We start from the raw sequence: 56182 nt of genomic DNA, 5'->3' as shown, positions 1-56182 counted from the left end.
CCCCAGGCGGGGCGCTTAATGCGTTAGCTGCGGCACGGAAACCGTGGAAGGTCCCCACACCTAGCGCCCAACGTTTACGGCATGGACTACCAGGGTATCTAATCCTGTTCGCTCCCCATGCTTTCGCTCCTCAGCGTCAGGTAATGCCCAGAGAACCGCCTTCGCCACCGGTGTTCCTCCTGATATCTGCGCATTCCACCGCTACACCAGGAATTCCGTTCTCCCCTGCATACCTCTAGTCTGCCCGTATCGGACGCACGCTCAGGGTTAAGCCCTGAGTTTTCACGCCCGACGTGACAAACCGCCTACGAGCCCTTTACGCCCAATAATTCCGGACAACGCTCGGACCCTACGTATTACCGCGGCTGCTGGCACGTAGTTGGCCGGTCCTTCTTCTGCAGGTACCGTCACTTTCGCTTCGTCCCTGCTGAAAGAGGTTTACAACCCGAAGGCCGTCATCCCTCACGCGGCGTTGCTGGATCAGGCTTTCGCCCATTGTCCAATATTCCCCACTGCTGCCTCCCGTAGGAGTCTGGGCCGTGTCTCAGTCCCAGTGTGGCCGGTCACCCTCTCAGGCCGGCTACCCGTCGTCGCCTTGGTGGGCCGTTACCTCACCAACTAGCTGATAGGCCGCGAGCTCATCCTTCTCCGCCGGAGCTTTCCACCTCCGATCATGCGAAAGGAGGTCGTATTCGGCATTAGACGCAGTTTCCCGCGCTTATTCCGATGAGAAGGGCAGATTGCTCACGTGTTACTCACCCGTTCGCCGCTCGTGTACACCCGAAGGTGCCTTACCGCTCGACTTGCATGTGTTAAGCACGCCGCCAGCGTTCGTCCTGAGCCAGGATCAAACTCTCCGTTGAAAAAATCCCCGGTCCCGAAGGACAGGGTCAACATCTGTTCGACCCCGACAAACTATTTGCTGACAAATAAATTGTCGGAATTGATCCATCGATCACGCGTCGAGCCGAAGCTCTCCGCTGTCATCGACGGGGGTATTTCTGATTAATCTCGTCGACTTTTGGCACACTGTTGAGTTCTCAAGGATCAGACGCTCACCTCAGCCTGGGCCTTCCGGCCGTCCGCTTCGGGGCAACTCGTCTAACTTACACTGTGCGTTTGCGCCGGTCAAAACCGGGGTCCCGCTCAGTCACACCCCCGTTGTCAGCAGCCGGTTCCTGGGGCACGAAGCACCCGGATCCAAGACCGTTTCGGTGAGGTGGTCATCCGCTCCGGGCGCCCGACCTGACCGGTCTTGCGCCCCGCCGTAGCGGGCGACGTGTAGAAGATTATGGGGTGAATTCACGCTGGTCAAATCGCGACACTGTGACCCCAGCCACATGAGCCGATCAGGTGAGCCGGACCCCTGAAACGGCGCGCTTTCCGCGCCGCAGGACCGCCCAGGATCCGTGCAGGAGCTGCGTGTCGGAGAGCAGCTGGTCGGGGTCGTCGACGCGCTGGTTGTTCACGTAGGCGCCGCCGTCGGCCACCGCGCGCCGCGCCTCGGACCGGCTCGCCACCAGTCCGGTGGCCGTGAGGGCGTCGGTGACGGTGGGTCCGTCGGCGGCCGCCAGATCGACCGCGCCGGCCTCGGTGAGCGCGGCCGCGAGGGTCGCCTCCGGGAGGTCGGCGAGCTCACCCCGGCCGAACAGCGCCACCGACGCGAGCTCGGCGGCCTCCACCTCGGCGCGGCCGTGCACGATCTCGGTGACCTCGGCGGCCAGGCGGCGTTGGGCGGCGCGCAGCTGCGGCTTCTCGGCGTGCTCGGCCATGAGGGCGTCGATCTCGTCGACCGGGACGAACGTGAACTGCTTGAGGTACTCCCCCACCTTGGAGTCCTCGGCCTGGATCCAGGACTGGTAGAAGGCGTACGGGCTCGTGAGCTCGGGGTCGAGCCAGACGGTGCCGGCCTCGGTCTTGCCGAACTTGCTGCCGTCGGCCTTGGTGATGAGCGGCGTCGCGAGCGCGTGCACGCGGTGACCGTCGGCCCGACGCACGAGCTCGACGCCGGCGGTGATGTTGCCCCACTGGTCACTGCCGCCGGTCTGGAGGACGCAGCCGTGGCGGCGGTGCAGCTCGAGGTAGTCGAGCGACTGGAGCAGGACGTAGCTGAACTCGGTGTAGCTGATGCCGGACTCGAGCCGGCTGCTGACGACGTCGCGGGCGAGCATCCGGTTGACCGGGAAGTGCTTCCCGATGTCGCGCAGGAAGTCGATGGTGCTGAGGCCCGCGGTCCAGTCGAGGTTGTTGACCAGGGTGCCGGCGTGGTCGCCCTCGAGGTCGACGAACCGGGACACCTGCTCGCGGATCCGGTCGACCCACTCGGCCACCGTCTCCTTGGTGTTCATGACGCGCTCGCCGGACTCCTTGGGGTCGCCGATGAGACCCGTGGAGCCGCCGACGAGCAGCAGCGGCCGGTTGCCGGCGAGCTGGAGGCGCCGGGCGGTCAGGAGCTGCAGGAGGTTGCCGACGTGCAGGCTCGGCGCAGTCGGGTCAAAGCCGACATAGAACGTGATCGGTCCCGCGGCGAGCTCGGCCGCGAGCGCGTCGCGGTCGGTGGAGTGCGCGACGAGGCCGCGCGTTTCCAGGTCGTCGAGAACGTCAGTCACGGACACATGGTCTCAGTGCCGTCCAGCGTCGGGTCCACGACCTCCCGGGGAATCGTTGGCACCTGCACACGGTTGACCTGGACATGACCCTGAAGGTGGACATCTGGTCCGACATCGCCTGCCCCTGGTGCTACGTCGGGAAGCGCAGGTTCGAGTCCGCGGTCGAGGAGTTCGAGGGCGACGTGGAGGTCGAGTACCACTCGTTCGAGCTCGCGCCGGACACGCCGGTCGACTTCGAGGGCTCGGAGTCCGACTTCCTGGCGCTGCACAAGCGCGTCCCGCGACCGCAGGCCGAGCAGATGCTCGCGCAGATGACGCAGCTCGCCGAGACGGTGGGCCTGCACTACGACTACGACGCGCTGCAGCACACGAACACCCGGCTCGCCCACCAGGCGCTCCACCTCGCCAAGGCGCACGGCAAGCAGGTCGAGCTGAAAGAGCGGCTCCTCAAGGCGTACTTCGAGGAGGGTCGGCACGTCGGTCGCGTCGAGGACCTGGCCGACCTGGCCGCCGAGGTCGGGCTCGACCGGGAGCTCGTCGTCGACGCGCTGACCGACGGCACCTACGCCGCAGCGGTCGACGCCGACATCGCTCAGGCCTGGGAGTACGGCATCGGCGGCGTCCCGTTCTTCGTGCTCGACGGCCGGTTCGGCGTCTCGGGCGCCCAGGAGCCGGAGGTTTTCCTCCGCGCCCTGCGGAAGGCGTCGGAGGACGCGGCGTGACCGGTCCGTTCGAGATGGTCGGCGACGACGCGCCGGTCTGCGAGGACGGTGTGTGCGAGCTGCCGCAGGCTACTCCCGCGCCATCAGACCGCGCCCGGTGACGAGCGGGAGGTCGAGAGCGGTCACCAGGCCGGGCTCGGCGTCCACGACCGCGGGGACGGCGTTGATGAGGCGCTGCGCGGTGACGATCATGCCGCTGTCGTTGTGGTCGCCGTGCTCGCCGTGGTGGGCCAGCTCGAGCTCCATGATCGGCTCACCGGTGACGATGACCCGGTAGCTGCCGCCGCCGGTGGGCTGAGCCCACTCCGGCACCTGGTCCGGGTGCGTCCGGGTGACGTGCTCGACGACGATGCGCGGCACGCCGTCGACGGTGCCGATCACCTCGAAGCGGACGGCGCCCATCGTGCCGGTGGCGATGTCGACGCTGACGGTCGTCACGTCGTGGTCCGCGGGTCGGCGGTCGACCGTCTCCACGAGCGGCTCGTCCAGGGTGACGCCGAGGGCCGCTGCCATCTGGCGGACCACGGGACCCCAGGCCATCGACAGGATGCCGGGCTCCCACAGCATCAGCTTCTCGTCGATCGGCCGGCCGAAGCCGAAGATGTCGCGCATGACGACCGGCTGGTAGTACGTCGAGTAGTCGGCGATCTCCATGACGCGGATCTCGTCGATCCGCTGGCTGAGGCTGGCGAGCTGGAGCGGCAGGAGGTCGTTGGCCCAGCCGGGGTCGATGCCGTTGACGTGCAGGCTGGCGCCGCCGGACGCGCCGGCGGTCTCGATGCGCTGCCAGACGTCCTCGGGCATGCCGGGATTCGGGAACAGCAGCGCCACGGGGCCGCTGCTCACCACGTTCACCCCGGCCTCGAGGAAGCCGACGAGGTCGTCGATCGCGTCGAAGATCCGGTCGTCGGTCATCGCGCAGTGCACGATGCAGTCCGGCTTCAGGTCGAGGAGGGCGGCGGTGTCGGTCGTGGCGACGACGCCGAGGTCGCGGCCGAGCCCGGCGAGCTCCCCCGCGTCCTTGCCGTCCTTCTCCGGTGACGACACCCAGACGCCGACGAGCTCGAGGTCCGGGTGCCGGTCGATGCCGGCGATCGCGAAGCGGCCGAGGGTGCCGGTGGACCAGACGACGACGCGCAGCGGTGCACTCATGGCCCGAGACTAGAACAGGTTCTCGTTCAGCGGGGAGCCCTCGGGCTGCGGCGGTAGGCCGAGACGGACGGCTCGTCCGGCAGCCAGAGCCGCCACGGGACGTCGGCAGCACGCGAGACGCCGACCCGCGGTCCGCTGCGGACCTGCTCCGGCCGCGGGACCTCGGGGCCGAGGTGGACGCCGTCGCCGGTGAGCAGCGGCGTGCCGAGGTCGTCGAGCGTCAGGCCCAGGACCAGGGCGAGGTTGCCGGGACCTCGGCCGAGCACGGCATCGGCGACACCGGGCCTGCGCTCGCGGGCGAGCTCGAGCCCGTCGACCACCTCGCCGGCCCGCAGGAGCACCGCGGCGGCCTTCTCGGTCGGACCGGTGACGACGTTCGCGCAGTGGTGGATGCCGTACGAGCGATACACGTACAGGTGCCACGGCGGGCCGAACATGATCTCCGACCGCTGGGTGCGAGTGTACGCGTGGGACGCCGGGTCCTCGATGCCGCCGTACGCCTCGACCTCCGTGATGCGCACCGTGACGCCGTGCCCGACGAACGTGCGGCCGAGGAGGCCGGTCGCCCGCTCGACGACCTCCGCCTCACTCACGACGAGGTGAGGCGGCGCCGGAGCTCGCCGAGCTGGTCGCTGACGCGGGCCTGGGCGGTGCCGCCCCGGGCGTCGCGGGACGCGATCGAGCCGGCGACGGTCAGCACGGAGCGGACGTCCGGGGTCAGGTGCGGCGAGATGGCGGCGAAGTCGTCGTCGCTGAGGTCGGGCAGGTCGATGCCGCGCTCCTCGCAGGCCTGCACGCAGGCGCCGGAGATCTCGTGCGCCTCCCGGAACGGGACGCCTTGGCGGACGAGCCACTCCGCGACGTCGGTGGCCAGGGCGAAGCCCTGCGGGGCCAGCGCCTCGAGCCGTGCCGTGTCGAAGGTGAGCGTGGCGATCATGCCGGTGAACGCGGGCAGCAGGACCTCGAGCGTGTCGACGGAGTCGAACACCGGCTCCTTGTCCTCCTGCAGGTCGCGGTTGTAGGCGAGCGGCAAGGCCTTCAGCGTGGCCAGCAGACCGGACAGGTTGCCGATCAGGCGGCCGGCCTTGCCGCGGGCCAGCTCGGCGACGTCGGGGTTCTTCTTCTGCGGCATGATGCTCGACCCGGTGGAGTAGCCGTCGTCGAGCGTGACGAAGCCGAACTCCTTCGTGTTCCAGAGGATGATCTCCTCGGCGAGGCGGGAGACGTCGACGCCGACCTGCGCGGTGATGTACGCGAACTCGGCGACGAAGTCGCGGGCGGCCGTGCCGTCGATCGAGTTCGGGGTGGAGCCGGTGAACCCGAGGTCGGTGGCGACCTGCTCCGGGTCCAGACCCAATGACGAACCGGCCAGCGCGCCCGAGCCGTACGGTGACTCGGCCCCGACGCGGGCGTCCCACTCGGCGAGCCGGTCGAGGTCGCGGACCAGCGGCCAGGCGTGCGCCAGCAGGTGGTGCGAGAGCAGGACCGGCTGGGCGTGCTGCAGGTGGGTGCGGCCCGGCATGGCGACGCCGAGGTGCCGCTCGGCCTGGGCGGCCAGGGCCTCGACGAGCTCGCGCACGAGCTGCGCCACCTGGCGGCCGTGGTCGCGGAGGTACAGCCGGAAGAGCGTCGCGACCTGGTCGTTGCGTGACCGGCCGGCGCGCAGGCGCCCGCCCAGCTCGGGGCCGAGCTTCTCGATCAGTCCGCGCTCGAGTGCGGTGTGGACGTCCTCGTCGTCGGGGTGGGCGACGAAGTCCCCGGACGCGACGTCGGCGGTCAGGGCATCGATGCCCTCGAGCAGCGCGCTCAGGTCGTCGTCGGTGAGCAGGCCGGCGCGATGCAGCACGGCGGCGTGGGCCTTCGACCCGGCGAGGTCGTAGGGCGCGAGCCGCCAGTCGAAGTGCGTCGACCGGGACAGCTCGGTGAGGGCCGAGGAGGGGCCGGAGGTGAACCGCCCGCCCCAGAGGCTCGTCTTCTCTTGTTCGGTCACGAGGTCTCCTTCGCCGCGCCGGCCAAGGTGGTGAACCGGTCCACGACGGCGGCGCCGCCGTCGGGGTCACGGCAGATCAGCAGGACGGTGTCGTCGCCGGCGATCGTGCCGAGGACGTCGCCGGGGGCGGCATGGTCGATGGCGGACGCGAAGTATTGGGCGGCACCCGGCGGCGTGCGCATGACGACCAGGTTGGCCGACGCCTCCGCCGTCACGAGCAGCTCGCGCACGATGCGGGCGAGCTTGGCGTGTCCGCCGGCGTTGTCCTTGGCGGGTCGCGGGGTCCGGTCGCCTCCCTCCCCCGGCACGGCGTAGACGAGCCCGTCCTCGCCGTGGCGGACGCGGACGGCGTCGAGCTCGACGAGGTCGCGCGAGAGTGTCGACGCCGTGGTCTGCACGCCCTCGGCGAGCAGCAGCGCGGCGAGCTCGTTCTGCGACCGCACGGGGTGGCGGCCGAGCAGGTCGACGATCAGCCGCTGGCGCGCGGCCTTGGTGTCCACGGCGGTCATGCGTCCTCCCGATGCTCGAGGAGCCAGACGAGCAGGGCCTTCTGGGCGTGCAGCCGGTTCTCGGCCTCGTCCCAGACGACGCTGCGCGGGCCGTCGAGCACCTCGGCGGCGATCTCCAGGCCCCGGTACGCGGGCAGACAGTGCAGCACGATGGCCTCGGGATCGGCGGTGGCGAACGCCTCGACGCTCACGGCGTAGTCGGCGAACGTCTCCAGCCGTGCCTGCTTCTCGTCCTCCTGGCCCATCGAGACCCAGGTGTCGGTGATGACGACGTCGGCGCCGGCGATGGCTGCGGCCGGGTCGTCGGTGACGAGCACGGAGCCACCCGTGCGCTTCGCGATGGCCTCGGCGTCCGCCACCACGGCAGGGTCGGGCTGGTAGCCCGCCGGTGAGCCGATGCGGACGTGCATGCCCGCGGTGGCTCCGCCCAGCAGGTACGACTGGCCCATGTTGTTGGCGCCGTCGCCGAGGTAGACGACGGTGAGTCCGGCCAGCGACCCCTTGTGCTCGATCACGGTCAGCCAGTCGGCCAGGATCTGGCACGGGTGGAAGTCGTCGGTGAGGGCGTTCACGACCGGGACGCCGGCGTGCTCCGCCATCTCCTCGAGATCCGCCTGGGAGAACGTGCGCCACACGACGGCGCTCGTCATCCGGCCGAGCACCCGGGCGGTGTCGGCGACCGACTCGTTGCGGCCGATCTGCGTGGTGCCGGTGTCCATGACGAGCGGCGAGCCGCCGAGGTCGGCGATGCCCACGGAGAACGAGACGCGCGTGCGCGTGGACGACTTGTCGAACAGCACCGCGACGCTCTGCGGGCCCTCCAGAGGGCGCCGCGAGTACGGCGCCGCCTTCAGCTCGCGGGCTAGCGCCAGCACCTCGGCCTGCTCCTCCGGGGTGAGGTCATCGTCGCGCAGGAAGTGGCGCATCAGGAACTTGCCTCGTCCAGGAGCATGCGCAGCGTCTTCACCGCGCCGTCGGCCTGCTCGGGCGTGAGGATCAGCGGCGGGGCGAGCCGCAGCCGCTCGGGCGTCGCGTTGTTGATGATGAGACCGGCGTCGAGGGCGGCCTGCTGGATCTCGGCGGCCTTCGGCTCGGTGAGCACGATGCCGACGAGGAGCCCGCGGCCCGTCGTCTCGGCCACGAGCGGGTGGTCGGCCAGGCCCGACCGGATGGCGTCGCCCACCTCTCGGGCGTTCTCGAGCAGGCCCTCGGCCTCGATGGTCTCGATGACCGCGAGGGCGGCCGAGGTGGCGACCGGGTTGCCGCCGAAGGTCGTGCCGTGGTTGCCGGGCTGCAGGAGCGTCGCGGTGTCGCCCAGCGCGATGCATGCGCCGATGGGGATGCCGCCACCGAGGCCCTTGGCCACGGTCACGAGGTCGGGCGTGATGCACGACCGAGCGTGGTCGAACCAGGCGCCGGTGCGGCCGATGCCGGTCTGGACCTCGTCGATCCAGAGCAGTGCGCCGTGCTCGGACGTGATGCGCCGTGCCTCGGCGAGGTAGTCGTCGGACGGGACGACGACGCCGGCCTCGCCCTGGATCGGCTCGACGACGACCGCCGCGACCGTCTCGTCGACGGCGGACTCGAGCGCCGCGGCATCGCCGTACGGCACCCACCGGACGTCGCCGGGCAGCGGCTCGAACGGCTCGCGGTAGGCCTGCTTGGACGTCAGCGCGAGGGCACCCATGGTGCGGCCGTGGAAGCTGCCCTCGGTGGCGACGATCGTCGTCCGGCCCGTCTTGCGCGTCGCCTTGAACGCCGCCTCGTTGGCCTCGGTCCCGGTGCTCGTGAAGAAGACTCTGCCGTTCGCCGCCCGTGGCCCGGCACCCCCGCCGGGCCCGTCCTGGCCCAGAAGCGAGAGGAGCTTCTCAGCCAGCTCGACCTGGGGCTCCGACGTGAAGAAGTTCGAGACGTGCCCGAGCGTGCCCAGCTGCTCCCCCACGGCCTTCAGCAGGGCCGGGTGGGCGTGGCCGAGCGCGTTGACCGCGATGCCGCCGAGGAGGTCGAGGTACTTGTTGCCGTCGACGTCCCAGACGTACGGCCCCTCGCCTCGCACGAGGACACGCTGCGGCGGGCCGAAGGTGTTCATCAGGGCGCCCTGGTAGCGCTCCGTCCATTCCTGGCCGGTGTGCTCCTGCGCCGTGCCGGGGAAGCTCACGGTGTCTCCTTGGGGCCGCTGGTCGAGTACATGGCGGTGCGGATGCGGGTGCCGGCGTTCGGCAGCACCTGGGTGCCGATGCCCTCGTCGGTGAAGATCTCCAGCAGCACCGAGTGCGGCTGCCGGCCGTCGACCACGGTGGCGCCCTTGACGCCACCCTCGACCGCCTTCAGGCAGGCCGTCATCTTCGGGATCATGCCGCTGGCGAGACCCGGCAGGATCTCCGCGAGCGCCTCCGGCGAGATCTCGCCGATGACGTCGTCGCTGTTCGGCCAGTCGGCGTACAGGCCCTCGACGTCGGTGAGCACGAGCAGCTTCTCGGCACCCAGCGCGACGGCCAGGGCGGACGCGGCGGTGTCGGCGTTGACGTTGTGCACCTGGCCCGCCGCGTCTGGAGCCACCGACGACACGACCGGGATGCGGCCCGCCTCGATGAGGTCCAGCACCGCCTCCGGGCGCACGCCGACCACCTCGCCGACGAGCCCGACGTCGACCGCCTCGCCGTCGACGACCGGCATGGTCTTCTCGGCGGTGAACAGGCCGGCGTCCTCGCCGGACAGCCCGACGGCGAGAGCGCCGTGCCGGTTCAGCAGCCCGACGAGCTCCCGGCTCACCTGTCCGGTGAGGACCATGCGGACGACGTCCATGGCCTCCGGCGTCGTGACGCGCAGCCCGGCGCGGAACTCCGACTCGATGCCGAGCTTGTCGAGCATCGCGCTGATCTGCGGGCCGCCGCCGTGCACGACCACCGGGTGGAAGCCGGCGAGCCGCAGGAACACGATGTCCTCGGCGAACGCCTTCTTGAGGGTGTCGTCCGTCATGGCGTTGCCGCCGTACTTCACCACGACGACCTTGCCGTGGTACTTCTTCAGCCACGGCAGGGCCTCGGCGAGGATGCGGGCCTTGTCGGTGGCCTGCTTCCACGTCTCCGGGTCGAGCCCGTAGTCGGGGTCCGGCTCGAGCTCGGCCGGATCGGGGTAGGTGGCGTCGGTGTCGGTCATCGTCTCGCTCACGTGGAGTAGGCGGAGTTCTCGTGGACGTAGGCGTGGGTGAGGTCGTTGGTCCAGACCGACGCGGTGGCGTCGCCGGCCTTCAGGTCGACGGTGACGGTGACGGCCCGCGGCTCCAGGTCGACCTTCTCCGGCGACTCGGACGGACCGCTGTTCCGGCACACCCACACGCCGTTGAGGGCGACGTCGAGGTCGGCGGGGTCGAACGCCGCCTGCGTGGTGCCGACGGAGGCGAGGACGCGACCCCAGTTGGGGTCCTTGCCGAAGATCGCGCACTTGAACAGGTTGCTGCGGGCGATGGACCGGCCGACTTCCACGGCGTCGTCCTCGGTGGCCGCGTTGACGACCTCGATGGTGATCTCGTGGTCGGCGCCCTCCGCGTCGGCGAGCAGCTGCACCGCGAGGCTGTGGCAGACCGAGTGGACCGCCTCGGCGAACGCGTCCGGGTCCGGGGTGGTGCCCGACGCGCCGCTCGCCATCAGCAGCACGGTGTCGTTGGTGGACTGGCAGCCGTCGGAGTCGAGGCGGTCGAACGTGGTGCGGGTGGCCGCCCGTAGCGCGGCGTCGGCCTGCTCGGCCGTGACGTCGGCGTCCGTGGTGATGACGACGAGCATCGTGGCCAGTGCCGGCGCCAGCATGCCGGCGCCCTTCGCCATGCCGCCCACGGTGAACCCGTCGGCCGACACGACCGCCTGCTTGGGCACCGAGTCGGTGGTCATGATCGCCTCGGCGGCGGCCTGGCCACCGTCGGCGTCGAGCTCACCCACGGCGTTCCGCACGCCGGCGAGCAGGGTGTCCTTGTCGTTCAGGAGCCCGATCAGGCCCGTGGAGCACACCTGGACGTCGACGGTACCCAGGCCGAGCGACTCCGCGACGAGCTCGGCGGTGGCGTGCGTGACGGCGAAGCCCTCCGGGCCCGTGTAGCAATTGGCGCCCCCGGAGTTGAGCACGACCGCGCGGGCCGAGCCGGCCTTGATGGCCTCCTCGCTCCAGAGCACCGGGTTCGCCTTGCAGCGGTTGCTGGTGAACACGGCGGCGGCCGCGGACGACGGTCCGTCGTTCACGACGAGCGCGACGTCGGCCTTGCCGCTCGACTTCAGCCCCGCAGCGACGCCGCTCGCCCGGAACCCCTGGGCCGCGGTGACGCTCATGGTGCGGTTCCGACCGTGGAGAGACCGGTGGTCTCGGGCAGGCCGAGCGCGAGGTTCATCGACTGCACCGCTCCCCCGGCGGTGCCCTTGGCGAGGTTGTCCATGGCGCCGATGGCGACGAGCTTGTTCGCGCGCGGGTCGACGGTGGCCTGGACGAGCGCCAGGTTCGCGCCGAGGACGGACTTGGTCTGCGGCCACGTGCCGTCAGGCAGGACGTGGACGAACGGCTCGTCGGCGTACGCCTTCTCGTAGGCGGCCCGCACGTCGTCAGCGGTGACGCCGTCCTTCAGCGGAGCGGAGACGGTGGCGAGGATGCCGCGTGCCATCGGCGCGAGGATCGGCGTGAACGAGACGACCGGGTCGGCCGCGCCGGCCTTCCGCAGGTTCTGCTCGATCTCCGGGGTGTGCCGGTGCACGCCGCCGACGCCGTAGGCGCTCGCCTGCCCCATCACCTCGGAGGCGAGGAACCCGGGCGCCAGCTTCTTGCCGGCGCCCGACGTGCCGGTGGGCGCGACGATCGTCAGGTCGGGGTGCACCAGGTCGGCGAGCACGGCCGGCATGGCCGTCAGCGTCGAGATGGTCGGGAAGCAGCCGGGCACGGCGACGCGCTTGGCGCCGGCCAGTGCCTCCCGCTGGCCGGGCAGCTCGGGCAGGCCGTACGGCCACGTGCCGGCCCAATCATGCGCACCGTCGCCGCCGTAGAACTCGGCCCAGTCGTCGGAGCTGTCGAGCCGGAAGTCCGCGCCGCAGTCGATGACCAGCACGTCGTCGCCGAGCGTCGCTGCGACCTCGGCGGAGGCGCCGTGCGGCAGCCCCAGGAAGACGACGTCGTGGCCGGCGAGGTGCTCGGCGTCCGTGGGGTCGAGCACCCGGTCCGCCAGCGGCAGCAGGTGCGGCTGGAGCTCGCCCAGGCGCGCGCCGGCGTTCGACGACGCGGTGACCGCGCCGATCGTGACCTCGGGGTGTGCGAGCAAGGTGCGCAGCACCTCTCCGCCGACGTACCCGCTGGCGCCGGCGACTGCTGCCGTGATCGTGCTCATCTCTCCACCTTCGCAGACATCAATCGGTCCCGAACTCCATGGCCGCGGCGTCCAGGGCGGCCTCCGCGTCCTCGTCGACGCCGGGGTTCGCCTCGATCCGCGTGGCTCCACCCGCCGGGAGCTCGCCGAAGAGCGTGCCGTTCTCGACGAGCACCTGGCCCTGGTCGAGCGGCTGCGCGGCGTACTGCTCGAGCATCGCGCGCGAGTCGGCGATGTCGAGGTTCCGCATCGTCAGCTGGCCGATCCGGTCGGTCGGCCCGAACGCGGCGTTCTCCGTGCGCTCCATCGACAGCTTCTCCGGGTGGTACGAGAAGTTGGTGCCCTGGGTGTCCAGGATCGAGTAGTCCTCGCCCCGCCGCAGCCGCAGCGTCACCTCGCCGCCGACGACGGACGCGATCCAGCGCTGCACCGACTCGCGCAGCATCATCGACTGCGGGTCCAGCCAGCGGCCCTCGTACATCAGCCGGCCGAGCCGCCGGCCGTGCTGGTGGAAGTTCGCGATGGTGTCCTCGTTGTGGATCGCGTTGACGAGCCGCTCGTAGGCGATGTGGAGGAGCGCCATGCCGGGCGCCTCGTAGATGCCGCGGCTCTTGGCCTCGATGATCCGGTTCTCGATCTGGTCGGACATGCCGAGCCCGTGCCGGCCGCCGATGGCGTTGGCCTCGTGGACGAGGGCGACGGGGTCGTCGAACCGCACGCCGTTGATGGAGACCGGCCGGCCCTGCTCGAAGCCGATGGTCACGTCCTCGGTCTCGATCTCGACTGACGGGTCCCAGAACTTCACGCCCATGATCGGCTCGACGGTCTCCAACGACGTGTCCAGGTGCTCGAGCGTCTTGGCCTCGTGCGTCGCGCCCCAGATGTTGGCGTCCGTGGAGTAGGCCTTCTCCTGGCTGTCCCGGTACGGCAGGTCACGCTCGGCGAGCCACTGGCTCATCTCCGCCCGGCCGCCGAGCTCGGTCACGAAGTCGGCGTCGAGCCACGGCTTGTAGATCCGCAGCTCGGGGTTGGCGAGGAGGCCGTAGCGGTAGAACCGCTCGATGTCGTTGCCCTTGAACGTGGAGCCGTCGCCCCAGATGTCGACGCCGTCCTCATGCATGGCCCGGACCAGGAGCGTGCCGGTGACCGCTCGGCCGAGCGGCGTGGTGTTGAAGTACGTGCGCCCCGCGGACCGGATGTGGAACGCCCCGCAGGCGAGCGCCGCGAGCCCCTCGTCGACGAGCGGCCGCTTGCAGTCGATCGCCCGGGCCAGCTCGGCGCCGTACTGAAGCGCCCGTCCCGGGATCCCCTCGATGTCCGGCTCGTCGTACTGGCCGATGTCGGCGGTGTACGTGCACGGCACCGCGCCCTTGTCGCGCATCCACGCGACGGCGACGGAGGTGTCGAGTCCCCCGGAGAAGGCGATGCCGACGCGTTCACCGACCGGCAGGGTGGTCATGACCTTGGACATGCCACACATTCTTGCATAGTCGTGCAAGTTCTTGCAGAGCGGGTTGTCTCCGGACCGACACGGCGCGACGCCCCGCTCCCCTACTGTATGGCCATGGCACGGTTCCTGTGGCGGGCGGTGGCGCTGGTCGGCGCCGCGATCCTGCTGCTCGCGCCGCTGCTCACGGCCCTGGTCCCGCAGGACACCTCGGCCGGCCCCGATCCCGTCCGGATCACGAGCTACGACGCGAAGTACACGGTCGACGCCGACGGCACGCTGCACGGCGAGGAGACCATCACGGCGATGTTCCCGTTCGGGCGGCACGGCATCTTCCGCTTCTGGGACCTCAAGGACTTCGGCGACCCGCACGTCCGCCTGAAGCCGAAGGACATCGACATCACGCTCGACGGGCAGGACGTGCCGGTCGACATGCAGTGGCAGTCCGGACGCCGATACCGCGTCGCGAAGGTGGGCGACCCGGACTCCACGCTCGCGCCGGGTGAGCACACGTACCGCATCACCTACCGCATCAAGGGCGCGCTCGCTCCGGGCGACGAGACCAGCGGCACGTCGTCCAGCTGGGCCGGCGAGGAGACCCGAGGGTCGGTGTTCGACTGGCAGGTCGTCGCCGGCGGCTGGGCGATGGCCATGGACCAGGCCCGCATCACCGTGAAGCTGCCGAAGGCGGTCGAGGAGGCTCAGTGCGCGGTCGCCAACGGCACGCCGTGCCGCGTCGACGGGCTCGGCAGCGACACCCTGAGCATCCAGACCGGGGCCCTCGCGCCCTACACACGGGTGACCATGCGCGCCGACGTGCCCGTGAACGCGCCCGACCGCGACGGTCCGCCCTGGGACATCACGTGGGACCGGCTGCTCGGCCGCAGCCTCAGCGCCGTGCTCGTCGTCGGCGCGATCTCCGTCGTCGCCCTCGGCTTCGGCTACCTCTGGGACCGGCGGTCGCGCGAGCGCGACCCGGGCTACCCCGTGATGTACGAGCCTCCGGAGGGCCTCGGCCCGGTGCAGACGCACTACGTCACGTCCGAGCGGCTGCCGCGACGCGCACTCGTCGCCACACTGCTCTACCAGGCCGAGCAGGGCCTCACCAGGCTCGAGCAGTCCGGCGCCGACTGGACCATCACCGGGATCGGTGACGACGCCGCGTGGGCCGCCACGGACGAGGTCACGCGGTACGTCGGCGACTCGCTCGGCGTGAACCACCCGGGCAAGACGTTCTCCGCCAACGGCGGCGTGAAGGCCGGCAAGAAGCTCCAGGAGACGCAGAGCGGCCTGTTCGCCGTCACGAGCTCCTGGGCGACGTCCGCCGGGCTCCAGAAGGTCGACATCTCCGAGCTCCTCGGCCGGGTCGCCGTGGGCGTGGCCGCCGTCCTCGCCGTCGTCCTCACGTTCCTGCCGTTCGGCAGTTCGCTCCCGGTGATCCCGTTCGCGGCCTTCGTCGTGGGCGGCGCGGGACTCATGTCCCCCGGCGTCGGGCGCCGGCGCACGCTGCTCGGCCGCGACGTGTGGTCGCGTGCGGGCGGCTTCGAGCGCCTGCTCTCCACCGACTCGGCCAAGGACCGCTTCGACTTCAGCGGCAAGAAGGACCTCTACACCGCCTACGTCCCGTACGCCGTGGCGTTCGACTGCGCCGACCGGTGGGCCGCGAAGTACGAGACCGCCACGGGCACTCCGGCTCCGACGCCGACCTGGTACGGCGGCACCACCACCCCCAGCCACTCGTTCTTCGGTGGCCACGGAGACGCGTTCTCCAGCTTCGACTCATCGCTGTCGTCCTCGATCAGCGCCTACGCCGCGACCCAGTCGTCGTCCTCCTCCGGTGGGGGCGGCGGCGGTGGTGGCGGCGGAGGCGGTGGCGGTGGCGGCGGCTCCTGGTAAGCCACCACCCGTTCACGAGGAGCTCTCATGGTCATCTGGATCGTCATCGCCGTCGTCGTCCTGCTGGTTCTGTTCGGCGTCTACGCGTTCAACAAGCTCCGGCGGGCGGACATCGCCGCCCAGGAGGCGCTCGGCGGCGTCGACGTGCAGCTCACCCGCCGCGCCGACCTGATCCCGAACCTCGTGAACACGGTGAAGGGGTACGCCCAGCACGAGCGGGCGGTGTTCGACGAGGTGACGGCCGCGCGTGCCGGCGTCGCGAGCGCCGCCAAGAGCGGCACGGTCGAGGAGAAGGCGGCCGCCGAGGCGCGGCTCGACAAAGCCCTCGTCGACGTGCTCGCCGTGGCGGAGGCGTACCCGGACCTGAAGGCGTCGGCCAACTTCCAGGAGCTGCAGGCCGCGCTCGCCGACACCGAGGACAAGCTCTCGTTCGCCCGCCAGTACTACAACGACGCGGTCGCGAGCCTGAACAACCTGGTGAAGACGATCCCGTGGCTCTTCTTCACCGGCATCGCCGGCGTCTCGGCCCGGACGTTCTACGACGCCCCGGAGGGCCAGGAGACGCCGCCCGCCGTGCAGTTCTGAGTCAGGCGCGGAGCGTGGCGCCCGCGTCGCGCTCGGCGGCCGTGACGGCAGCCTGACGGACGTCGGCGATCTCGCGGTCGGTCAGCGTGCGGTCGGGCGCGCGCAGGCGCAGGGCGAACGCCAGCGACTTGTGGCCCGCGGGCACCTGGTCGCCGGTGTAGACGTCGAACAGCCGCACCGACTCGATGAGGTCGCTCGCGCCCTCCAGGGCGGCCTGGACCGTGGCCGTCGGGACGTCGTCCGCGACGACGAGGGCCAGGTCCTCCTTCGCCACGGGGAACGCGGAGAACTGGGGCCGCGGGCCGGTCTCGGGCGCCGCGGTGATCAGCGCGTCGAGGTCCAGCTCGGCACCCATGACGCGAGTCGAGACGCCGTAGGCGCGGGCGACGGCCGGGTGCAGCTCGCCGGCGTGCCCGACGACGACGCCGTCGATCATGATCGCGGCGCAGCGCCCGGGGTGCCACGGAGCGAGCTGAGCGGCCTCGACGGCCGGGACGAGGTGCAGGGTCTCGACGACGTGCCGGGCCACGGCGACGGCGTCGGACCAGGCGACCGGACGACCGGGGCCGGCCCAGCCGGACCGCTGCCGCTCCCCCGTCATGACGAACGCGACGTGCTGCGGCTGGTCTGGCAAGGCGTCGGCGAAGGCCTGGAGCTCGGACTCGGTGGGGCGCCGGTCGACGCCGTAGATCGGCGCCGCCAGTCCCTCGGCGTGCGGCAGGAAGACGCGTCCGGTCTCGGTGATCTGCACGTCGCTGTGACCGCGTCCGACGTTGAGCTCGAGGGTGGACAGCAGGCCGGCCAGCAGCGTGGTGGTCATGCCCGGCTGCTCCGCGGACAGCGGGTTGGCGAGGAGCACCTGGCGGCGCCGCGCGTCGTCGGCCGGGAGCCCGAGCCGGTCGAAGTCGGCAGGACCGGCGAACGGGAACGTCTTGACCTCGACCAGCCCGTCGCCGGCGAGCACCATGCCGACCCAGCGGCGCAGCTCCTGGGCGCGGGTCAAGCCTCGGCCCGCCGGAGCAGGCGGCAGGACCGACGGGACCTGGTCATAGCCGACGACCCGCAGGACGTCCTCGGCGAGGTCGTTGGGGTCGTTCAGGTCGAAGCGCCAGCTCGGCGGGGTGAGCGTGATCGTGCCGTTCTCGTGGACGACCTCGCCGCCACCGGCCGTCAGCGCGGCCACCGCGGTCTCGGCGTCGATGGCCACGCCGCTCACGCGCGCCGGCAGGTCGTCGGCGATGGTCACCGACGCGCGTGCCGGCGGTGCCCCCACGACGGTGAGGCCCGGCTCGATCCGTCCGCCACCGTGCTCGACCAGCAGCTCGGCCACGCGCTGGGCGGCCCGGGCCTGCAGCTCGGTGTCGACGCCGCGCTCGTTGCGCTTGGACGCCTCGGAGGACAGCCGGTGCCGTCGGCCGCTCCGCGCGATGGTCGGCGGGTCGAAGTGCGCTGCCTCGATGACGATGTCCGTGGTGGCGTCGTCGATCTCCACGTGCGCGGCACCCATGACGCCGGCGATGCCGACCGGTCCGTCGTCGTCGGTGATCAGCAGGTCGTCGGGGTCGAGCGTGCGCACGACGTCGTCGAGGGTGGTGATCTTCTCCCCCGCCTCGGCGCGGCGGACGACGATCGGACCGTGCAGCTTGGCGCGGTCGTAGGCGTGGTTCGGCTGGCCGAGCTCGAGCATGACGTAGTTGCTGACGTCGACGGCGAGCGAGATGGACCGCATGCCGGCCTGCTCGATCCGGCGGGCCATCCACGACGGCGTGGGCCGCGAGGGGTCGAACCCGGTGACCTCACGGGCGACGAAGACCGGGCAGCCGGCCGGGTCGTCGACCCGGACCGGGTACGCCTCACCGTCGGCCGGGACGTCGCGATCGGCGGGGTCGGAGAACGGCAGGCCGAAGGCCAGGGCGGCGTCACGGGCGACGCCGCGCATCGACAGCGCGTAGGCGCGATCCGGGTTGACCTCGAGGTCGACGACGTCGCCGCCGAGACCGAGCAGCGCCACGGCGTCGTCGCCCGGCTGGGCGGACTCAGCGTCGAGCACGAGGATGCCCGACTCGGCAGGGGTTCCGGGCCCTGGGCGGAGGAAGGCAGAGTCGCCGGATAGCCCGAGCTCCGGCGGCGAGCAGATCATGCCGTCGGAGACGTGGCCGTAAGTCTTGCGGGCGGTGATCGTGAAGTCGCCGGGCAGGGTGGCGCCGGGCAGCGCGACGACGACGAGGTCGTCCGGGCCGAAGTTGTGGGCACCGCAGACGATGCCGCGCGGCTCGTCCTCCCCCACGTCGACCTGGCACCAGTTGATGGTCTTGCCGTTCTTCTGCGGCTCCGGCTCGACGCTCAGGGCGCGGCCGACCACGATCGGGCCGGACAGCCCGGCGGAGATGATCTCCTCGAGCTTGAGGTCGAACGCGGTCAGGCGGGCAGCGATCTGCTCGGCGGTGAGGTCGTCCGGCAGCGCGACGAGCTCGCGCAGCCACTCGATGGGGACGCGCACTACAGACCAACCCCGAACGGCTCGGTGAAGCGGATGTCGCCGTCGAACAGGTCGCGCAGGTCGGCGATGTCGTAGCGGCCGGTGATGGTGCGGTCCAGACCCATGCCGAAGGCGAAGCCGGAATAGCGCTCGGGATCCACGCCGCAGGCGATCAGCACGCGCGGGTTCACGACGCCGCAGCCGCCCCACTCGATCCAGCCCTCGCCCTTGCACGTGCGGCAGCTCTCGACGGTGCCCGGCACGTTGTGGCAGACGTGGCAGAGCAGGTCGACCTCGGCGCTGGGCTCGGTGAACGGGAAGTACGAGGGGCGGAACCGCGTGGTGATGCCGTCGCCGAACATCGCCTGGGCGAAGTGGTCGAGCGTGCCCTTGAGGTGGGCCATCGACAGGCCCTCGTCGATGGCCAGCCCCTCGACCTGGTGGAAGACCGGCGAGTGCGTGGCGTCGAGCTCGTCGGTGCGGAACACCCGGCCCGGGCAGGCGATGTAGATCGGGGGCGTGCGCGTGAGCATCGTGCGCGCCTGGACGGGCGACGTGTGCGTGCGCAGCACCATGGCGGCACTCTCCGGGCTCACCCAGAAGGTGTCCTGCATCGTGCGGGCCGGGTGGTCGGGACCGAGGTTGAGGGCGTCGAAGTTGAGCCACTCGGCCTCGACCTCGGGGCCCTCGGCGATCTCCCAGCCCATGGCGATGAAGATGTCGGCGACGTGCTCGGAGATCGTCGTGAGCGGGTGGCGGGATCCGACCGGCTCCACGTCGACCGGCAGGGTGACGTCGACGGCCTCGGCGGCCAGCGACTGCTCCAGCTCCGCGGCCTCCACCTCGGCGGTCCGCGCCGCGAGCGCCTCGCTGACGGCGCCGCGGGCCTGGCCGACGCGCTGGCCGGCCTCCTTGCGGGCCTGCGGCGGCAGCGCGCCGATCTCGCGGTTCGCGAGTGCGAGCGGCGAGCGGTCACCGGCGTGATCGATGCGTACCTGCTTCAGCTCGGCGAGCGTCGCCGCCTTGGCGATGGCCGCGAGGGCGTCGTCACGCATGCGCTCGACCTCGTCGGCACGCAGGGGCGTGACCTCGACGGGGTCGTAGTCGGAGCTCGATGGCACGAAGAGGAGTCTATTCAGCCAGGGCGTCGGGCTCGTTGACCGGGAGCCAGATCCGGATCAGGGCGCCGCCGCCGTCGGAGTCCTGGATGTCGATGGAGCCGCCGTGCTCCTCGACGATGCCGCGGACGATGTACATGCCGAGGCCGCTGCCCGCCCCGGGACCGGCCCGCCAGAAGCGACTGAAGACCCGCTGGCGCATCTCCTTGGGGATGCCCGGTCCGTTGTCGTGGATCTCCAGGGCCACGCCGTCGTCGGGCGGACTGGTGGGACTGACCTCGACCTTCTTGAGGCCGAACCCGTGCCGCATGGCGTTCTCGACCAGGTTCGTGACGACCTGGGTGAGCCGGTCGGCGTCGCCCCAGATGGTCGGCACGTCGTCCGGCGCGGTGACGGCGAACGGGTCGCCGGCGCCCGCCGAGACGATCGTCATGACGTGCCGCGCGACCTCGTCGAGGCGGACGGGCCCACGTCGCAGCGTCAGCCGTCCGGAGTCGATGCGGGCGGCGTCGAGGAGCTCGGTGATCAGGCGGCTGAGCCGGTCGGCGTCGGCGTCGACGGTCTCCAGCATCAGCTGGCGCTGCTCCTCGGAGAACCGGTCCCACTTCGTCAGCAGGGTCGAGGTGAATCCCTTGATGCCGGTGAGCGGCGAGCGGAGCTCGTGCGCGACGGTGGCGACCAGGTCGGACCGCTCGCGGTCGCGCTGGTTGCGGATGCGGGCGTTGCGCACGCCGACGACCACCCGCTGGACCTTGCCGCCAGGACGGTCACGGATGAGCCGTGCGGTGATCAGGTACTCACTCCCCCGCGGTGACCACCAGGCCTGCTCGGAGATGCGGGTGCGCGTGCTCAGGCCGTCGTACGGCCGGGTGCACGCGTACCAGGAGTTGCCGTTGAGGTCGTCGAACGGGAGCGCGTCCTCCAGGCGCATCCCGATCATCTCGTCGCCGGTGGCGCGCGCCATGGCCCGGATGCGGGCATTGACGTACTCGACGGTTCCGTCCGGTCCGGCGATCAGCACGCCGTCGGGGAACTCGTCGAGGTCCATGGCGGGAGGGTAGTACGAACTAGTCCGAAGGGACTAGTTGCGTACGTCAACCTCGGGGTCACGTCGTCGTGCCCAGGCCGTGGCGTACAGGCAGACGGCGGCGGCGGTGGCCAGGTTCAGGCTCTCCGCGCGGCCGAAGATCGGGACCGCGACGACGGCGTCGGCGAGGTCCCGGACGTCCTCCGGCAGGCCCCACGCCTCGTTGCCGAACAGCCAGGCCGTGGGCGGCACGAGGTCGACGGCGGGGTCGAACAGGTCGAGCTCGCCGTGGCCGTCGGCCGCCAGCACGCGGAGACCGCGCTCGCGCAGGAGGGCGATCACCGCGGCGACGTCGCCGTCCACCACGACGGGCAGGTGGAACAGGCTGCCGACGCCGGCCCGGACCGCCTTGGGGTTCAGGGGGTCGACGCTGTCGCCGGCGAGGATCACCGCGTCGGCGCCGGCCGCGTCGGCACAGCGGATCACGGCACCGGCGTTGCCGGGATCGCGGACGTCGGCGCAGACCACGACGAAGCCGGCCTCGGCCGGCAGGTCGTCGAGCGTCCCGACCACGCTGCGACACCGGGCGACGATGCCCTGCGGCGTGACCGCGTCGGCGATCTCGCCCAGCAGGTCGTCGTCGACGACGTTCCAGGTGACGGCGTCGTCGCGCCAGTCGTCGTACTTGGACGTGGCGAAGACCTCGATCACGGCGCCGGCCGCCAGGGCCTCGCGCACGGCCTGCGGCCCCTCGGCGAGGAACTCGCCGGTCTTGTCCCGGAACGCACGAGTGGCGAGCCGCCGAGCGTGCTTCACGCGTCCACTACGGACGGTGAGCGGCCCCTCGTTGCTCTGTTCTGTGCTCGCCACGTGCGGGAGGACGCGAAGCTGCTCAGGCAGCCGCGTCGTCCTTGGGAGCGTTGACGTCGGCCGGCAGGTTGTCCTTGGCGACCTGGACGAGCGCAGAGAACGCCGCCGGCTCGTTCACCGCGAGCTCGGCGAGGTTCTTGCGGTCGACCTCGACACCCGCGGCCCGCAGGCCCTGGATGAAGCGGTTGTAGGTCATGCCCTCGGCACGGACGGCAGCGTTGATGCGCTGGATCCAGAGCCGGCGGAAGTCACCCTTGCGCGCCTTGCGGTCGCGGTAGGAGTAGACCAGCGAGTGCGTGACCTGCTCCTTGGCCTTGCGGTACAGACGGGACCGCTGGCCGCGGTAGCCCGATGCGCGCTCGAGAGTCTCGCGGCGCTTCTTCTGTGCGTTGACAGAACGCTTGACGCGTGCCATCTCAGTTCTCCTTCAGATCAGAGTTCGGTGGGCTCGCCTCAGAGGCCGAGCAGCTTCTTGGCCTTCTTGGTGTCCGCCTTCGACACGTCGACCGTGCCGTCCAGGCGGCGGGTCCGGGTGCTGGTCTTGTGCTCCAGCAGGTGACGGCGGTTGGCCTGCTCGCGGCGCAGCTTGCCCTTGCCGGTGATCTTGACGCGCTTCTTCATGCCCGAGTGGGGCTTGAACTTCGGCATCTCATGCCTCCATGTCTGGGTCGAGGTTCTCGGAGCGACGCCGGGGCTTCTTCGGGGTCGCGGTCTTCTTCTGTTCCTCACGGTGGGCCTTCTCGGCCTCCGCCTCGGCTTCGCGTTCCGCTGCCTTGTTCGCCGTGGCCTGGGCCTTCTCGGCCTTGACCTCGGCCTGGGCCTCGGACTTCTTCTTGAGCGGCGCGAGCACCATCGTCATGTTGCGGCCGTCCTGGCGCGGGTGCGCCTCGACGACGCCGAGATCCTGCACGTCCTCGGCCAGCTTCTGCAGCAGCCGGTACCCGAGCTCGGGACGGTGCTGCTCGCGACCGCGGAACATGATCGTGATCTTGACCTTGTCGCCTGCCTTCAGGAACCGGACGACGTGACCCTTCTTGGTGTCGTAGTCGTGCTGGTCGATCTTCGGGCGGAGCTTCATCTCCTTGATGATGGTGTTCGTCTGGTTGCGCCGTGACTCGCGTGCCTTCTGGGCGGCTTCGTACTTGAACTTGCCGTAGTCCATGATCCGGCAGACCGGGGGGCGTGCCGTCGGGGCCACCTCGACGAGATCGAGATCGACCTCGGCAGCGAGGCTGAGGGCCTGCTCGATACGGACGATGCCGACTTGCTCGCCGCTGGGGCCGACGAGTCGGACCTCCGGGACGCGAATGCGATCGTTGACGCGCAGCTCTGTGCTGATGGATCCTCCTGATGGTCGTGTGGGAGGCCATAAAAAAAATGACCTCCGTGCGAAACGAAGGCCACCGGCGGCGCATTCCCCGCTCGCGCGGGACGCAACCACCCAGCCGGAATTCCGGCCGTCAACCCCAAGATCCGCGGATCAAGCAGGTGGGAGTGATCTCCACTTCACTTCTGAGTCTACCAGCGAGCCTGTGATCTCGTGAAATCCGCCGACGCCGGACTGTTGACCTGATCGAAACCGCGACGTCGCGGGGCGGCAACGAGCGCGGAGCACCCTGGATCCATGCAATGGCGGGTCAGGACCACGCTCCCCGACCGCCCAGGACTCCTGGCGCGGATCGCGGCCGCGTGCGGCGAGGCGGAGCTCAACATCGTCGGCATGCAGGTGTTCCCGGGGTCGCCGCACGTCACCGACGAGCTGGTGGTCGTCGCTCCGGACGGCTGGACCGACGTGCAGGTCGCCGACCTGTTCGAGAAGGCCGGCGGCGAGGACGTCGTCGCCACCCGGGTGTCGGCCGGCGCCCCGGACGACGCGCCGACGCGCTACCTGGCGGGCGCGTCCGAGGTGCTGGACGGCGGCCGCCCCGTCGAGGAGGTGCTGCGGGAGCTCCTCGGCACGGAGACGCCGGACGTCGCCGACTACCGGGGCCACGACGTGCTGGACCTCGTCCGCCGCGACGGCCGGACCCTTCGAGTGAGCCGGGCGGTGCCGTTCACGCCGGTCGAGCGCTCCCGGGCACAGGCGCTGCTCTCGCTCGTGGGTGACGCCGGGTTCGACCAGCCGCTGATCGCCCCGACGGACCTCGGCCCGTCACCGATGGTCCGCGACGCCGCCCCGGCGGACCTCGAGGGCGTCGCCGCGCTGCACGAGCGGTGCAGCATCGAGACGCTGTACGCGCGCTACCAGGTGCCGCTCCGCATGCCGCTGACCACGCGGATGGCGCGGCGGCTCGTGCAGCCGGACCACGGACACGCCCTCGTGGTGCAGTCCGGTCTCGACCTCGTGGCGCACGCGGTGCTCGAGGAGGAACAGGGCCGCTGGACGCTCCGGATCCTGGTGGAGGACGCGTGGCGCGACCGGGGCCTGACCACCATGCTCGTGCGGCAGGGCGCTCGCGTCGCGCGCGAGCGCGGGCTCGAGCGGCTCACGATCGTGTCCGGCGCCGCCGACGACCGGGTGCTGCGCGCCGTGGGGTCGGCCGGCTTCGTCGCCCGGGTCGAGCGTCACGACGACGAGCTGCACGTGACCCTGCCGCTCAGCCCGCGCTGATCTCCACCACGGTGAACCCCGGGCTGCCGAGGTCGACCAGGAGCGCCGACGCGCCCTCGTCCAGGGCGGCCCGGGCAGCGTCGCGGCCCCACACCGGCACCGGCCGGGCCTCGGGGTTCCAGGCCCTCATCGCGTCGACGCTGCTGAACGTCAGCAGGGCCTGACGACCGTCGGCGCCGGTCATCAGCACCGCCGCCATGTCTGCTTCCTTGTCGCCATCCGCGGGTACGTCTCCCAGCAGTGCGACCACGGGCACGAAGACACGAACGTCCGGCAGCACCGCTGCGACAGCGGTCTCGTCCCCCAGCGCACGGGCGAGCTCCGGGTAGGCCTCCCCGTCGTCGTCGGGAAAAGCCGGTTCGGCCAGCGACGGGCTCACGGGATCCGCCGGACCAGGTCGTCGACGGCGGCGCGGGCCGTCGCCCCGTCGGAGCCCTGGATGGCGAACAGCAGGACGCGGTCGTCGTCCTTCAGGACGAGGGTCGGCCAGGGCGCGCCGGTGTTCATCGAGATGCCCTTCATCCGGTCCCACGGGATGTGGTGGCGCCGGTAGCCGTTGAGGATCTCCAGGCCGGTGTCGTCGGCGCGCACGTAGCTGCGCCCGATGCCGTGCAGCACCGCGAGCATGGCGCCCAGGGTCAGGGCGAGCGTGATCAGCTCCGGGACCGTGAACTCGATGTCCGACGGCAGCGCGACGCCGATGACGATCGTGACGACGACCAGCGCGACGGACGACCCGTAGGCGACGATCCGGGCCCCGACGGGTCGGTACGTCACACTCGACACGCCAGGATGTCCGTGACGAGGATGCCGCGGGCGCCGAGGTCGTACAGGCCGTCCATGATCTTCTGCGCCGCGTCGCGCGGCACCATCGACCGCACCTCGACCCAGCCCTCGAGTCGCAGCGGCGAGATCGTCGGCGAGTCCATGCCCGGCGTCAGCTCGACCGCTCGGTCGACGAGGTCGGACGGGATGTCGTACTCGACCATGACGTAGTTCCGCGCGGCGATGACGCCGTCGAGGCGCCGCTTGAACACGTCGAAGCCCTCGGCCGGCTCGTCACCGCGGGCGTGCGTGACCAGCACGGCCTCCGACGCGAGGATCGGGTCGCCGAAGACCTCGAGGTCGGCCTGGCGGAGCGTGCTGCCGGTCTCGACGACGTCGGCGATGGCGTCGGCCACGCCGAGGCGCACCGACGACTCGACCGCACCGTCCAGCCGGACGACGGTGGCGTCGATCCCGCGGGCGGTGAGGTCGCGCTCGACGATGCCCGGGTACGATGTGGCGATGCGGGCGCCGGCGAGGTCGGCGGTGTCGCTCATCGTGCCGGTGGGCGCGGCGTAGCGGAACGTGGAGGCGGCGAAGCCGAGCGGCATCACCTCGGTGGCGCTGGCGCCGGAGTCGAGCAGCAGGTCGCGGCCGGTGATGCCGACGTCGAGCGTGCCCTCCCCCACGTAGATGGCGATGTCGCGCGGGCGCAGGTAGAACAGCTCGACGCCGTTGTCGGCGTCCAGGACCACGAGGTCCTTGGCGCTGCGGCGCTGGCGGTAGCCGGCCTCCTGCAGCATCTGGGCCGCGGCGTCGGCGAGTGACCCCTTGTTGGGGACGGCGATCTTGAGCATGAAGGTCCTCTTACAGGTGGGCGTAGACGTCGTCGAGGGTGATGCCCTTCGCGAGCATCATCACCTGGGCGTGGTAGAGCAGCTGGCTGATCTCCTCGGCCGCGCGTTCGGGGCTCTCGTGCTCCGCCGCCATCCACGACTCCGCCGCCTCCTCGACCAGCTTCTTGCCGATCGCATGCACGCCGGCGTCGAGCTCGGCGACGGTGCGCGAGCCCTCTGGGCGGGTGCTCGCCTTGTCGGCGAGCTCGGCGAACAGCTGGTCGAAGGTCTTCATCGTGTGTCCAGCGTATCGGCCCGCGAGCTAGCCCCGGACGCCGCGCAGCACCGTCCACGTCGCCAGCGCGGCCTCGACGGCCTCGCGGCCCTTGTCCTCCCGGCTGTCCGGCAGACCGGCCCGGTCGAGGGCCTGCTGCTCGTCGTCGCACGTGAGCAGGCCGAAGCCGACCGGGACGCCGGTGTCGAGTGCGACGCGCGCCAAGCCGTCGGTGGCGGCGGCGCTGACGTACTCGAAGTGCGGCGTGCCGCCGCGGATGATCACACCGAGCGCGATGACGGCGTCGTACCCGGACGTCGCGCAGGCCTGGGCGATGATCGGCAGCTCGAACGAGCCCGGGGCGCGCAGCACAGTGACGTCGGTGACCCCGGCGTCGGCGAGCGCGGTCTGGGCGCCGGCCAGCAGCCCGTCCATCACCTCGTCGTGCCAGCTGGACGCGACGACCGCGACGCGTGCGCCGGCGGCGTCGACGTGCAGGCTGGGTGCTCCGTGCCCGCTCATTCGGGGACCTCCAGCCCGGGCAGGTCGTGACCCATCCGCTCGGCCTTGGTGCGCAGGTACCGGATGTTCTCCGGCGTCGGCGTGATGGCCAGCGGCAGGCGCTCGGCCACCTTGACGCCGTACGTCTCCAGGCCGTTCGCCTTGTCCGGGTTGTTGGTGAGCAGGCGGACCGAGGTGATGCCGAGGTCGCGCAGGATCTGCGCGCCCGCGGCGTAGTCGCGGTCGTCCTCGGCGAACCCGAGCTCGAGGTTCGCGTCGACCGTGTCGCGACCGTCGTCCTGCAGCGCGTACGCCTGCAGCTTGTGCAGCAGGCCGATGCCGCGACCCTCGTGGCCGCGGAGGTAGACGACCACGCCGGCGCCCTCGGCGGTGATCTCGGCCATCGACGCCTGGAGCTGCGGGCCGCAGTCGCAACGACGCGAGCCGAGCACGTCGCCGGTCAGGCACTCCGAGTGCAGGCGCACCAGGACATCCTGGGTGCTCGGCTCACCGTGGACGAGGGCGATGTGCTCGGAGCCGTCGATCGTGTCCCGGTAGCCGAGCGCGGTGAACTGCCCGAACTCCGTGGGCAGGCTGGTCTCGGCCAGCCGCTCGACCTGCGACTCGTGCAGGCGGCGATAGATCTGCAGGTCCTCGATCGAGACGAGAGCGAGGTCGTTCTCGTCGGCGAACTCCCGCAACGCGGGGGCGCGCATCAGCGTGCCGTCGTCGTGGACGACCTCGCCGATCACGCCGGCCGGGGTGAGCCCGGCGAGCCGGGTCAGGTCGACGGCGGCCTCGGTGTGGCCGGCGCGCTCCAGCACCCCGCCGTCCTTGGCGCGCAGCGGCAGGACGTGGCCGGGCTGGACGAGCTCGAACGGCTCCGTGGCCGAGTCGGCCAGCACGCGGCACGTGCGCGCGCGGTCGGCGGCAGAGATGCCGGTGGTGATGCCGTCGCGGGCGTCGATGGAGATCGTGTACGCGGTGCGCATCAGCTCGCGGTTGTGTGGCGTCATCAGCGGGATGCCGAGGCGGTCGAGGATCTCCCCGGTGATCGGCGCGCAGACGTAGCCGCTGGAGTGCCGCACGAGGAAGCCCATCAGCTCCGGCGTCGCCTTGCTGGCGGCGAAGATGATGTCGCCCTCGTTCTCGCGGTTCTCGTCGTCGACCACGACGACGGCCTTGCCGTCGCGGATGTCAGCGAGCGCCCGTTCGATGCTGTCGAGTCGCACCTTCATGCGCGTGCCTCCTTCTGCTGAGCGGCCAGCAGCCGCTCGACGTACTTGGCGAGGATGTCCACCTCGAGGTTGACCCGGTCGCCGGGTCGCGTGGTGCCGAGCGTGGTGTCGGCGAGGGTCGTGGGGATCAGGGAGACCGAGAACCAGGGCTCCCCCTCCTCGTCCGGCACCGCGTCGACGACGTCGACGACGGTCAACGAGACCCCGTCGACGGTGATGGAGCCCTTGGGCACCAGGTAGCGGGCCAGCTCGGCCGGGATCGCGAAGCGCAGCACTTCCCAGTGGTCACCGGGCGTGCGGTCGATCAGCGTGCCGGTGCCGTCGACGTGGCCCTGGACGACGTGTCCGCCCATCCGGGCGCCGGCGGCCATGGCGCGCTCGAGGTTCACGGCGTCGCCCACCGCGAGGTCGCCGAGCGACGTCTTGGCGAGCGACTCGGCCATGACGTCGGCGGAGAACGTGTCGTCGTCCTGGGCCATCACGGTCAGGCAGCAGCCGTTCACGGCGATCGACGCGCCGTGCGTGGCGTCGGCGGTGACGACGGGGCCGCGCACGGTGAGGCGGACCGAGTCGCCGAGCGACTCGATCGCGGTGACGGTGCCGGTCTCCTCGACCAGTCCGGTGAACATCAGGGCATCTCCTCTCGTGCGCAGCGACCAGGCGTGCCGATGATGCGGATGTCGGGCCCGACGGTGCGCAGGTCCTGCACGTCGATGGGGCGCAGGTCGGCGAGCGTGGTGGCCTCGCCCTCCAGGGCGGCGCGGCCGGAGCCGAGCATGGACGGCGCGATGTAGCCGATGACGCGGTCGATCAGCCCGGCGTTCCAGAACCCGCCGGCGAGACGCGGACCGCCCTCCAGCCAGACGTGGTGGATCTCGTTCTCGGTCAGCTTGGCCAGGACCGTGTCGGGGTCGCGGCTCTGGATCAGGAGTGTCGGGGCGACCCGGTCGAACACCCGGTAGTACTGCGGGATCTGCGTCTCGCCGACCACGACGCGCAACGGCTGCTGCTCGTAGGGCAGCGGCAGGTCGTCCTCGTCGCGCACGGTGAGGCGGGGGTCGTCGGCAAGGACCGCGCCGGTGCCGGCCATGATCGCGTCGGACTCGGCACGGAACGCCTGGACGTCGCGACGTGCCTCCGCGCTGGTGATCCACTTGCTGCTGCCGTCGGGCGCGGCGCTCAGCCCGTCGAGCGTCGCGGCGTACTTCCAGGTGACGAACGGACGGCCGTGCGTGATGGAAAAGGTCCACTCGACGTTCAGCGCGGTGGCCTCGTCGGCGAGCACGCCGGACTCCACGTTGATGCCCGCGGCCTGGAGCGCGGCCGCTCCCCCGGCAGCCTTCGGGTTCGGATCGGTCTGGGCATGGATGACGCGGGCGACGCCGGCCGCGATCAGCGCGCTGGCACACGGCTCGGTGCGTCCGGTGTGGTTGCAGGGCTCGAGCGTGACGACGGCCGTGGCACCACGCGCCTGGTCCCCCGCCCGCGCGAGGGCGTCGGCCTCCGCGTGCGGCGTGCCGGCACCACGGTGGACGCCGACGGCGATCTCGGCGCCGTCCGGCGCCAGGAGGACGCAGCCGACCCGCGGGTTCGGCAGCGTGCGGGGCACGGAGCGCGCGACGTCGATCGCGCGGCGCATCGCTCGCAGCTCCGTCTCGGTGGCCATCGTTCTCTCCAGCTCCAGATCTCCTGGTGCACCGGGGCGATGGCGGGCGGGCGTCACTCACGCGACGCGGAACCCGACGCGTGCGCATCCCATCCGGACTCTGACCGTCGGTACCGGAGTTCCACCGGTTCAACCTCGTCCAGCAAGCTGGACTCGGGTCGCGGACTGTCACCGCCGGCTCGGAATTTCACCGACCCCTGTGCACGCGAGCGTGTTGCTCGTTGCCCTCAGTCTAGCGCGGACCTCGTCAGAGGTGGCTGTGCTGTTCGGCACTCGAGCGCAGCTGGGCCACCATCGCGTCCGGGTCGCCCGCCCCGAAGACCGCCGAGCCGGCGACGAACACGTCGGCCCCGGCCTCGGCGCAGCGCTCGATCGTGTCGGCGGAGATGCCGCCGTCGACCTGCAGCCAGATGTCGCCGCCCCGCTTGTCGAGCAGCGCGCGGGTGCGCTGGATCTTGGGCAGGCAGACGTCGAGGAACTTCTGACCGCCGAACCCGGGCTCGACCGTCATCAGGAGGACCATGTCCAGCTCTCCCAGCAGGTCCTCGTAGGGCTCGATCGGCGTGGCCGGGCGAAGCGCCATCGACGCGCGAGCGCCCTTGGCGCGGATCTCGCGGGCCAGGCGCACCGGCGCGCGGGCCGCCTCGACGTGGAACGTGACGCTCTGCGCGCCGGCATCGACGTACTCAGGCGCCCACCGGTCGGGGTCCTCGATCATCAGGTGGGCGTCGATCGGCTGCTTCGCGACCTTCGACAGCGCCTCCACGACCGGCGCACCGAGGGTCAGGTTGGGCACGAAGTGGCCGTCCATGACGTCGACGTGCAGCCAGTCGGCTCCGGCGATCCGCGCGGCCTCGGCCTCGAGGTTCGCGAAGTCGGCCGACAGCAGGCTCGGGGCGATCTGGATACCCATGTCCGGAGCGTAGCGAAGGAGGTCGAGTGTCCCGCGAGGAACGAGCGGGATGTATCGAGACCCCGAAAGCCTAGTGGGAGCTCAGGGTGCCGACGGGTCGCGCAGGATGCCCTGGATCACGATGTCGAGCATCGGCGTGGACTCGTCCACGCTCAGGTGCGACTGGTCGGCGACGGTGGCGATGCCGCTGACGAGCCGCATGACCTCGCGCGAGTCGACGCCGTCGCGCAGCTCGCCCCGGCCGGCCAGGTGCGTGAGGACCTTGTCGTTCGCGCCGACCAGGACCTGGCACTTGCGGTAGATCGGCGAGGACTCGTCGTCCATCGCGGACATCACCTTGGCGGCGGCGCCGCGGTAGACGCCGATGTTCTCGACGAACTTGCCGAACCACGTCCGCAGCGTCTCCTGGGCGTCGAGGCCCGCGGCGATGACCTCGTCACTGTCGGAGTCGACGTCCTCGGACCACTCGCGCATGACGGCGTCGATCAGGTCGTCGCGCGTCGGGAAGTGCCGGTACAAGGTGCCCGGACCGACGCCCGCGCGCTTGGCGATGTCGTCCAGCGACGCCTGGGCCCCGTGCTCCCGGAAGATCTCCCGGGCCGCGGCGAGCAGCTTGTCGTAGTTCCGCTGGGCGTCCGCGCGCCTCGGCTTGGCGGTCTCCTCGGACGCGATGACGGCAGGTGTGGTGGAGGCCACAGCACAACCCTCCTTGCTAACCGGAGACACTCTCCGTATAGTCGGTCAAGTAACCGGAGTCATCCTCCGTTCCAGTGTACGTCACTTCGACTCGTACGACAGAAAGCCGTCTTCATGACCACCATCACCTCCGCTCCACCGGCGCAACGGCGGGCCACCGTCGGCCTTGCGCTGGTGCTCACGGCGCAGCTCATGCTCATCCTCGACATGACCGTCGTGAACGTCGCGCTCCCCCTGCTCAAGACCGACCTCGGGTTCAGCGCGGCGAATCTCTCGTGGGTCCTCAACGCCTACGCCCTCGCCTTCGGCGGCCTGCTGCTGTTCGGCGGCCGTCTCGGCGACGTCATCGGGCGCCTGCGGTCGTTCGAGATCGGTGTCACCGTCTTCTCGGTGGCGTCCCTGCTCGGCGGCCTGGCCCAGGACCCCGCCATGCTCGTCGCCTCCCGCGCCCTGCAAGGCGTCGGCGCCGCCATCGCGGCTCCGAGCGTGCTGGCGCTCATCGTCGCCGGCGCGCCCACCGAGGCGGCCCGCAACCGCGGGCTCGCGCTGTTCAGCGCGGTGTCGTCCGCCGGCGCCTCCATCGGCCTGATCCTCGGCGGCGCCCTCACCGGGTACGCCTCGTGGCGCTGGGCCCTGATCATCAACGTGCCGATCGGCCTCATGGCCGTCCTGCTCGTCCGTCGCTTCGTTCCCGAGACGAACCGTCAGCCCGGACACTTCGACGTGCTCGGCGCCATCACCGCGACGGCCGGCTCGGTCGCCCTGGTGTACGGGTTCATCAGCGTCGCGGACCACGGCTGGACGTCGCCGGTCACGATCAGCGCGTTCGTCGTCGCCGCCGCCCTGCTGAGCTCGTTCGCCGCCGTGGAGCGCCGGGCGCGTCAGCCGCTGCTGCTGCCGTCGCTGCTCCAGGCCCGCTCACGCGTCGCGGCTCTCACCACGATGATGCTGTTCATCGGCGTGCAGATGGCGCTGTTCTTCCTCATGGTGCAATTCATGCAGCGCACGCTCGGCCTCGGCGCCTTCACGTCGGGGCTGGCGTTCCTGCCGCTGAGCCTGGCGATCTTCGCGGTCTCGCGGGTGACCCCGCGCCTGGTGGCGCGCTTCGGCCCGTGGCCGCTCATCACCGCCGGCTCGACGCTGGGACTCATCAGCGTTGCCTGGCTGCGGGAGCTCACCACGACCAGCACGTACTGGGGCGACGTCGCCACGCCGCTGCTGATCAACGGCATCGGCGCGGGGCTCGCGTTCATGCCGATCACCGTGGTGGTGCTGTCCAAGGTCGACGACCGTCACACCGGGACCGCGGCCGGCATGCTCCAGACGACGCAGCAGATCGGCGGCGCCCTGGGACTCGCCGTCATCGTGTCGGTCTACGCCTCGTACGCCGTGCCCGGCGAGTTCATCCCGGGCGTGCGCGAGGCGCTCGACACCGCGTCGATCTTCGGGCTGCTGGCCGTCCTCGTCGCGGGCACGATGGCCGCCCGGCAGCTGCGGCCCGGCCGCACGCCGGCGCTGGTCTCAGCCGCGACGGAGTAGGGCGCAGAACATCGCGTCCGTGCCGTGGAGGTGCGGCCACCACTGGTGGTCGGCCTCCACGGTCACGTCCGGGCGAGCGGACACGACGGCGTCGACGACCTCGACCGTCTCCGCGCGGTGGGGCGAGCACGTGGCGTAGGCGACGACTCCCCCGGGCCGCGTCAGGTCCAGCGCTCGGTCCAACAGATCGCGCTGGAGCGGGACGAGCGTCGCGAGGTCCTCGGGGCGGCGGCGCCAGCGGGACTCCGGGCGTCGCCGCAGCGCCCCGAGACCGGTGCACGGCGCGTCGACGAGCACCCGGTCGAACGACTCCGGCTCCCACGGGCCGTGCCGGCCGTCGTGCACGGTGACCTCGACGTCCGGCAGCTGTCGGAGCGCCTGCTCGACCAGCTCGGCCCGGTGCCGCTGCACCTCGTTGGCCACCAGGTGCGCGCCGCGCCGGGTGGCCAGGGCAGCCAGCAGAGCCGCCTTTCCGCCGGGTCCGGCGCACAGGTCGAGCCATCGGTCGTCCTGGCCGTCGACCGTCGCCTCCGCGAGCGTGATGGCGACGAGCTGTGACCCCTCGTCCTGCACGCCGGCGCGGCCGTCACGGACGGCAGCGATCTCGCCGGGGTCACCACCTTCGAGGATCCGCGCGTACGGCGACCAACGACCAGGTTCGCCGGGCAGCTCGGACGGATCGGACAGGCCCGGTCGGGCGACGAGCGTGACCTTGGGCGGCAGGTTGTCCGCGTCGAGCAGGCCTCGGAGATCGCCGTCCGGTCCAAGCGCGTCGCGAAGTGCCTGGACGATCCACACCGGGTGCGACGCACTGATGGACAGCGCCTGGTCCTCGCCCAGCCCGGCGGTGAGCTCGGTGACCCAGGTGTCGAGGTCCTTCTCCCCCACCCGACGGAGCAGGGCGTTGGCGAAGCCGACCGGTTTGTGGCCGGACGTGCGGCGGACGAGGTCGACCGTGGTCGAGACCGCGGCGTGGGCCGGGACGCGCATGCCGAGCAGCTGGTGGGTCCCGAGCCGCAGCGCGTCGAGCACCGGCGGGTCGATGCCCTCGATGCCCTGGCGAGAGAGATGGCCCAGGATCGCGTCGTAGGTGCCACGGCGGCGCAGCGTGCCGTGGGTCAGCTCGGTGGCCAGTCCGGCGTCCCGGCCGGTGATGCCGCGCTCGCGCAGCAGCGTCGGGAGGAGCAGGTTGACGTAGGCGTCCCGCTCGTCGACGGCGCGCAGCACGTCGAAGGCGGTGCCCCGGACCGGGTCGCTCACGCCAGAACCGTGCCGTCCGGGACACCGGCACCGCGGCCCCAGTCGGCGGCGGCCATCGCCTTCTTCCCGACCGGCTGGACCTCGCCCAGCACGACGTCGGTGGTGGCGGTGCCGACCCGGACCTCCCGCTTGCCGACCTGGATCACTCCGGGACGGAGGGTGTCCTCGGGCGTGATCGTCACGGGGCCGAGCTTGAGCCGCTGGTCGCCCACGACGGTCCACGCGCCCGGTGCGGGGGTGCAGCCGCGGACCTGACGGTCGACGGCGAACGCCGGCCGGGTCCAGTCGACCCGCGCGTCCTCGGTGGTGAGCTTGGCGGCGTACGAGACGCCGTCCTCCGGCTGCTGGTGGGCGCCGATGTCGCCGTCCTCGATGTGGTCGAGCGCGTCGACGAGCAGGCCGGCGCCGAGGCCGGCCAGGCGGTCGAGCAGCGTGCCCGCGGTGTCCTCGTCGCGGATCCGCTCGGTGATGGTGCCGAGCACCGGTCCGGCGTCGAGCTCCTCGACGAGGCTGAAGACGGTGGCGCCGGTGATCTCGTCGCCGGCCATGATCGAGCGCTGCACCGGAGCGGCGCCGCGCCAGGCGGGCAGGACCGAGAAGTGCAGGTTGACCCAGCCGAGCTCGGGGATGTCGAGCGCCTCGCGGCGGATGAGCGCGCCGTAGGCGACGATCGGGCAGCACGCCGGGCCGATCTCGCGCAGGCGAGCCATGAACGCCGGGTCGGAGGGCTTCTCCGGCCTGAGGACCTCGATGCCGAGCTCGGCCGCTCGCTGCGCGACCGGGGAGGGCTGGAGCGTGCGGCCGCGGCCGGCCGGCGCGTCGGGCCGGGTGAGCACCGCGGCCACCTCGTGCCGGCTCGCGACGAGAGCGTCGAGCGTCGGAAGGGCGGTCTCGGGCGTTCCGGCGAAGACGACTCTCACCCGGTCGAGTGTAGGGATCCGGTCAGAAGCCGAGCGGGTCGATCCGGACGCGCACCGGAGTGAGCTTCGCGGCTGACCGCTCGGCCTGGACCTGTTGCAGCGACCGGGCCAGCTCGGCACCCTCGCGCCGAGGGGCGCGGAGCACGAGCCGCTCCCCCTCCTCGTGCGGGACGGGGCCGAGGACCTCGGTGTTCGGGGTCCAGGAGCGAGCGCCGAGCGCCGCGAGGGTCTCCGCGTCGCCGTCGACGGTGGCGAGCCGGCCGATCGGCGGCAGGTGGGTGGCCGCACGGTCGGCCAGCTCCTGCGCCGCCAGCCCGGTCGGATCGGCACGGACGAGCGCCTGGAGCACGGCCGGGTCGCCGACGGCGATGGCGGTGGCCGTCTCGCGAGCCAGGGCGAGGGCGTTGAACCAGCGGCGGTGCGACTCCTCGACCACGCGGACGTCGTCGCGGCCGAGCATCAGCCAGGTGTCCATCAGCACCACGAGCTCGTAGCCGCCTGCGGCGACCGGTTCCGCGCCAGGCGTCGCAAGCACGACGAGGGCCTCGTGGCCGACGGTGTCGAGCACGGTGTCGCCGCCGGACGTGACGACCTCACGGTCCGGGAAGGCGCGGGCGTACTCCTCCGCCGTGCGGCGGTGGCCGATGCTGGTGGCGCGCACCGTGGTGCCGCCGCACGCGGGGCACGCCCAGTCGGCTGCGACCGTGCCACACCAGCGGCAGGCCAGCGGCGCGGACGGTCCGGCCTGTCCGAGCGGGCCGGAGCACGTGGCGCAGCGGGCCGGTTCGCGGCAGGCCTGGCAGGCCAGGGACGACCGGTACCCGCGCCGTGGCACCTGCACGAGCACCGGTCCCTCGGCGGCCCGGATGGCCTTGAACACCTCGTGCGGCAGGCGGGCCGGTGCTCCTCCGTCGACCGAGCCGTCGGTGACGTCGAGGCGCGGCCACGCGCGTCGCCGGGTGGTGGCCTCGGCGACGATCTCGGCGCACCAGCCGGAGTCGACCAGCGACTGGGCCTCCGGCGTCCGCGCGAAACCGCCGACCAGGACGGCCGTGGACTCCTGGACGGCGCGGGTCAGCAGCACTTCGCGGGCGTGCGGGTAGGGCGCCCGGGGCTCGGCGAACAGGTCGTCGCCGTCGTCGAACAGCGCCACGAGCCCGAGATCCTTCACGGGCGCGTACGCGGCGGCTCGCGTGCCCAGGACGACCTGGACCGCCCCGCGAGCGACCGCCAGGAACGACCGGTAGCGCTCGGCCGGCTTCTCGCCGCCGGTGAGGACCACGTGGCGGCCCTTCCCCAGCACCTCGGTGAAGACGGCGTCCCACCGCGCGACGTCGCGCACGCCGGGGACGCACACGATGCTGCCGCGGCCGGCGTGGAGCGTGGCGAGGCAGGCTTCGGCCATCGCCCGCGCCGGGTCGCGGTTCGGGAGCGCGGACCAGCAGGCCCGGGGCCGCTCCCCCGCCGCCAGCGCGGCGACGAACGCCGGACCCTGCGGCCAGAGCTGCCAGCCGTCGTCGGTGACCTGGGGCAGGTCGCCGTCGACCGGCCCGGAGGGCTGCGCCTCGACGCGGGCCTGGCGCGGCGGCACCGCGAGGCGCAGGACGTCACTGAGCGTGCCGGCCCACCGATCCGCGACCGCGCGGGCCAGCGTGATCACCGCAGGCGAGAGCACCGGCTCCGGCGAGACTGCCTTGGCGATCGGCGCCAGCCTGCCGTCGTGCTCGGACTCCTCGACGAGCTCGGCGACGAACCCGTCGACCATGCGCCCGGCGAACCGCACCTTGACGCGGCAGCCTTCGTGCACGTCGTCGCGCAGCTCGTCGGGGACGAGGTAGTCGAACGGCCGGTCCAGGTGCGGCAGCGGCGTGTCGACGAGGACGCGTGCGATCACGCCCCCGTTCCTACCAGCCGCTGCCGACCATGGTGATCTCGATTCCCCCACGGGCAGGCCCGCGGGAGGTGCCCCCAACGACGTCGCTGGCGCTCGCAGGCACTCGATCACCGAGAGCGGGTCAGGCGCCGGCGGCGGCCTTCAGCGCCTCGGCGCGGTCCGTGGACTCCCACGGCAGGCCCGCACGGCCGAAGTGGCCGTACGCGGCGGTCTGTACGTAGATGGGACGCAGCAGGTCGAGGTCGCGGACGATGGCGCCCGGACGCAGGTCGAAGACCTCGAGGACGGCCTCGGTGATCTTCTCGACCGGGACGGTCTCCGTGCCGTAGGTGTCGACGTAGAAGCCGACCGGCTTCGCCACGCCGATGGCGTAGGCGACCTGGGCCTCGGCCTTCGTGGCCAGGCCGGCCGCAACGATGTTCTTGGCGACCCAGCGCATCGCGTAGGCGGCGGAGCGGTCGACCTTGCTCGGGTCCTTGCCGGAGAACGCGCCACCACCGTGACGGGCGTAGCCGCCGTAGGTGTCGACGATGATCTTGCGGCCGGTGAGGCCGGCGTCGCCCTGCGGGCCGCCGATCACGAACTTGCCGGTGGGGTTGATGTGCAGCTTGTAGTCCGACGAGTCGATGTCGTACTGGCTCAGCACCGAGTCGATGACGTGCTTCTGCAGGTCCGGCTCGAGCTGGCCCTCGAGGTCGAGGCCGTCCTCGTGCTGGGTGGAGATGACGATCGCCTCGACGCGCACCGGCTTGAGGTCGTCGTCGTACTCGATGGTGACCTGGGTCTTGCCGTCCGGGCGCAGGTACGGCAGCGTGCCGTCCTTGCGGACCGCGGTGAGCTGCTCGGCGAGGCGGTGCGCGATGGTGATCGGCAGCGGCATCAGCTCGGGGGTCTCGTCGCACGCGTAGCCGAACATGAGGCCCTGGTCGCCCGCGCCCTGACGGTCGAGCTCGTCGTCGGAGGCGTAGCGGCGCGTGTCCTCGGAGTTGTCGACGCCCTGGGCGATGTCGGGCGACTGCGGGTCGAGGGCGATCTGGACCGACGCGGTCTTGCCGTCGTAGCCCTTCTCGGAGGCGTCGTAGCCGATCTCGAGGATGCGCTCACGGATGATCGCGTTGTAGTCGATCTGGGCCTGCGTGGTGATCTCGCCACCGACGAGCGCGAGGCCGGTCGTCACGAAGGTCTCGCACGCGACGCGGCTCTTCGGGTCCTGCGCGAGCAGGGCGTCGAGGATGCTGTCGCTGATCTGGTCGGCGATCTTGTCCGGGTGACCCTCGGTCACGGACTCGGACGTGAAGAAACGGCTCACTCAAGCTCCTGGAGGATGATTCGGCGCCGACGGACCTGTCCGTCGAGCAGCGGTAACTGCAGGCAGTCTAGACGCTCTGTCCGCATGCTGGCGGAGGAGTCCGAAAAGCGGTCATTGGCCGAGTCGGTCCACGACCGCGTCCCAGACGGCGTGGGCGACGGACAGCTTCGGGCCGTGCGGCACGGGTGCCTCGGTGCCGTCCGCGCCGAGGATCACGACCTCGCTGTCGGCCTGGCCGAACACCCGCTCGCCGCTGACGTCGTTGACGACGAGCAGGTCGCAGCCCTTGCGCTCGAGCTTGGCGCGGGCGTGGTCGAGGACGGAGCCGCGGTCGTCGCCGGTCTCGGCGGCGAACCCGACGATCATCGGCTTCTTCTCGGGCCGCGTGCGGACGAGCTCGGCCAGGATGTCGGGGTTCTCGACCAGCTGGATGTCGGGCGTGGTGCCGTCCGGGGTCTTCTTGATCTTGGCGTCGACGCGCTCCGCGGGCCGGAAGTCGGCCGGGGCGGCGGCCATGACCACCGCGTCGGCATCGGCAGCGGCGGAGAGCACCTCGCGGCGCATGTCCTCGGTGCTCACCACGCGGACGATCTCCGCGCCGGCAGGATCCGGGAGCGCGACGTTGGCCGACACCACCGTGACCGTGGCACCACGCGCGATGGCGGCCTCGGCGAGGGCATAGCCCTGGAGCCCGGACGAGCGATTGCCCAGGAACCGGACGGGGTCGAGGTACTCGCGCGTGCCGCCGGCGGAGACCACGACGTGCTTGCCCTGGAGGTCGCGCGGGCGCTCGTCGAGGAGGTTCACGCACGCCGTGTAGATCTGCTCGGGCTCGGGAAGACGTCCGGGCCCGGTGTCGGCGCCGGTGAGCCGGCCGCTGGCGGGCTCCAGCACGGAGAACCCGCGCGAGCGCAGCAGCTCGACGTTGTGCTGCGTGGCCGCGTTCAGCCACATCTCGGTGTGCATGGCCGGGGCGAACAGCACCGGACAGCGCGCGGTGAGCAGCGTGTTGGTGAGCAGGTCGTCGGCCAGGCCGTGCGCTGCCTTGGCCAGCAGGTTGGCGGTGGAGGGCGCGACGACGACGAGGTCGGCGTGCTGGCCGAGCCGGACGTGCGGCACCTCGTGGACGTCCTCGAAGACGTCGGTGTGCACCGGACGGCCCGACAGCGCCTCCCACGTGGGGGCGCCGACGAACTTCAGCGCGGCCTCGGTGGGGACGACCGTGACGGAGTGACCGGACTCGGTGAGCAGGCGCAGCAGTGACGCGGCCTTGTAGGACGCAATGCCGCCTGAGACGCCGAGGACGATCTCGCTCAGGTCAGGCTCCGGTGTCCTCGGACGCGTCGTCGGCGGAGGCCGTGGCCTCCTCCGTGCCGTCGATGTCCTCGACGGTCAGCAGGTCGCCGTTGATCTCGCGCAGCGCGATCGACAGCGGCTTCTCCTGCACGTGCGTCTCCAGCAGGGGGCCGACGTACTCGAGCAGGCCCTCGCCCAGCTGCGAGTAGTACGCGTTGATCTGCCGGGCCCGCTTGGCGCTGTACAGGACGAGCTTGTACTTGGAGTCCGACTTCTCGAGCAGGTCGTCGATGGGCGGGTTGGTGATGCCCTCGGCGACGGAGCGCGTGGTGGTCACAGGTGCCTCCCGGCCGTTTTCAGGCCTTACGAAAGATTGGGGGTGGTGTCGCGGCTGGTGCCGGAACGGATCAAGTCTACCAACTGCGAACACGCTTCGGCGACGTCGGTGTTGACGATGGTGACGTCGAACTCGGACTCCGCGGCGAGCTCGTCGACGGCGGTGCGCAGGCGCCGGGCCCGCTCCTCCGCGTCCTCGGTGCCGCGCCCGACGAGCCGGCGCTCCAGCTCGGCCATGTCCGGCGGGGCGAGGAAGCACATCAGGGCCTCGGGCATGCGCTCGCGGACCTGGCGGGCGCCCTGGAGGTCGATCTCCAGGAGCGAGGGCACTCCGGCGGCGAGGTGCTCCTCGACGGGGGCACGCGGCGTTCCGTAGCGCGACGCGCCGTGCACGACGGCCCACTCGAGGAGTCCGTCCTCGGCGATGAGCCGGTCGAATTCCGCGTCGGAGACGAAGTGGTAGTGCACCCCGTCGACCTCGCCTGGTCGGGGCCGACGGGTGGTGACGGACACCGAGATCCAGATGTCCGGGTGATCGCGGCGCACACACGCCGCGACCGTGCCCTTGCCGACCGCCGTGGGGCCGGCAAGGACGACGAGACGGGTGGCTGGGACGGAGGGGCTGCCGATCGGGGGTGACCCGTCAGCCACGGTTTCCGTCTCGGCCGCCGAACTCCTTCAGGAGGGCCGCGATCTGGTTGGCCCCCAGGCCCCGGAGCCGCCGGCTGTCGGCGATCCCGATGCGCTGCATGATCTCCTGGGCGCGGACCTTGCCCACGCCGGGCATGGACTGCAGGAGGTCCTTGACCTTGAGCTTCGCGATGATCTCGTTGGCCTTGGACTCCTGGATGACCTCCGCGAGGGTGGCGCCGGAGTTCTTGAGTCGGTTCTTCACCTCGGCTCGCAGCTGACGTGCTTGCGCGGCCTTCTCGAGTGCTGCCTGACGCTGCTCGGGCGTCAAGATGGGGAGTGCCACAACTTCACCTCTCTGTTGTTCGGAGTGCGAGCGCACGCGAGGGGGTCACGTGAGCTTGATGTCGCATTCCTGCTGGACATTCTTCACGACGGCCCGCCGTTGGTCGGCCGTCTTGTTGAACGCCTCATACGCGTTGTTGAGCTTCTTGAGCTGGGCAGTGCTGAGCTTCTTGACCCGAGCGGTGTCGGTCATCTGCTCGAGCTTGACCCCGACCTCGTCCTGGGCAGCCAGGACGCCTTCGGTGACCTTGGCGATCGCGGTCCAGTCGGGCTTCACCGACGCGGGCGCGACCTTGGCGACGGCTCGGAACGTGCGGGCGTAGCCGGTGTAGGCCGTCGTGGTCCGCTTCTGGCCGAACGTGTTGAGCGTGGACTCGTGCTCCTTGACCTCGCCGCAGTACGGGTCGTCGCTCCCGCAGGCCGAGAGGGTGACGAGCGCCAGCACAGCGGTGACCATCAACGCGACGGCACGCATCATGCAGGGCTCCTGGACGTCCGGTACATCTCCAGCGAGCGTACAAGTTCCGCATTGACCTGAGCAGCAGAATCGCGGAGTGCGGCCGGGTCGGGCCCGGCCTTCAGGACCCCCCGTGAGGTGGACGGGAGGACTCGGTCGGCGACCGGCCCGAACAGCCGGGCGACGTCGTCGGCCGTGCCGCCCTGGGCGCCGAGCCCGGGCGCGAGGATCGGCCCGTTGAACGCGACGTCCTCGTCGAGTGTCTCGAGCGTCGCGCCGATGACCGCACCGAACGGCCCCATCGGCGTGCGGTCGCCGTTCAGCGCCTTGAGCTGCGCCAGCACCGAACCGGCGACGGTCCCCTCGGTGTCGCCCTGCCGTGCTCGCTGAACCTGCGGCCCCTCCGGGTTGGAGGTCAACGCCAGGACGAAGACGCCGGTGTCGTTCCGCTCGGCGGTCTCGAAGAACGGCTCCAGCGAGCCGAAGCCGAGGTACGGGCTAACCGTGACGGCGTCCGCGCACATCGGGCTGTCCTCGTCGAGGTAGGCCTCGGCGTAGGCGGCCGCGGTGCTGCCGATGTCGCCGCGCTTCACGTCGAGGAGCACCAGCGTGCCGGTGTGCCGGAGGTCCTGGATCGTGCGCTCCAGCACGGCCACTCCCCCGGCGCCGAACCGCTCGAAGAAGGCCGACTGCGGCTTCACGAACGCCACGTGCCCGGCGAACGCCTCGACGCACGTCGCCGCGAACCGCTCGAGGCCCTCGACCGAGTCGGGGAGCCCCCACTCCTCGATCAGCGCCGCGTGCGGGTCGATGCCCACGCACAGCGGCCCGTAGGCGTCCATCGCCGCGCGGGCTCGAGCGCCGAATCCTGACTTCATCGCACATCCTCGAGGTCACGGGCCCAGTCCTGCAGCGACTTCACGTCGACCCGCTCCTCGATCAGCGCCTCGATGCCCTGCACCGCTGCCGCGAGGCCCTGGACCGTCGTGATGCACGGGATGCCCTCGGCCACCGCGGCCGTGCGGATCTCGTAGCCGTCGACGCGCGGGCTGCCGCCCGACGTGGTGCCGTGCGGCGTGTTGATGATGAGCTGCACGTCCTGGTCGTGGATCTTCTCGACGATGGTGCTCCGCGTGCCTTCCGGCTCCTCGTGGAGCTTGCGGATGACCGTGGCCTCGACACCGTTGCGACGCAGCACCGACGCGGTGCCGCTGGTGGCAAGGATCTCGAAGCCCAGGTCGGCGAGCCGCTTCACCGGGAACACCATGTGCCGCTTGTCGCGGTTGGCGACCGAGACGAAGACCTTGCCGGACAGCGGCAGGCCGTTCTGGGCGCCGGCCTGGCTCTTGGCGTACGCCGTGCCGAAGCCGTCGTCGATGCCCATCACCTCGCCGGTGGAGCGCATCTCCGGCCCGAGGACGGTGTCGACGTAGCGGCCCTCGTAGGTGCGGAACCGGTTGAACGGCATGACCGCCTCCTTGACGGCCATCGGGGCCGCATCCGGCAGGAGGCCGCCGTCGCCCTGCTCGGGCAGCACGCCGGCCTTGCGGAGGTCGGCGATCGACTCCCCCAGCATCACCCGGGCGGCGGCCTTGGCCAGCGGCGTGGCCGTGGCCTTGGAGACGAACGGCACCGTGCGCGAAGCCCGCGGGTTGGCCTCGAGCACGAACAGCGTGTCGGAGGCGAGCGCGTACTGGATGTTGATCAGGCCGCGCACGCCGACGCCTTCGGCGATGGCCAGCGTGGACTGCCGGATCTTCTCGATGTCCTCGCCGCCGAGGGTGATCGGCGGCAGGACGCAGGCCGAGTCGCCGGAGTGCACGCCGGCCTCCTCGATGTGCTCCATCACGCCGCCCAGGAACAGCTCCGTGCCGTCGTAGAGCGCGTCGACGTCGATCTCGACCGCGTCGTCGAGGAACCGGTCGACCAGCACCGGGTGCTCGGGCGAGATCTGCGTGGCCCGGTCGATGTACTCGCGCAGGGTGTCCTCGTCGTAGACGATCTCCATGCCGCGGCCGCCCAGCACGTACGACGGACGCACGAGCACCGGGTAGCCGATCTCCTCGGCGATCTCCCGGGCCGCCTCGAACGTGGACGCCATCCCGTGCTTGGGGGCAGGCAGGTTCGCCGCGGACAGGACCTGGCCGAACGCGCCGCGCTCCTCCGCGAGGTCGATGGCCTCCGGCTGCGTGCCCACGATCGGGACGCCAGCAGCCTTGAGCCCGGCGGCGAGACCGAGCGGGGTCTGACCGCCCAGCTGCACGACGACGCCGACGACCGGACCGGCCTGCTGCTCGGCGTGGACGATCTCGAGCACGTCCTCCAGCGTCAGCGGCTCGAAGTACAGGCGGTCCGACGTGTCGTAGTCGGTGGACACGGTCTCGGGGTTGCAGTTGACCATGACGGTCTCGTAGCCGACCTCCGAGAGCGCGAGAGCTGCGTGCACGCACGAGTAGTCGAACTCGATGCCCTGGCCGATGCGGTTGGGGCCGCTGCCCAGGATCAGCACGGCGGGCTTGTCGCGCGGCTCCACCTCCGTCTCCTCGTCGTACGAGGAGTAGTGGTACGGCGTCTTGGCGGCGAACTCGGCGGCGCAGGTGTCGACGGTCTTGTAGACCGGCCGGACGCCGAGGGCGTGGCGCACCCCGCGCACGACGTCCTCGCGGATGCCGCGGATGCGGCCCAGCTGGGCGTCGGAGAAGCCGTGCCGCTTGGCCTTCAGCAGCAGGCTCGGCGTGAGCTCGCCGACCTCGATCAGCTCGACCGCGATCTCGTTGATCAGCGCCAGCTGGTCGACGAACCACGGGTCGATGCCGGTGGCCGCGAAGATCTCCTGGTGCGTGGCACCGGCGCGGATCGCGTCCATCACCTTCTTGAGACGGCCGTCGTGCGGGACCTTGATCTCCTCGAGGAGCGCCGCCTTGTCGAGGTCGACCCACTGGTGGCTCCAGTCGAAGACCGCGTCGGGCCGCTCCAGCGACCGCAGCGCCTTCTGCAGCGCCTCGGTGAAGTTGCGGCCGATGGCCATCGCCTCGCCCACCGACTTCATGTGGGTGGTGAGCGTGGCGTCGGCGGCCGGGAACTTCTCGAACGCGAACCGCGGCACCTTGACCACGACGTAGTCGAGCGTGGGCTCGAACGACGCCGGCGTCTCTTGCGTGATGTCGTTGGGGATCTCGTCGAGCGTGTAGCCGATGGCGACCTTGGCGGCGATCTTGGCGATCGGGAACCCGGTGGCCTTCGAGGCCAGCGCCGACGACCGCGAGACGCGCGGGTTCATCTCGATGACGACGATGCGGCCGTCCTCGGGGTTCACCGCGAACTGGATGTTGCAGCCGCCGGTGTCGACGCCGACCTCGCGGATGACGCCGATCGCGATGTCGCGCAGCCGCTGGTACTCCACGTCGGTGAGCGTCATGGCCGGGGCCACGGTGATGGAGTCGCCGGTGTGCACGCCCATCGGGTCCAGGTTCTCGATCGAGCAGACGATTACCACGTTGTCGGCGGTGTCACGCATGACCTCGAGCTCGTACTCCTTCCAGCCGAGGATCGACTCCTCCAGGAGCACCTCGGTGGTGGGGCTGAGCGCGAGGCCGGACCCGGCGATGCGGTACAGGTCCTCCTCGTCGTACGCGAGCCCGGAGCCGCTGCCGCCCATCGTGAACGACGGGCGCACCACGACCGGGTACCCGAGGTCCTCGACCGCGGCGAGGCAGTCGTCCATCGAGTGGCAGATGGCCGACCGCGCGACCTCGGCGCCCCAGGCGACGGGGAGTCCCTCGACGATCCGCTTGAACGACTCGCGGTTCTCGCCCTTCTGGATCGCGTCGATGGACGCACCGATGAGCTCGACGCCGTGCTTCTCGAGCACGCCCTGCTCGTCCAGCGCGATGGCCGTGTTGAGGGCCGTCTGACCGCCGAGCGTGGCGAGCAGCGCGTCCGGCTTCTCCTTGGCGATGACCTTCTCGACGAACGCCGGCGTGATCGGCTCGACGTACGTGGCGTCGGCGAACTCCGGGTCGGTCATGATCGTGGCCGGGTTGGAGTTCACCAGGATGACGCGCAGGCCCTCCTCACGCAGCACGCGGCAGGCCTGCGTGCCGGAGTAGTCGAACTCGCAGGCCTGGCCGATGACGATCGGGCCCGACCCGATGACCAGGACCGACTCGATGTCCTCGCGACGTGGCATCAGGCCCTCCCGGTGGTTGAGCTGGTCGAAGCCATGAGATCGGCGAATCGGTCGAAGAGATAGGCGGCGTCGTGCGGTCCGGCCGCAGCCTCCGGGTGGTACTGCACGCTGAAGCCCGGCGCGTCGAGCAGGGCGATGCCCTCGACGACGTCGTCGTTCAGGCAGACGTGCGTGACGTGGGCCGAGCCGAACGGCGTGGAGAACGAGCCGTCCAGCGGAGCGTCGACCGCGAAGCCGTGGTTGTGCGCGGTGACCTCGACCTTGCCGGTGGTGCGGTCCTGCACCGGCTGGTTGATGCCGCGGTGGCCGTACGTGAGCTTGTACGTGCCACGGCCCAGGGCCCGGCCGAAGATCTGGTTGCCCAGGCAGATGCCGAAGTACGGCAGCCTCCGGCGCAGGACCTCCTGCAGCAGCTCCACCGCGTGGTCGGCGGTGCTGGGGTCGCCCGGTCCGTTCGACATGAACACGCCGTCGGCGCCGAGGCGCTCGATGTCGTCGATCGTCGACGACGCCGGGAGGACGTGCACCTCGATGCCGCGCTCGGCCATCCGCCGGGGCGTCATCCCCTTGATGCCGAGGTCGACGGCGGCGACGGTGAACCGCTTCTCGCCGCGTGCGTGCACGACGTACGGCTCGGGAGTGGTGACGTCGTCGAGGAAGTTGGAGCCGGCCATCGTCGGGGCCGACCGCACCTGACCGAGCAGCGACGCGACGTCGGAGGTCTCCGAGCTGACGACGCCGCGCATGGACCCGCGCTCGCGCAGGTGCCGGGTGAGCGCGCGGGTGTCGATGCCGCTGATGCCGACCACGTTCTGCTCGACGAGCAGGTCGTCGAGGGACCGCTGCGAGCGCCAGCTGCTCGGCACGCGTGCCGGGTCGCGCACCACGTAGCCGTCGACCCACACGCGCCCGGACTCGAAGTCGGTGGTGTTGGCGCCGGTGTTGCCGATGTGCGGGGCCGTCATCACGACGATCTGGCCGCGGTAGGACGGGTCGGTGAGCGTCTCCTGGTAGCCGGTCATGCCGGTGGCGAACACCACCTCGGCGACCGTGGTGCCGCGCGCGCCGTAGGCCTGGCCGTGGAACGTCCGCCCGTCCTCCAGGACGAGGACCGCGTCACTCATGCGTAGACCTCCTGCAGCTCGCCGTCGAGGACGGTGGCCCGGCCCCGGAGGAAGGTGGCGACGACCCGACCGGGGACGGTCAGGCCGGCGTAGGGCGTGTTGCGCGAGAGGGAGGCCGTGTCGGTGGCCTCGACGACGCGCTCCGCCGACGGGTCGACCAGCGCGAGGTTGGCCGGCTCCCCGACGGCGATCGGGCGGCCGTGCCCGGCCACGCGGCCGATCTCGGCCGGACGGTAGGACATCCGTCCGGCGACGTCGGCCCAGGTCAACAGGCCGGGGTCGACCATCGTCTGCTGGACCACCGACAGGGCCGTCTCCAGGCCGAGCATGCCGAACGCGGCGGCCGACCACTCGCACTCCTTGTCCTCCATGGGGTGCGGGGCGTGATCGGTGGCCACGACGTCGATGGTGCCGTCGGCCAGCGCCTCGCGCACGGCCTGGACGTCGTCGGCGGAGCGCAGCGGCGGGTTGACCTTGTAGATGGGGTCGTAGCTGCGGACCACCTCGTCGCTGAGGAGCAGATGGTGCGGGGTGACCTCGGCCGTGACGTTGATGCCGCGGCTCTTGGCCCAGCGGATGATCTCGACCGAGCCGCGCGTGGACACGTGGCAGACGTGCAGCCGCGACCCGACGTGCTCGGCGAGCAGGACGTCGCGGGCGACGATCGCCTCCTCGGCGACCGCCGGCCACCCGGTGAGTCCGAGCTCGCCGGACAGCGGGCCCTCGTTCATCTGGGCGCCCTCGGTGAGCCGCGGCTCCTGGGCGTGCTGGGCGATGACGCCGTCGAACGCCTTGACGTACTCCAAGGCGCGGCGCATCAGCACGGCGTCGGAGACGCACTTGCCGTCGTCGGAGAAGACCCGGACGCCGGCGGCGGAGTCGGCCATCGCGCCGAGCTCGGCGAGCCGCTCTCCCCCGAGGCCGACCGTGACGGCGCCGACGGGCTGGACGTCGCAGAAGCCGCCCTCGAGCCCGAGCCGCCAGACCTGCTCGACGACGCCGGCGGTGTCGGCGACCGGGTCGGTGTTGGCCATGGCGTGGACGCAGGTGAAGCCGCCTCGCGCGGCCGCCCGGGAGCCGGTGAGCACGGTCTCCGCGTCCTCGCGGCCGGGCTCGCGCACGTGCGTGTGCAGGTCGACGAGTCCGGGCAGCGCGACCAGGTCGGTGGCATCCACCTCGTGTGCGTCCGCGGGCGCGTCCAGGCCGGTGCCGACCGCGGTGAACGCCCCGTCCTCGATCAGCAGGTCCACGACGTCCTCGTCGAGCAGGCGGGCGTTGCGGATGACGGTGGTGCTCATTCGTTCTCCTCCTCGGCCGCTCCGCCGAGCAGCAGGTACAGGACGGCCATGCGGACGGCGACGCCGTTGGTGACCTGCTCGACGATGACCGAGCGGTCCGAGTCGGCGACGTCGGCGTTGATCTCCATGCCGCGGTTCATCGGGCCGGGGTGCATGACGATGGCGTGGTCGGGCAGCCGGTTCATCCGGGCGACGTCGAGGCCGTAGCGGCGGCTGTACTCGCGGGCGCTCGGGAAGAACGCGGCGTTCATCCGCTCGCGCTGCACGCGCAGCATCATCACGGCGTCGGACTTCTCCATCGCGGCGTCGAGGTCGTACGACGTCTGCACCGGCCAGTGGTCGACGCCGACCGGCAGCAGCGTGGGCGGCGCGACGAGCGTGACGTGCGCGCCGAGGGTGTCCAGCAGCAGCGCGTTCGACCGGGCGACCCGGCTGTGCAGCACGTCACCCACGATGGTGATGTTCTTGCCCTCCAGGCTCTGCCCTTTGCCGCCCAACGGCCCGGCACCCCCGCCGACGAGGTGGCGGCGCATCGTGAACGCGTCGAGCAGCGCCTGCGTGGGGTGCTCGTGCGTGCCGTCGCCGGCGTTGACCACGGCGCCCTGCGTCCACTGGGCGTGGGCCAGGCGGTGCGGCGCGCCGGAGTGGTGGTGCCGCACGACGACCGCGTCGGCGCCCATGGCCTGCAGGGTGAGCGCGGTGTCCTTGAGGCTCTCCCCCTTGGACACGCTCGATCCCTTGGCCGAGAAGTTGATGACGTCGGCGGAGAGCCGCTTGGCCGCGGCCTCGAACGAGATGCGCGTGCGGGTCGAGTCCTCGAAGAACAGGTTGACCACGGTGCGCCCGCGCAGGGTGGGCAGCTTCTTGATCGGCCGGCTCGCGACCGAGAGGAGCTCCTCGGCCGTGTCGAGGATCCGGACGGCGTCCTCGCGACTCAGGTCGGCCGCACTCAGCAGGTGGGTGAACGTCATGCCGGCGCACCTCCGACGATCGTGACGGCGTCGACGTCGTCGGTCTCGACGAGCGTGACCTTGACCTTCTCGGCCAGGGACGTCGGCAGGTTCTTGCCGACGAAGTCGGCGCGGATCGGCAGCTCGCGGTGCCCCCGGTCCACGAGGACCGCCAGCTGGACCAGGCGGGGCCGGCCGAGCTCGTTCAGGGCGTCGAGGGCGGCGCGGATCGTGCGGCCGGAGTACAGGACGTCGTCGACGAGCACGACGACGCGGTCGTCGATGTCATCCGGGATCTCGGTGTGCTCCAGCGATCGCGCGGGCTTGAGCCGCAGGTCGTCGCGGTACATCGTGACGTCGAGCGAGCCGGCAGTGATCTCGCGGCCCTCGACCTCGCTCATGCGGCGGGCGACGCGGTGCGCGAGGTGGACGCCGCGGGTCGGGATGCCGAGCAGCAGCACGTCGGCGGAGCCGCGGTTGCGCTCGAGGATCTCGTGCGTGATGCGCGTGAGCGCCCGGGCGATGTCGTTCTCGTCGAGAACGGTGCGGGCGTCGGCTGGGACCGGATCAGGTCGGGCAGCACCGGACGGCGCGACCATTCTGACCTCCTTCTCCGCCTCACGGGACGGCCGTTAAAGGATGTCGGGTTGTCGTGACGTCAGCCTATCAGCGAGCCCCGACGTGTTCTGCGGCTACTGGACCAAGCCCTCGGCCTTGAGCCAGTCGAGGGCGACGATCGCCGGGTCCTCCCCGTCGGCGTCGACCTTGGCGTTGAGCTTCAGCATCACCGTGTTGGTGAGCTTGGGGTTCAGCTCGGCGAAGATCTCCTTCAGCTCCGGATGCGCCCTGAGGAGCCTGCTGTCGATGACCTCGGTGAGGTTGTACAGCGGGAAGAAGCGCCGGTCGTCCTCGAGCACGGTGAGCCCCAGGCCGGGGATGCGGCCGTCGGTGGTGAACACCTCGCCGAAGTTGCACGTGCCCTTGGCGGTGGCCGTGTAGACGACGCCGGTGTCGAGCGTCGTGACCTTGCCGAGGTCCTTCTGGGTGAGGCCGTACGTCTTGAGCATCGGCACGAACCCGTCGTTGCGCTTCGCGAACTCGCTCTCGACGCAGAACGTGAGCTCCTTCTTGGGCAGACTCTTCAGGTCCGACAGCCTCGTGACCTTCAGCCGCTTGCCGGCCTTCTCGCGGATCGCGAACGCGTAGGTGTTGTTCATCGGTGCCGGCTCGAGCCAGGTGAGGCCGTTCTTCTTCCGGTCCTCGGAGTCGACGGCCTTCCACTGCTCCGTCGCGCCCTTCACCGGCTTCTCGTGACCGAGGTAGTTGATCCAGCCGGTGCCCGTGTACTCCGGCGAAATGTTGGCGTCGCCGTTGAGCAGCGACTGCCGGACGCCGAAGCTCCCCGGGGTGTTGGTGTTGTTGGTGACGTCCGCGCCGGCGGTGTTCAGCACGATCGAGACCATGTTGCCGAGGATGAGCTGCTCGGTGAAGTTCTTGGCCGCGACCGTGACCTTCACGCCCTCGAGCGAGTCGTAGTGCTTCACGGCGGCGGGGTCGGCGTCCAGCACGGTGCCCGACGCGGACTGCAGCCCGCACCCGGCCGCGGCCAGGCACGCCAGGCCACTGACGGCGGCGGCGAGTCGGTCACGAGTCGAGCGGAGCATCCTCACAGTCCCTTCGGGGCCGCCACCAGCTCCACGAGCCGGGCGAGCCAGTCGATGAACAGGGCGAGCGCGGCGACGAGGATGGCGCCGACGACCAGCACCACGTTCTGCTGCAGGGTGATGCCGGTGGTGATCAGGTTGCCCAGGCCGCCCGCCCCGGTGAACGTCGCCAGCGACGCGGTGCCCACGATCAGCACGAGCGCGGTCCGGACCCCCGCGACGATGACCTTCAGCGCGAGCGGCAGCTCGACCCGCAGGAGCGTGGACACGGCGGACATCCCCATGCCGCGGGCCGCCTCGACGAGCCGCGAGTCGACCCCGTCGAGCCCGGTGACGGTGTTGGCGACGATCGGCAGCACGCCGTAGACGGTCAGCGCCGCGATGGCCCCGGTCCGCCCGACGTCGAACACCACGGCGCCGAGGGCGATCAGGCCGATCGCGGGGGCGGCCTGGCCGAACCCGGCGACGGTGATCACGGGCTTGGAGAACCGGCGCATCGCGCCGCGGGTCAGCAGGACGCCGAGCGGGATCGCGATGACGCACGTCAGCACGGTGGCGGCGACGCTGATGAACATGTGCTGGCCGAGGAGCGTGGTCAGGTTGTCGACGCTCAGGGATCGCCGCTCGCTGTCGGACACGCTGGCCCGGTTCACGTAGACGAGGGCGCCCACGACCACCGCCACGCAGACCAGCGGCTGGACGATCCACCGGGCGAGCCCGGGGCGCTCCGTCGCGACGGTCGCGCCGGTGACCTGGGTACCCGGATCGACGGCGGTGGCGGTGCTCACGGCGAGCTCGCCCCCTGGAGCTGCTGCATCGCGTCCATGATCGTCTCGACCCGGACGACGCCCTGATAGGCGTTGCGGCGCCCGGTGACTACGACGACCCCGTGCGACGAGGTGAGCATCTCGTCGAGCGCGTCGTTCAGCGTGGACGAGAGGGTGACGGCCTCGAGGTCGTCGTCGCGGGTGACGGAGCTCAGCGTGCCGTTCCGCTCCACGTCGCGGACCGGGACCCAGCGCAGCGGGCGGTCCTGGTCGTCGAGCACGATGATCCACTCGCGACCCAGGTCGCGGGCCGCGGAGACGGCCTCGCGGGCGTCGGCCCCGACCCGCGCGACGGCGGCGTCGTGCAGCTCCACGTCGCGCACGCGTGTCAGGCTGAGCTGCTTGAGCGCGGTGCCGCTGCCGACGAAGTCCTCGACGAACTCGTCGGCCGGGTCGGCGAGGATCGCCTCGGGGGTGTCGTACTGCACGATCTGCGAGCCGACCTGGAGGATCGCGATGCGGTCGCCGAGCTTCATCGCCTCGTCGAAGTCGTGCGTGACGAACACGATCGTCTTGCGCAGCTCCTCCTGCAGGCGCAGCAGCTCGTCCTGCAGACGCTGGCGGGTGATCGGGTCCACCGCGCCGAACGGCTCGTCCATGAGGAGCACCGGCGGGTCGGCGGCGAGCGCCCGGGCCACGCCCACGCGCTGCTGCTGGCCGCCGGACAGCTCCTTCGGGTACCGGTCGCGGTACTGGCCGGGGTCGAGGTTCACCAGCTCCAGCAGCTCGTCGATGCGGGCGTCGACCTTCTTCTTGTCCCACTTCAGCAGTCGCGGCACCAGCGCGATGTTGTCGCCAACGCTCATGTGCGGGAACAGCCCGGCGCCCTGGATCACGTAGCCGATGTGGCGGCGCAGGTCGTCGGCGTTCGCCTTCGTGACGTCGTCGTCGCCGATGAAGATCCGGCCGCTGGTGGGCTCGATCAGGCGGTTGATCATCTTCATCGTGGTGGTCTTGCCGCACCCGGACGGGCCGACGAGCATCACGATCTCCCCGGCCGGGATCTCCATCGTCACGTCGTCGACGGCGGGCGTGCGCTGTCCCGGGTACCGCTTGGTGACGTTCTCCAGCCGGATGCTCTGGCCGTGCTCGCTGTCAGACACGAATCCCCCTGGGGGTGGTGAGGCGGGTGACGAGGTTCAGGGCGAGGTCGAGCAGCACCGCGAGGAGCAGGATCCCGACGGTGCCCGCGACGATCGAGTTGGTGGCGTTGGCTCCACCGGTGCGGGAGATGCCGGAGAAGATGTAGCCGCCCAGACCCGGCCCGAGGGCGTAGGCCGCGATGGCCGCGATGCCCATCAGCATCTGGCCGGACACCCGGACGCCGGTCATGATCACCGGCCACGCGAGCGGCAGCTCGAGGCGCAGCAGCGTGCCGAGGCGCGTCATCCCCATCCCGCGCGCGGACTCGACGAGCGTCTGGTCGACACCGGTGAGGCCGACCACGACGTTGCGCAGGATCGGCAGCACGCCGAAGAACACGAGCGTGATGACCGACGGGAGCACGCCGATGCTGACGATGCCCACCAGCAGGCCGAGCATCGCGTACGACGGGAACGTCAGGCCGACCGCGGAGAAGGTCTGCGCCGCGCTGACGCCCACCGGCGAACGGTAGACGAGCACTCCGAGCACGACCGCGATGGCCGTGGCGATCAGGAGCGTCTGCACCACGAGACTCGCGTGCTGGTAGGCGAGGAACGAGAGAACACTCCATCGGTCTTGCACGAACTCGACGAAGCCAGTCATCGCTTCGACCGTAGGCGAGTCGAGCGGCGACCGCGAATCGGGAGCGGGCTAGCTCGCTGCCTTGGCTCGGACGACGGCGCTGAGCAGGCCGCTGACGAATCCGGGCGACTCGTCCGTGGACAGCTCACGGGCCAGCTCGACGGCCTCGCTCACGGCGACCGCGTCGGGGACGTCGTCGGCGAACCAGATCTCGTACGTGGCGATGCGCAGCAGGTTGCGGTCGACCCCGGGCATCCGGTCCAGCGACCAGCCGGTGGAGTGCTCGGCCAGGGCGGCGTCGATCTGCTCGAGGTGAGCGGCGACGCCCTCGACCAGGCCGACGGTGTACTCGTTGATCGGCGGCTCGTTGGTCTCACGACGCTCGGCCAGCGAACCGCCCGGTGGCAGGCCCTGCAGCTCGGACTCGAAGAGGATGTCGAGTGCGCGCTTCCGGTAGCGGGTGCGCGCTCCCATTACGAGGAGACGCGGCCGAGGTAGTTGCCGTCGCGGGTGTCGACCTTGACCTTCTCGCCGGTGGTGAGGAACAGCGGGACCTGGATCTCGCGGCCCGTCTCCAGGCGCGCGGGCTTGGTGCCGCCGCTGGAGCGGTCGCCCTGCAGGCCCGGGTCGGTGTGCTCGATGAGGAGCTCGACCGAGGCCGGGAGCTCGACGTACAGCACGCGGCCCTCGTTGGTGGCGACGACGGCGTTCTGGTTCTCCAGCAGGAAGTCCACGGCCGAGCCCATCGCCTCGCGCGGAACCTCGAGCTGGTCGTAGGTCTGGACGTCCATGAAGACATAGCTGGTGCCGTCGTTGTACAGGTACTGCATGTCGCGGCGGTCGACCGTGGCGGTCTCGACCTTGGTGCCGGCGTTGAACGTCTTGTCGACGACCTTGCCGGACTCGATGTTCTTCATCTTGGTGCGCACGAAGGCCGGGCCCTTGCCGGGCTTCACGTGCTGGAACTCCACGATGGACCAGAGCTGTCCCTCGAGGTTCAGAACCATGCCGTTCTTCAGGTCGTTCGTGGTGGCCATCAGGCGATCTCCAACAGGTCGGTAGTCATGGTGGTGAGCACCTCGGGCGGTGCGCCCGAGCCGGTCACCGCGACGGTGTCCTCGATGCGCACGCCCCCGCGACCCGGGACGTAGACGCCCGGCTCCATCGTCAGGGTGGTGCAGCGCGCCAGTCTACCGGCGTGGCTGCGGCCGATGAACGGGTCCTCGTGGATCTCGAGCCCGACGCCGTGGCCGAGGCCGGTGGTGAAGTGCTCGAGCCAGCCCGCGTCGTCCAGGACCTCCCGGGCGAGGGCGTCCACGTCGGCGAGGGCAGCCCCCTCGACGAGTGCCTGGACCCCGGCCGCCTGCGACGCCTGCACGACGGCGTGCGCCTCGCGCTGCCAGTCGTCCGGTGTGCCGAGCACGACGGTGCGGGTGCAGTCGGCGTGATAGCCGTCGACCCGTGCTCCGAAGTCGGCCTTCACGAGGTCGCCGGCGGCGAGCACGCGGTCGGTGGGGCTGTGGTGCGGGATGGCGCTGTTCGGGCCGGACGCCAGGATCGTGTCGAAGGCGATCGCCTCGGCGCCGAGGTCGATCATGCGGTTCTCGAGGTCGCGGGCCACCTCGCGCTCGGTGCGGCCCACCAACGGGCCGGTCAGCAGCCCCTGCAGAGCCTCGACGGAGATGGCGCACGCGCGACGCAGCGCCGCGACCTCGATCTCGTCCTTCACCTCGCGGAGACCCTCGACGAGCCGGTCCGCTGAGACGGTGTCGAGGTCGGTCAGACGGGCGTGGTCGTCGACGCTCAGCGTGTGCGTCTCGACGGCCCAGCGGCCCGGCATGCGTCCGGAGGCCTCGCCGACGAGGTCGCGGGTGATGACGTGCTCCACGTCGGGCAGCTCGGCCGCCGCCTGGTCCTTGTACCGGCCGTCGGTCAGGAACACGGCGGGTCCGTCGGCGGGCACGAGCAGCGCTCCGTTGGAGCCGGTGAACCCGGTCAGGTACCGGACGTTGACCAGCGTGGTCACGAGCAGGCCGTCCGCGCCCAGTGCCTGGATCGCCTCGACGGCCCGGGCGCGCCGCTCGACGGTCACGGGCGCAGAGCCGCGTGAGCCTCACGCAGCAGGTCGTCGTCGGGACCGGCGAGGACGGCCGGGCGGGCGAGGTCGTCGAGCACGACGAAGCGCAGCTGGGTGCCGCGCGTCTTCTTGTCGAGCCGCATGGCCTCGAGCAGCGTGTCGAACGGTGTCTCGTCCGTGGTGGGCAGGCCGAGGCTCCGCAGGACCGAACGATGGCGCTCCAGGAGATCGGCGTCGATGCGTCCGCTGCGGTGCGCCAGCTCGGCGACGAAGACCATGCCGACGGAGATCGCCTCACCGTGCCGGATCCCGAAGCTGTTCACCCGCTCCAGCGCGTGGCCGAGTGTGTGTCCGTAGTTCAGCGCCTCACGTCCCACGGAACCGCCGGGCCCGGTCTCCTTCAGGTCTCCCGCCACCACGGCCGCCTTCACGGCGATCCCCTTCGTGATCAGCTCGGCGACGAGCGGGGACGCGGTGTCGGCGACGGCCTCGGGGGCCGCCTCGATCAGCTCGAGGATCGTGGGGTCGGCGATGAAGCCGCACTTCGCCACCTCGGCGAGTCCACTGCGCACCTCCTCGGGCGGCAGCGTGGCGAGGACGTCGAGCTCGCACAGCACGCCGGCCGGCTCGTGGAACGCGCCGACCAGGTTCTTGCCGGCCTCGGTGTTGATGCCGGTCTTGCCGCCCACCGCGGCGTCCACCATGCCCAGGACGGTGGTGGGCAGGTTGACGAAGCGCACGCCGCGCAGCCAGCTGGCCGCCACGAAGCCGGCCAGGTCGGTAGTGGCGCCGCCGCCGAGGCCGATGACGACGTCGGAGCGCGTGAAGCCCGCCTCCCCCAGCGTGCGCCAGCAGCTGGTCAGCACGTCGGCGTTCTTGGCGGCCTCGCCGTCCGGCACCTCGAGCAGGTGGACGTCGAGCTCCGTGAGCTCGGACCGCAGCGCCTCGGCCCGGTCCTGCAACGTGGGGCTGTGCACCACGGCGACGCGACGGGCGTCGGTCCCCACCAGGCCACGCAGCTCCGACAGGACGCCGTGCCCGATCACCACGTCGTAGGGCGCACCGGTGGCCACGGTGAGACGCGTCGTCATGGCTTCTCC

Annotated in this window: 57 protein-coding genes, 1 rRNA gene and 1 riboswitch (2 of these 59 cut by a window edge); of the genes, 5 read left to right on the top strand and 53 right to left on the bottom strand. The window is 71.1% G+C overall.

Annotated features, from left to right (window positions below):
• Positions 1–863: ribosomal RNA gene (locus FHP06_RS01960) — 16S ribosomal RNA — on the bottom strand; it reaches 654 nt to the left of the window's first position.
• A 486-nt stretch (positions 864–1349) separates the two neighbouring features.
• The gene (gene tyrS / locus FHP06_RS01955; protein ID WP_147683261.1) at positions 1350–2609 is read right to left on the bottom strand and encodes a tyrosine--tRNA ligase; all 1260 of its coding nucleotides are present in this window, start codon (positions 2607–2609) and stop codon (positions 1350–1352) included.
• Positions 2610–2692: 83 nt separating this feature from the next.
• Here tyrS and FHP06_RS01950 point away from each other — a divergent pair, with 83 nt between their 5' ends.
• Positions 2693–3331, top strand: coding sequence for a DsbA family oxidoreductase (locus tag FHP06_RS01950; protein ID WP_230973374.1), 639 nt, complete (start codon positions 2693–2695; stop codon positions 3329–3331).
• 69 nt (positions 3332–3400) lie between these two features.
• Here FHP06_RS01950 and FHP06_RS01945 read toward each other — a convergent pair whose 3' ends face one another.
• The 10 genes from FHP06_RS01945 to argG are packed head-to-tail and all read right to left on the bottom strand — an operon-like array spanning position 3401 to position 13791.
• Positions 3401–4483, bottom strand: a complete 1083-nt coding sequence (locus FHP06_RS01945) for an NAD(P)H-dependent amine dehydrogenase family protein (RefSeq protein WP_147683257.1) — start codon at positions 4481–4483, stop codon at positions 3401–3403.
• A gap of 26 nt (positions 4484–4509) precedes the next feature.
• Positions 4510–5076: a DNA-3-methyladenine glycosylase gene (locus FHP06_RS01940; protein ID WP_147683255.1), complete on the bottom strand. Its 567-nt coding sequence runs from the start codon at positions 5074–5076 to the stop codon at positions 4510–4512.
• On the bottom strand, positions 5073–6473 hold the full coding sequence (gene argH, locus FHP06_RS01935; RefSeq protein ID WP_147683253.1) for an argininosuccinate lyase: 1401 nt from the start codon (positions 6471–6473) through the stop codon (positions 5073–5075). The genes FHP06_RS01940 and argH overlap by 4 nt, the downstream gene beginning before the upstream one ends.
• Positions 6470–6982, bottom strand: a complete 513-nt coding sequence (locus tag FHP06_RS01930; protein WP_147683251.1) for an arginine repressor — start codon at positions 6980–6982, stop codon at positions 6470–6472. Before FHP06_RS01930 ends, argH begins: the two co-directional genes overlap by 4 nt.
• Positions 6979–7911, bottom strand: a complete 933-nt coding sequence (gene argF, locus FHP06_RS01925) for an ornithine carbamoyltransferase (RefSeq protein ID WP_147683846.1) — start codon at positions 7909–7911, stop codon at positions 6979–6981. Before argF ends, FHP06_RS01930 begins: the two co-directional genes overlap by 4 nt.
• A complete protein-coding gene (locus FHP06_RS01920) occupies positions 7908–9140 on the bottom strand; it encodes an acetylornithine transaminase (RefSeq protein WP_147683249.1) in 1233 nt (410 codons plus the stop codon). The genes argF and FHP06_RS01920 overlap by 4 nt, the downstream gene beginning before the upstream one ends.
• Positions 9137–10153 (bottom strand): acetylglutamate kinase, encoded by a 1017-nt coding sequence (gene argB / locus FHP06_RS01915; RefSeq protein ID WP_230973372.1) that lies wholly within the window; start codon positions 10151–10153, stop codon positions 9137–9139. Before argB ends, FHP06_RS01920 begins: the two co-directional genes overlap by 4 nt.
• The gene (gene argJ / locus FHP06_RS01910) at positions 10150–11301 is read right to left on the bottom strand and encodes a bifunctional glutamate N-acetyltransferase/amino-acid acetyltransferase ArgJ (RefSeq protein WP_147683247.1); all 1152 of its coding nucleotides are present in this window, start codon (positions 11299–11301) and stop codon (positions 10150–10152) included. The genes argB and argJ overlap by 4 nt, the downstream gene beginning before the upstream one ends.
• A complete protein-coding gene (gene argC / locus FHP06_RS01905; protein ID WP_147683245.1) occupies positions 11298–12341 on the bottom strand; it encodes an N-acetyl-gamma-glutamyl-phosphate reductase in 1044 nt (347 codons plus the stop codon). The genes argJ and argC overlap by 4 nt, the downstream gene beginning before the upstream one ends.
• 19 nt (positions 12342–12360) lie before the next feature.
• Complete coding sequence (gene argG / locus FHP06_RS01900) at positions 12361–13791, bottom strand: argininosuccinate synthase (RefSeq protein WP_147683244.1); 1431 nt, start codon at positions 13789–13791, stop codon at positions 12361–12363.
• 93 nt (positions 13792–13884) lie between these two features.
• Here argG and FHP06_RS01895 point away from each other — a divergent pair, with 93 nt between their 5' ends.
• Positions 13885–15663 carry a DUF2207 domain-containing protein gene (locus tag FHP06_RS01895; protein ID WP_147683243.1) on the top strand — a complete coding sequence of 593 codons (1779 nt, stop codon included), beginning with the start codon at positions 13885–13887 and terminating at the stop codon, positions 15661–15663.
• Between the two features lie 27 nt (positions 15664–15690).
• Complete coding sequence (locus tag FHP06_RS01890) at positions 15691–16248, top strand: LemA family protein (protein WP_147683241.1); 558 nt, start codon at positions 15691–15693, stop codon at positions 16246–16248.
• A 1-nt stretch (position 16249) separates the two neighbouring features.
• Here the strand turns inward: FHP06_RS01890 and pheT are convergent, their stop codons facing one another.
• From pheT to infC, 7 genes are read right to left on the bottom strand one after another with little or no spacing between them, the layout of a single operon-like run.
• Complete coding sequence (gene pheT, locus FHP06_RS01885) at positions 16250–18748, bottom strand: phenylalanine--tRNA ligase subunit beta (RefSeq protein ID WP_147683239.1); 2499 nt, start codon at positions 18746–18748, stop codon at positions 16250–16252.
• Positions 18748–19848, bottom strand: coding sequence for a phenylalanine--tRNA ligase subunit alpha (gene pheS / locus FHP06_RS01880; protein ID WP_230973371.1), 1101 nt, complete (start codon positions 19846–19848; stop codon positions 18748–18750). The genes pheT and pheS overlap by 1 nt, the downstream gene beginning before the upstream one ends.
• Before the next feature lie 10 nt (positions 19849–19858).
• A complete protein-coding gene (locus tag FHP06_RS01875) occupies positions 19859–20893 on the bottom strand; it encodes a sensor histidine kinase (protein ID WP_147683237.1) in 1035 nt (344 codons plus the stop codon).
• 33 nt (positions 20894–20926) lie between these two features.
• Positions 20927–21742: a TrmH family RNA methyltransferase gene (locus tag FHP06_RS01870; RefSeq protein WP_187271739.1), complete on the bottom strand. Its 816-nt coding sequence runs from the start codon at positions 21740–21742 to the stop codon at positions 20927–20929.
• Between the two features lie 22 nt (positions 21743–21764).
• Positions 21765–22157: a 50S ribosomal protein L20 gene (gene rplT, locus FHP06_RS01865; RefSeq protein ID WP_147683233.1), complete on the bottom strand. Its 393-nt coding sequence runs from the start codon at positions 22155–22157 to the stop codon at positions 21765–21767.
• Between the two features lie 38 nt (positions 22158–22195).
• Positions 22196–22390: a 50S ribosomal protein L35 gene (gene rpmI, locus FHP06_RS01860; protein ID WP_147683231.1), complete on the bottom strand. Its 195-nt coding sequence runs from the start codon at positions 22388–22390 to the stop codon at positions 22196–22198.
• A gap of 1 nt (position 22391) precedes the next feature.
• Entirely contained in the window at positions 22392–23183 is a 792-nt protein-coding gene (gene infC, locus FHP06_RS01855; protein WP_230973370.1) for a translation initiation factor IF-3, read from the bottom strand.
• 183 nt (positions 23184–23366) lie between these two features.
• Between infC and FHP06_RS01850 the strand changes: the two genes are divergently transcribed.
• Positions 23367–24353 (top strand): GNAT family N-acetyltransferase, encoded by a 987-nt coding sequence (locus FHP06_RS01850; RefSeq protein ID WP_147683229.1) that lies wholly within the window; start codon positions 23367–23369, stop codon positions 24351–24353.
• Here the strand turns inward: FHP06_RS01850 and FHP06_RS01845 are convergent.
• The 10 genes from FHP06_RS01845 to FHP06_RS01800 form a co-directional block, all read right to left on the bottom strand.
• Complete coding sequence (locus FHP06_RS01845) at positions 24340–24732, bottom strand: SseB family protein (protein WP_147683227.1); 393 nt, start codon at positions 24730–24732, stop codon at positions 24340–24342. The genes FHP06_RS01850 and FHP06_RS01845 overlap by 14 nt on opposite strands.
• Entirely contained in the window at positions 24729–25130 is a 402-nt protein-coding gene (locus FHP06_RS01840) for a PH domain-containing protein (protein ID WP_147683225.1), read from the bottom strand. Before FHP06_RS01840 ends, FHP06_RS01845 begins: the two co-directional genes overlap by 4 nt.
• Positions 25127–25975: an ATP phosphoribosyltransferase gene (hisG, locus tag FHP06_RS01835; protein ID WP_147683223.1), complete on the bottom strand. Its 849-nt coding sequence runs from the start codon at positions 25973–25975 to the stop codon at positions 25127–25129. Before hisG ends, FHP06_RS01840 begins: the two co-directional genes overlap by 4 nt.
• Positions 25976–25985: 10 nt before the next feature.
• A complete protein-coding gene (locus FHP06_RS01830; protein ID WP_147683221.1) occupies positions 25986–26249 on the bottom strand; it encodes a phosphoribosyl-ATP diphosphatase in 264 nt (87 codons plus the stop codon).
• Positions 26250–26276: 27 nt separating this feature from the next.
• On the bottom strand, positions 26277–26750 hold the full coding sequence (gene ribH / locus FHP06_RS01825) for a 6,7-dimethyl-8-ribityllumazine synthase (RefSeq protein WP_147683219.1): 474 nt from the start codon (positions 26748–26750) through the stop codon (positions 26277–26279).
• Entirely contained in the window at positions 26747–27967 is a 1221-nt protein-coding gene (locus FHP06_RS01820; RefSeq protein WP_147683217.1) for a bifunctional 3,4-dihydroxy-2-butanone-4-phosphate synthase/GTP cyclohydrolase II, read from the bottom strand. Before FHP06_RS01820 ends, ribH begins: the two co-directional genes overlap by 4 nt.
• Positions 27964–28596, bottom strand: coding sequence for a riboflavin synthase (locus FHP06_RS01815; RefSeq protein WP_147683215.1), 633 nt, complete (start codon positions 28594–28596; stop codon positions 27964–27966). The genes FHP06_RS01820 and FHP06_RS01815 overlap by 4 nt, the downstream gene beginning before the upstream one ends.
• A complete protein-coding gene (gene ribD / locus FHP06_RS01810; protein ID WP_147683213.1) occupies positions 28596–29633 on the bottom strand; it encodes a bifunctional diaminohydroxyphosphoribosylaminopyrimidine deaminase/5-amino-6-(5-phosphoribosylamino)uracil reductase RibD in 1038 nt (345 codons plus the stop codon). Before ribD ends, FHP06_RS01815 begins: the two co-directional genes overlap by 1 nt.
• 76 nt (positions 29634–29709) lie before the next feature.
• Positions 29710–29842: riboswitch (FMN riboswitch) on the bottom strand.
• Between the two features lie 38 nt (positions 29843–29880).
• Complete coding sequence (gene rpe / locus FHP06_RS01805) at positions 29881–30546, bottom strand: ribulose-phosphate 3-epimerase (RefSeq protein WP_147683211.1); 666 nt, start codon at positions 30544–30546, stop codon at positions 29881–29883.
• Positions 30547–30627: 81 nt separating this feature from the next.
• On the bottom strand, positions 30628–31242 hold the full coding sequence (locus FHP06_RS01800; RefSeq protein WP_230973369.1) for a TetR/AcrR family transcriptional regulator: 615 nt from the start codon (positions 31240–31242) through the stop codon (positions 30628–30630).
• A gap of 114 nt (positions 31243–31356) precedes the next feature.
• On the opposite strand from FHP06_RS01800, the gene FHP06_RS01795 reads away from it, so the two are divergent.
• A complete protein-coding gene (locus tag FHP06_RS01795) occupies positions 31357–32781 on the top strand; it encodes an MFS transporter (protein WP_147683209.1) in 1425 nt (474 codons plus the stop codon).
• Here FHP06_RS01795 and FHP06_RS01790 read toward each other — a convergent pair.
• From FHP06_RS01790 to FHP06_RS01675, 24 genes are all read right to left on the bottom strand, one after another.
• On the bottom strand, positions 32764–34041 hold the full coding sequence (locus FHP06_RS01790; RefSeq protein ID WP_147683207.1) for an RsmB/NOP family class I SAM-dependent RNA methyltransferase: 1278 nt from the start codon (positions 34039–34041) through the stop codon (positions 32764–32766). The genes FHP06_RS01795 and FHP06_RS01790 overlap by 18 nt on opposite strands.
• Positions 34038–34961 carry a methionyl-tRNA formyltransferase gene (gene fmt / locus FHP06_RS01785; RefSeq protein WP_147683205.1) on the bottom strand — a complete coding sequence of 308 codons (924 nt, stop codon included), beginning with the start codon at positions 34959–34961 and terminating at the stop codon, positions 34038–34040. The genes FHP06_RS01790 and fmt overlap by 4 nt, the downstream gene beginning before the upstream one ends.
• A 22-nt stretch (positions 34962–34983) precedes the next feature.
• Positions 34984–36855 (bottom strand): primosomal protein N', encoded by a 1872-nt coding sequence (locus tag FHP06_RS01780; protein WP_230973368.1) that lies wholly within the window; start codon positions 36853–36855, stop codon positions 34984–34986.
• A 121-nt stretch (positions 36856–36976) separates the two neighbouring features.
• Positions 36977–38164 (bottom strand): methionine adenosyltransferase, encoded by a 1188-nt coding sequence (metK, locus tag FHP06_RS01775; protein WP_147683203.1) that lies wholly within the window; start codon positions 38162–38164, stop codon positions 36977–36979.
• Between the two features lie 111 nt (positions 38165–38275).
• The gene (coaBC, locus tag FHP06_RS01770; protein ID WP_222706340.1) at positions 38276–39481 is read right to left on the bottom strand and encodes a bifunctional phosphopantothenoylcysteine decarboxylase/phosphopantothenate--cysteine ligase CoaBC; all 1206 of its coding nucleotides are present in this window, start codon (positions 39479–39481) and stop codon (positions 38276–38278) included.
• A 1-nt stretch (position 39482) separates the two neighbouring features.
• Entirely contained in the window at positions 39483–39797 is a 315-nt protein-coding gene (gene rpoZ, locus FHP06_RS01765) for a DNA-directed RNA polymerase subunit omega (protein WP_147683199.1), read from the bottom strand.
• A 26-nt stretch (positions 39798–39823) separates the two neighbouring features.
• Positions 39824–40447 (bottom strand): guanylate kinase, encoded by a 624-nt coding sequence (gene gmk, locus FHP06_RS01760; protein ID WP_147683197.1) that lies wholly within the window; start codon positions 40445–40447, stop codon positions 39824–39826.
• Positions 40440–40772 (bottom strand): integration host factor, actinobacterial type, encoded by a 333-nt coding sequence (gene mihF, locus FHP06_RS01755; RefSeq protein ID WP_147683195.1) that lies wholly within the window; start codon positions 40770–40772, stop codon positions 40440–40442. The genes gmk and mihF overlap by 8 nt, the downstream gene beginning before the upstream one ends.
• 45 nt (positions 40773–40817) lie before the next feature.
• Positions 40818–41249, bottom strand: coding sequence for a hypothetical protein (locus FHP06_RS01750; protein ID WP_147683194.1), 432 nt, complete (start codon positions 41247–41249; stop codon positions 40818–40820).
• Entirely contained in the window at positions 41246–42106 is an 861-nt protein-coding gene (gene pyrF, locus FHP06_RS01745; protein WP_147683192.1) for an orotidine-5'-phosphate decarboxylase, read from the bottom strand. Before pyrF ends, FHP06_RS01750 begins: the two co-directional genes overlap by 4 nt.
• A complete protein-coding gene (carB, locus tag FHP06_RS01740; protein WP_147683190.1) occupies positions 42103–45417 on the bottom strand; it encodes a carbamoyl-phosphate synthase large subunit in 3315 nt (1104 codons plus the stop codon). The genes pyrF and carB overlap by 4 nt, the downstream gene beginning before the upstream one ends.
• Positions 45417–46541, bottom strand: a complete 1125-nt coding sequence (gene carA / locus FHP06_RS01735) for a glutamine-hydrolyzing carbamoyl-phosphate synthase small subunit (RefSeq protein ID WP_147683188.1) — start codon at positions 46539–46541, stop codon at positions 45417–45419. The genes carB and carA overlap by 1 nt, the downstream gene beginning before the upstream one ends.
• The gene (locus FHP06_RS01730; RefSeq protein WP_147683186.1) at positions 46538–47839 is read right to left on the bottom strand and encodes a dihydroorotase; all 1302 of its coding nucleotides are present in this window, start codon (positions 47837–47839) and stop codon (positions 46538–46540) included. The genes carA and FHP06_RS01730 overlap by 4 nt, the downstream gene beginning before the upstream one ends.
• A complete protein-coding gene (locus FHP06_RS01725) occupies positions 47836–48810 on the bottom strand; it encodes an aspartate carbamoyltransferase catalytic subunit (protein WP_147683184.1) in 975 nt (324 codons plus the stop codon). Before FHP06_RS01725 ends, FHP06_RS01730 begins: the two co-directional genes overlap by 4 nt.
• Complete coding sequence (pyrR, locus tag FHP06_RS01720; protein WP_147683182.1) at positions 48807–49388, bottom strand: bifunctional pyr operon transcriptional regulator/uracil phosphoribosyltransferase PyrR; 582 nt, start codon at positions 49386–49388, stop codon at positions 48807–48809. The genes FHP06_RS01725 and pyrR overlap by 4 nt, the downstream gene beginning before the upstream one ends.
• 93 nt (positions 49389–49481) lie before the next feature.
• A complete protein-coding gene (locus FHP06_RS01715; RefSeq protein WP_147683180.1) occupies positions 49482–50453 on the bottom strand; it encodes a glycine betaine ABC transporter substrate-binding protein in 972 nt (323 codons plus the stop codon).
• 2 nt (positions 50454–50455) lie between these two features.
• Positions 50456–51241, bottom strand: coding sequence for an ABC transporter permease (locus FHP06_RS01710; RefSeq protein WP_147683178.1), 786 nt, complete (start codon positions 51239–51241; stop codon positions 50456–50458).
• Entirely contained in the window at positions 51238–52383 is a 1146-nt protein-coding gene (locus FHP06_RS01705) for an ABC transporter ATP-binding protein (protein WP_330999585.1), read from the bottom strand. Before FHP06_RS01705 ends, FHP06_RS01710 begins: the two co-directional genes overlap by 4 nt.
• Positions 52376–53026, bottom strand: coding sequence for an ABC transporter permease (locus FHP06_RS01700; protein ID WP_147683176.1), 651 nt, complete (start codon positions 53024–53026; stop codon positions 52376–52378). Before FHP06_RS01700 ends, FHP06_RS01705 begins: the two co-directional genes overlap by 8 nt.
• A gap of 48 nt (positions 53027–53074) precedes the next feature.
• A complete protein-coding gene (nusB, locus tag FHP06_RS01695) occupies positions 53075–53479 on the bottom strand; it encodes a transcription antitermination factor NusB (protein WP_147683174.1) in 405 nt (134 codons plus the stop codon).
• A complete protein-coding gene (efp, locus tag FHP06_RS01690; RefSeq protein ID WP_456236633.1) occupies positions 53479–54045 on the bottom strand; it encodes an elongation factor P in 567 nt (188 codons plus the stop codon). The genes nusB and efp overlap by 1 nt, the downstream gene beginning before the upstream one ends.
• Positions 54042–55097 (bottom strand): M24 family metallopeptidase, encoded by a 1056-nt coding sequence (locus FHP06_RS01685; protein WP_147683171.1) that lies wholly within the window; start codon positions 55095–55097, stop codon positions 54042–54044. The genes efp and FHP06_RS01685 overlap by 4 nt, the downstream gene beginning before the upstream one ends.
• On the bottom strand, positions 55094–56173 hold the full coding sequence (gene aroB / locus FHP06_RS01680; RefSeq protein WP_147683169.1) for a 3-dehydroquinate synthase: 1080 nt from the start codon (positions 56171–56173) through the stop codon (positions 55094–55096). Before aroB ends, FHP06_RS01685 begins: the two co-directional genes overlap by 4 nt.
• Positions 56170–56182, bottom strand: partial view of a shikimate kinase gene (locus FHP06_RS01675; protein WP_147683167.1) — the final stretch only. 512 nt of this gene lie beyond the right edge of the window; only the last 13 of its 525 coding nucleotides appear in the window; its start codon lies off the right edge, out of view; the stop codon is at positions 56170–56172. The genes aroB and FHP06_RS01675 overlap by 4 nt, the downstream gene beginning before the upstream one ends.

Source organism: Aeromicrobium terrae, assembly GCF_008039565.1.
Lineage (GTDB): Bacteria > Actinomycetota > Actinomycetes > Propionibacteriales > Nocardioidaceae > Aeromicrobium > Aeromicrobium terrae.
The sequence above is the reverse complement of the archived record's forward strand: the minus strand, read 5'-3'. Positions and strand labels throughout refer to the sequence as shown.

Excerpts from the sequence above, each read along its gene's own strand:
- FHP06_RS01820 (WP_147683217.1), bottom strand. The coding sequence starts at position 27,967 with ATGAAGGTGCGACTCGACAGCATCGAACGGGCGCTCGCTGACATCCGC.
- FHP06_RS01815 (WP_147683215.1), bottom strand. The coding sequence starts at position 28,596 with ATGTTCACCGGACTGGTCGAGGAGACCGGCACCGTCACCGCGATCGAG.
- FHP06_RS01875 (WP_147683237.1), bottom strand. The coding sequence starts at position 20,893 with ATGGACCTCGACGAGTTCCCCGACGGCGTGCTGATCGCCGGACCGGAC.
- FHP06_RS01795 (WP_147683209.1), top strand. The coding sequence starts at position 31,357 with ATGACCACCATCACCTCCGCTCCACCGGCGCAACGGCGGGCCACCGTC.
- nusB (WP_147683174.1), bottom strand. The coding sequence starts at position 53,479 with ATGGGAGCGCGCACCCGCTACCGGAAGCGCGCACTCGACATCCTCTTC.
- pyrF (WP_147683192.1), bottom strand. The coding sequence starts at position 42,106 with ATGAAGTCAGGATTCGGCGCTCGAGCCCGCGCGGCGATGGACGCCTAC.
- FHP06_RS01950 (WP_230973374.1), top strand. The coding sequence starts at position 2,693 with ATGACCCTGAAGGTGGACATCTGGTCCGACATCGCCTGCCCCTGGTGC.
- hisG (WP_147683223.1), bottom strand. The coding sequence starts at position 25,975 with ATGCTCAAGATCGCCGTCCCCAACAAGGGGTCACTCGCCGACGCCGCG.
- aroB (WP_147683169.1), bottom strand. The coding sequence starts at position 56,173 with ATGACGACGCGTCTCACCGTGGCCACCGGTGCGCCCTACGACGTGGTG.
- rpe (WP_147683211.1), bottom strand. The coding sequence starts at position 30,546 with ATGGGTATCCAGATCGCCCCGAGCCTGCTGTCGGCCGACTTCGCGAAC.
- carB (WP_147683190.1), bottom strand. The coding sequence starts at position 45,417 with ATGCCACGTCGCGAGGACATCGAGTCGGTCCTGGTCATCGGGTCGGGC.
- ribD (WP_147683213.1), bottom strand. The coding sequence starts at position 29,633 with ATGGCCACCGAGACGGAGCTGCGAGCGATGCGCCGCGCGATCGACGTC.
- argC (WP_147683245.1), bottom strand. The coding sequence starts at position 12,341 with ATGAGCACGATCACGGCAGCAGTCGCCGGCGCCAGCGGGTACGTCGGC.
- FHP06_RS01830 (WP_147683221.1), bottom strand. The coding sequence starts at position 26,249 with ATGAAGACCTTCGACCAGCTGTTCGCCGAGCTCGCCGACAAGGCGAGC.
- ribH (WP_147683219.1), bottom strand. The coding sequence starts at position 26,750 with ATGAGCGGGCACGGAGCACCCAGCCTGCACGTCGACGCCGCCGGCGCA.
- FHP06_RS01930 (WP_147683251.1), bottom strand. The coding sequence starts at position 6,982 with ATGACCGCCGTGGACACCAAGGCCGCGCGCCAGCGGCTGATCGTCGAC.
- FHP06_RS01750 (WP_147683194.1), bottom strand. The coding sequence starts at position 41,249 with ATGATGCGTGCCGTCGCGTTGATGGTCACCGCTGTGCTGGCGCTCGTC.
- rpmI (WP_147683231.1), bottom strand. The coding sequence starts at position 22,390 with ATGCCGAAGTTCAAGCCCCACTCGGGCATGAAGAAGCGCGTCAAGATC.
- carA (WP_147683188.1), bottom strand. The coding sequence starts at position 46,541 with ATGAGTGACGCGGTCCTCGTCCTGGAGGACGGGCGGACGTTCCACGGC.
- FHP06_RS01725 (WP_147683184.1), bottom strand. The coding sequence starts at position 48,810 with ATGACGTTCACCCACCTGCTGAGTGCGGCCGACCTGAGTCGCGAGGAC.
- FHP06_RS01895 (WP_147683243.1), top strand. The coding sequence starts at position 13,885 with ATGGCACGGTTCCTGTGGCGGGCGGTGGCGCTGGTCGGCGCCGCGATC.
- FHP06_RS01945 (WP_147683257.1), bottom strand. The coding sequence starts at position 4,483 with ATGAGTGCACCGCTGCGCGTCGTCGTCTGGTCCACCGGCACCCTCGGC.
- argJ (WP_147683247.1), bottom strand. The coding sequence starts at position 11,301 with ATGAGCGTCACCGCGGCCCAGGGGTTCCGGGCGAGCGGCGTCGCTGCG.
- FHP06_RS01730 (WP_147683186.1), bottom strand. The coding sequence starts at position 47,839 with ATGAGCACCACCGTCATCCGCAACGCCCGCCTGCTCGACGAGGACGTC.
- argG (WP_147683244.1), bottom strand. The coding sequence starts at position 13,791 with ATGTCCAAGGTCATGACCACCCTGCCGGTCGGTGAACGCGTCGGCATC.
- pyrR (WP_147683182.1), bottom strand. The coding sequence starts at position 49,388 with ATGGTCGCGCCGTCCGGTGCTGCCCGACCTGATCCGGTCCCAGCCGAC.
- FHP06_RS01850 (WP_147683229.1), top strand. The coding sequence starts at position 23,367 with ATGCAATGGCGGGTCAGGACCACGCTCCCCGACCGCCCAGGACTCCTG.
- rplT (WP_147683233.1), bottom strand. The coding sequence starts at position 22,157 with ATGGCACGCGTCAAGCGTTCTGTCAACGCACAGAAGAAGCGCCGCGAG.
- FHP06_RS01715 (WP_147683180.1), bottom strand. The coding sequence starts at position 50,453 with ATGCTCCGCTCGACTCGTGACCGACTCGCCGCCGCCGTCAGTGGCCTG.
- FHP06_RS01700 (WP_147683176.1), bottom strand. The coding sequence starts at position 53,026 with ATGACTGGCTTCGTCGAGTTCGTGCAAGACCGATGGAGTGTTCTCTCG.
- FHP06_RS01890 (WP_147683241.1), top strand. The coding sequence starts at position 15,691 with ATGGTCATCTGGATCGTCATCGCCGTCGTCGTCCTGCTGGTTCTGTTC.